The 56,067-nt window shown below is 70.3% G+C and carries 52 protein-coding genes (2 of these 52 running past the window's edge); 29 read left to right on the top strand and 23 right to left on the bottom strand.

Annotation, left to right across the window (positions count from 1 at the left end):
• Window positions 1–3,141 carry the 5' portion of an AAA domain-containing protein gene (locus ACYVK5_RS03125; protein WP_460701831.1) on the bottom strand. The gene continues 1,317 nt to the left of window position 1, outside the view, so 3,141 of the gene's 4,458 nt are visible here — the first part of the coding sequence; the start codon lies at window positions 3,139–3,141; the stop codon falls past the left edge of the window.
• 119 nt (window positions 3,142–3,260) lie between these two features.
• On the opposite strand from ACYVK5_RS03125, the gene ACYVK5_RS03120 reads away from it, so the two are divergent.
• Entirely contained in the window at window positions 3,261–4,049 is a 789-nt protein-coding gene (locus tag ACYVK5_RS03120) for a hypothetical protein (protein ID WP_460701830.1), read from the top strand.
• A 188-nt stretch (window positions 4,050–4,237) separates the two neighbouring features.
• Here ACYVK5_RS03120 and ACYVK5_RS03115 read toward each other — a convergent pair whose 3' ends face one another.
• Window positions 4,238–4,441 carry a cold-shock protein gene (locus ACYVK5_RS03115; protein ID WP_460701829.1) on the bottom strand — a complete coding sequence of 68 codons (204 nt, stop codon included), beginning with the start codon at window positions 4,439–4,441 and terminating at the stop codon, window positions 4,238–4,240.
• A 320-nt stretch (window positions 4,442–4,761) separates the two neighbouring features.
• On the opposite strand from ACYVK5_RS03115, the gene ACYVK5_RS03110 reads away from it, so the two are divergent.
• The 3 genes from ACYVK5_RS03110 (at window position 4,762) to ACYVK5_RS03100 (ending at window position 9,811) form a co-directional block, all read left to right on the top strand.
• On the top strand, window positions 4,762–6,024 hold the full coding sequence (locus ACYVK5_RS03110) for an ABC transporter substrate-binding protein (protein ID WP_460701828.1): 1,263 nt from the start codon (window positions 4,762–4,764) through the stop codon (window positions 6,022–6,024).
• A gap of 275 nt (window positions 6,025–6,299) precedes the next feature.
• Window positions 6,300–7,484, top strand: a complete 1,185-nt coding sequence (locus ACYVK5_RS03105; protein WP_460701827.1) for a threonine aldolase family protein — start codon at window positions 6,300–6,302, stop codon at window positions 7,482–7,484.
• 95 nt (window positions 7,485–7,579) lie between these two features.
• On the top strand, window positions 7,580–9,811 hold the full coding sequence (locus ACYVK5_RS03100) for a S9 family peptidase (RefSeq protein WP_460701858.1): 2,232 nt from the start codon (window positions 7,580–7,582) through the stop codon (window positions 9,809–9,811).
• Between the two features lie 6 nt (window positions 9,812–9,817).
• Here the strand turns inward: ACYVK5_RS03100 and ACYVK5_RS03095 are convergent, their stop codons facing one another.
• Window positions 9,818–11,068: a glycoside hydrolase family 3 N-terminal domain-containing protein gene (locus tag ACYVK5_RS03095; RefSeq protein WP_460701826.1), complete on the bottom strand. Its 1,251-nt coding sequence runs from the start codon at window positions 11,066–11,068 to the stop codon at window positions 9,818–9,820.
• A 343-nt stretch (window positions 11,069–11,411) separates the two neighbouring features.
• Here ACYVK5_RS03095 and ACYVK5_RS03090 point away from each other — a divergent pair, with 343 nt between their 5' ends.
• Genes ACYVK5_RS03090 through ACYVK5_RS03075 form a run of 4 tightly spaced genes read left to right on the top strand, consistent with a single transcriptional unit; the run spans window position 11,412 to window position 15,612 of the window.
• Window positions 11,412–12,833 carry a branched-chain amino acid ABC transporter permease gene (locus ACYVK5_RS03090; protein ID WP_460701825.1) on the top strand — a complete coding sequence of 474 codons (1,422 nt, stop codon included), beginning with the start codon at window positions 11,412–11,414 and terminating at the stop codon, window positions 12,831–12,833.
• 13 nt (window positions 12,834–12,846) lie between these two features.
• A complete protein-coding gene (locus tag ACYVK5_RS03085) occupies window positions 12,847–13,839 on the top strand; it encodes a branched-chain amino acid ABC transporter permease (protein WP_460701824.1) in 993 nt (330 codons plus the stop codon).
• Window positions 13,829–14,809 carry an ABC transporter ATP-binding protein gene (locus ACYVK5_RS03080; RefSeq protein ID WP_460701823.1) on the top strand — a complete coding sequence of 327 codons (981 nt, stop codon included), beginning with the start codon at window positions 13,829–13,831 and terminating at the stop codon, window positions 14,807–14,809. The genes ACYVK5_RS03085 and ACYVK5_RS03080 overlap by 11 nt, the downstream gene beginning before the upstream one ends.
• A complete protein-coding gene (locus ACYVK5_RS03075; protein WP_460701822.1) occupies window positions 14,806–15,612 on the top strand; it encodes an ABC transporter ATP-binding protein in 807 nt (268 codons plus the stop codon). The genes ACYVK5_RS03080 and ACYVK5_RS03075 overlap by 4 nt, the downstream gene beginning before the upstream one ends.
• A 43-nt stretch (window positions 15,613–15,655) precedes the next feature.
• Here ACYVK5_RS03075 and ACYVK5_RS03070 read toward each other — a convergent pair whose 3' ends face one another.
• Window positions 15,656–16,936, bottom strand: coding sequence for an endonuclease/exonuclease/phosphatase family protein (locus tag ACYVK5_RS03070; protein WP_460701821.1), 1,281 nt, complete (start codon window positions 16,934–16,936; stop codon window positions 15,656–15,658).
• Between the two features lie 102 nt (window positions 16,937–17,038).
• Window positions 17,039–17,287: a hypothetical protein gene (locus ACYVK5_RS03065; RefSeq protein ID WP_460701820.1), complete on the bottom strand. Its 249-nt coding sequence runs from the start codon at window positions 17,285–17,287 to the stop codon at window positions 17,039–17,041.
• A gap of 222 nt (window positions 17,288–17,509) precedes the next feature.
• Between ACYVK5_RS03065 and ACYVK5_RS03060 the strand changes: the two genes are divergently transcribed.
• Both ACYVK5_RS03060 and ACYVK5_RS03055 read left to right on the top strand, forming a co-directional pair.
• Entirely contained in the window at window positions 17,510–17,974 is a 465-nt protein-coding gene (locus ACYVK5_RS03060) for a TIGR03668 family PPOX class F420-dependent oxidoreductase (RefSeq protein WP_460701819.1), read from the top strand.
• 158 nt (window positions 17,975–18,132) lie between these two features.
• The gene (locus ACYVK5_RS03055) at window positions 18,133–18,447 is read left to right on the top strand and encodes a hypothetical protein (RefSeq protein WP_460701818.1); all 315 of its coding nucleotides are present in this window, start codon (window positions 18,133–18,135) and stop codon (window positions 18,445–18,447) included.
• On the opposite strand, the gene ACYVK5_RS03050 is transcribed toward ACYVK5_RS03055, so the two are convergent.
• From ACYVK5_RS03050 to ACYVK5_RS03035, 4 genes are all read right to left on the bottom strand, one after another.
• Window positions 18,441–18,854 (bottom strand): hypothetical protein, encoded by a 414-nt coding sequence (locus tag ACYVK5_RS03050; RefSeq protein WP_460701817.1) that lies wholly within the window; start codon window positions 18,852–18,854, stop codon window positions 18,441–18,443. The two genes, ACYVK5_RS03055 and ACYVK5_RS03050, sit on opposite strands and share 7 nt — an antisense overlap.
• Before the next feature lie 16 nt (window positions 18,855–18,870).
• Window positions 18,871–19,854, bottom strand: a complete 984-nt coding sequence (locus ACYVK5_RS03045; protein WP_460701816.1) for a hypothetical protein — start codon at window positions 19,852–19,854, stop codon at window positions 18,871–18,873.
• Window positions 19,855–19,964: 110 nt separating this feature from the next.
• Complete coding sequence (locus ACYVK5_RS03040) at window positions 19,965–20,609, bottom strand: HAD-IA family hydrolase (RefSeq protein ID WP_460701815.1); 645 nt, start codon at window positions 20,607–20,609, stop codon at window positions 19,965–19,967.
• A 17-nt stretch (window positions 20,610–20,626) separates the two neighbouring features.
• Complete coding sequence (locus tag ACYVK5_RS03035; RefSeq protein WP_460701814.1) at window positions 20,627–21,832, bottom strand: helix-turn-helix domain-containing protein; 1,206 nt, start codon at window positions 21,830–21,832, stop codon at window positions 20,627–20,629.
• Between the two features lie 293 nt (window positions 21,833–22,125).
• On the opposite strand from ACYVK5_RS03035, the gene ACYVK5_RS03030 reads away from it, so the two are divergent.
• From ACYVK5_RS03030 to ACYVK5_RS03010, 5 genes are all read left to right on the top strand, one after another.
• Complete coding sequence (locus ACYVK5_RS03030; RefSeq protein WP_460701813.1) at window positions 22,126–23,016, top strand: HAD family hydrolase; 891 nt, start codon at window positions 22,126–22,128, stop codon at window positions 23,014–23,016.
• A complete protein-coding gene (locus tag ACYVK5_RS03025; RefSeq protein ID WP_460701812.1) occupies window positions 23,013–23,267 on the top strand; it encodes a hypothetical protein in 255 nt (84 codons plus the stop codon). Before ACYVK5_RS03030 ends, ACYVK5_RS03025 begins: the two co-directional genes overlap by 4 nt.
• Before the next feature lie 181 nt (window positions 23,268–23,448).
• Window positions 23,449–23,847, top strand: coding sequence for a hypothetical protein (locus ACYVK5_RS03020; RefSeq protein WP_460701811.1), 399 nt, complete (start codon window positions 23,449–23,451; stop codon window positions 23,845–23,847).
• Between the two features lie 195 nt (window positions 23,848–24,042).
• Window positions 24,043–24,570, top strand: coding sequence for a hypothetical protein (locus ACYVK5_RS03015; protein WP_460701810.1), 528 nt, complete (start codon window positions 24,043–24,045; stop codon window positions 24,568–24,570).
• A complete protein-coding gene (locus tag ACYVK5_RS03010) occupies window positions 24,570–24,695 on the top strand; it encodes a hypothetical protein (protein WP_460701809.1) in 126 nt (41 codons plus the stop codon). Before ACYVK5_RS03015 ends, ACYVK5_RS03010 begins: the two co-directional genes overlap by 1 nt.
• 241 nt (window positions 24,696–24,936) lie before the next feature.
• On the opposite strand, the gene ACYVK5_RS03005 is transcribed toward ACYVK5_RS03010, so the two are convergent.
• Entirely contained in the window at window positions 24,937–26,145 is a 1,209-nt protein-coding gene (locus ACYVK5_RS03005; protein ID WP_460701808.1) for an MFS transporter, read from the bottom strand.
• Window positions 26,146–26,527: 382 nt separating this feature from the next.
• Here ACYVK5_RS03005 and ACYVK5_RS03000 point away from each other — a divergent pair, with 382 nt between their 5' ends.
• Window positions 26,528–28,852 carry an immune inhibitor A domain-containing protein gene (locus ACYVK5_RS03000; RefSeq protein ID WP_460701807.1) on the top strand — a complete coding sequence of 775 codons (2,325 nt, stop codon included), beginning with the start codon at window positions 26,528–26,530 and terminating at the stop codon, window positions 28,850–28,852.
• Window positions 28,853–29,030: 178 nt separating this feature from the next.
• Complete coding sequence (locus ACYVK5_RS02995; RefSeq protein ID WP_460701806.1) at window positions 29,031–30,026, top strand: Gfo/Idh/MocA family protein; 996 nt, start codon at window positions 29,031–29,033, stop codon at window positions 30,024–30,026.
• A gap of 98 nt (window positions 30,027–30,124) precedes the next feature.
• Here the strand turns inward: ACYVK5_RS02995 and ACYVK5_RS02990 are convergent, their stop codons facing one another.
• Entirely contained in the window at window positions 30,125–31,729 is a 1,605-nt protein-coding gene (locus tag ACYVK5_RS02990) for an amidohydrolase (RefSeq protein ID WP_460701805.1), read from the bottom strand.
• Between the two features lie 190 nt (window positions 31,730–31,919).
• Between ACYVK5_RS02990 and ACYVK5_RS02985 the strand changes: the two genes are divergently transcribed.
• From ACYVK5_RS02985 to ACYVK5_RS02970, 4 genes are all read left to right on the top strand, one after another.
• The gene (locus tag ACYVK5_RS02985; protein WP_460701804.1) at window positions 31,920–32,711 is read left to right on the top strand and encodes an amino acid ABC transporter substrate-binding protein; all 792 of its coding nucleotides are present in this window, start codon (window positions 31,920–31,922) and stop codon (window positions 32,709–32,711) included.
• On the top strand, window positions 32,712–33,374 hold the full coding sequence (locus tag ACYVK5_RS02980; RefSeq protein WP_460701803.1) for an amino acid ABC transporter permease: 663 nt from the start codon (window positions 32,712–32,714) through the stop codon (window positions 33,372–33,374).
• Window positions 33,361–34,278 (top strand): amino acid ABC transporter ATP-binding protein, encoded by a 918-nt coding sequence (locus ACYVK5_RS02975; RefSeq protein WP_460701802.1) that lies wholly within the window; start codon window positions 33,361–33,363, stop codon window positions 34,276–34,278. Before ACYVK5_RS02980 ends, ACYVK5_RS02975 begins: the two co-directional genes overlap by 14 nt.
• A 166-nt stretch (window positions 34,279–34,444) precedes the next feature.
• Complete coding sequence (locus ACYVK5_RS02970) at window positions 34,445–34,888, top strand: DNA-directed RNA polymerase subunit alpha C-terminal domain-containing protein (RefSeq protein WP_460701801.1); 444 nt, start codon at window positions 34,445–34,447, stop codon at window positions 34,886–34,888.
• A gap of 114 nt (window positions 34,889–35,002) precedes the next feature.
• On the opposite strand, the gene ACYVK5_RS02965 is transcribed toward ACYVK5_RS02970, so the two are convergent.
• Complete coding sequence (locus ACYVK5_RS02965; protein WP_460701800.1) at window positions 35,003–36,166, bottom strand: AraC family transcriptional regulator; 1,164 nt, start codon at window positions 36,164–36,166, stop codon at window positions 35,003–35,005.
• Window positions 36,167–36,278: 112 nt separating this feature from the next.
• On the opposite strand from ACYVK5_RS02965, the gene ACYVK5_RS02960 reads away from it, so the two are divergent.
• Entirely contained in the window at window positions 36,279–37,244 is a 966-nt protein-coding gene (locus ACYVK5_RS02960; protein ID WP_460701799.1) for a class I SAM-dependent methyltransferase, read from the top strand.
• 31 nt (window positions 37,245–37,275) lie between these two features.
• Here the strand turns inward: ACYVK5_RS02960 and ACYVK5_RS02955 are convergent, their stop codons facing one another.
• From ACYVK5_RS02955 to ACYVK5_RS02940, 4 genes are all read right to left on the bottom strand, one after another.
• On the bottom strand, window positions 37,276–38,007 hold the full coding sequence (locus ACYVK5_RS02955; protein WP_460701798.1) for a VOC family protein: 732 nt from the start codon (window positions 38,005–38,007) through the stop codon (window positions 37,276–37,278).
• A gap of 211 nt (window positions 38,008–38,218) precedes the next feature.
• Entirely contained in the window at window positions 38,219–39,130 is a 912-nt protein-coding gene (locus ACYVK5_RS02950; RefSeq protein WP_460701797.1) for an aquaporin, read from the bottom strand.
• Entirely contained in the window at window positions 39,130–39,543 is a 414-nt protein-coding gene (locus ACYVK5_RS02945; RefSeq protein ID WP_460701796.1) for an arsenate reductase ArsC, read from the bottom strand. The genes ACYVK5_RS02950 and ACYVK5_RS02945 overlap by 1 nt, the downstream gene beginning before the upstream one ends.
• Before the next feature lie 112 nt (window positions 39,544–39,655).
• A complete protein-coding gene (locus ACYVK5_RS02940) occupies window positions 39,656–40,756 on the bottom strand; it encodes a metalloregulator ArsR/SmtB family transcription factor (RefSeq protein ID WP_460701795.1) in 1,101 nt (366 codons plus the stop codon).
• A gap of 102 nt (window positions 40,757–40,858) precedes the next feature.
• Here ACYVK5_RS02940 and ACYVK5_RS02935 point away from each other — a divergent pair, with 102 nt between their 5' ends.
• The 4 genes from ACYVK5_RS02935 (at window position 40,859) to ACYVK5_RS02920 (ending at window position 45,260) form a co-directional block, all read left to right on the top strand.
• Window positions 40,859–41,359 carry a PH domain-containing protein gene (locus ACYVK5_RS02935; protein ID WP_460701794.1) on the top strand — a complete coding sequence of 167 codons (501 nt, stop codon included), beginning with the start codon at window positions 40,859–40,861 and terminating at the stop codon, window positions 41,357–41,359.
• Window positions 41,360–41,434: 75 nt separating this feature from the next.
• Entirely contained in the window at window positions 41,435–42,139 is a 705-nt protein-coding gene (locus tag ACYVK5_RS02930; RefSeq protein WP_460701793.1) for an MOSC domain-containing protein, read from the top strand.
• Window positions 42,140–42,252: 113 nt separating this feature from the next.
• Window positions 42,253–43,659 carry a cellulase family glycosylhydrolase gene (locus ACYVK5_RS02925; protein ID WP_460701792.1) on the top strand — a complete coding sequence of 469 codons (1,407 nt, stop codon included), beginning with the start codon at window positions 42,253–42,255 and terminating at the stop codon, window positions 43,657–43,659.
• Between the two features lie 152 nt (window positions 43,660–43,811).
• Entirely contained in the window at window positions 43,812–45,260 is a 1,449-nt protein-coding gene (locus ACYVK5_RS02920) for a class-II fumarase/aspartase family protein (protein WP_460701791.1), read from the top strand.
• Window positions 45,261–45,276: 16 nt separating this feature from the next.
• Here the strand turns inward: ACYVK5_RS02920 and ACYVK5_RS02915 are convergent, their stop codons facing one another.
• Window positions 45,277–45,954 (bottom strand): RNase H family protein, encoded by a 678-nt coding sequence (locus ACYVK5_RS02915; protein WP_460701790.1) that lies wholly within the window; start codon window positions 45,952–45,954, stop codon window positions 45,277–45,279.
• 124 nt (window positions 45,955–46,078) lie between these two features.
• On the opposite strand from ACYVK5_RS02915, the gene ACYVK5_RS02910 reads away from it, so the two are divergent.
• Window positions 46,079–47,290 carry a VIT1/CCC1 transporter family protein gene (locus ACYVK5_RS02910; protein ID WP_460701789.1) on the top strand — a complete coding sequence of 404 codons (1,212 nt, stop codon included), beginning with the start codon at window positions 46,079–46,081 and terminating at the stop codon, window positions 47,288–47,290.
• A 693-nt stretch (window positions 47,291–47,983) separates the two neighbouring features.
• Here the strand turns inward: ACYVK5_RS02910 and ACYVK5_RS02905 are convergent.
• The 5 genes from ACYVK5_RS02905 to ACYVK5_RS02885 all read right to left on the bottom strand — a co-directional run bounded on the left by ACYVK5_RS02905 (window position 47,984) and on the right by ACYVK5_RS02885 (window position 52,666).
• The gene (locus ACYVK5_RS02905) at window positions 47,984–49,471 is read right to left on the bottom strand and encodes a flotillin family protein (protein WP_460701788.1); all 1,488 of its coding nucleotides are present in this window, start codon (window positions 49,469–49,471) and stop codon (window positions 47,984–47,986) included.
• Between the two features lie 113 nt (window positions 49,472–49,584).
• On the bottom strand, window positions 49,585–50,040 hold the full coding sequence (locus tag ACYVK5_RS02900; protein WP_460701787.1) for an NfeD family protein: 456 nt from the start codon (window positions 50,038–50,040) through the stop codon (window positions 49,585–49,587).
• A 152-nt stretch (window positions 50,041–50,192) separates the two neighbouring features.
• On the bottom strand, window positions 50,193–51,881 hold the full coding sequence (pgm, locus tag ACYVK5_RS02895) for a phosphoglucomutase (alpha-D-glucose-1,6-bisphosphate-dependent) (RefSeq protein ID WP_460701786.1): 1,689 nt from the start codon (window positions 51,879–51,881) through the stop codon (window positions 50,193–50,195).
• 27 nt (window positions 51,882–51,908) lie between these two features.
• Window positions 51,909–52,214, bottom strand: a complete 306-nt coding sequence (locus ACYVK5_RS02890) for a GNAT family N-acetyltransferase (protein ID WP_460701785.1) — start codon at window positions 52,212–52,214, stop codon at window positions 51,909–51,911.
• Window positions 52,215–52,450: 236 nt separating this feature from the next.
• Entirely contained in the window at window positions 52,451–52,666 is a 216-nt protein-coding gene (locus ACYVK5_RS02885) for a hypothetical protein (protein ID WP_460701784.1), read from the bottom strand.
• 300 nt (window positions 52,667–52,966) lie between these two features.
• Here ACYVK5_RS02885 and ACYVK5_RS02880 point away from each other — a divergent pair, with 300 nt between their 5' ends.
• Window positions 52,967–54,298: a glycoside hydrolase family 6 protein gene (locus tag ACYVK5_RS02880; protein ID WP_460701783.1), complete on the top strand. Its 1,332-nt coding sequence runs from the start codon at window positions 52,967–52,969 to the stop codon at window positions 54,296–54,298.
• A gap of 110 nt (window positions 54,299–54,408) precedes the next feature.
• Here ACYVK5_RS02880 and ACYVK5_RS02875 read toward each other — a convergent pair whose 3' ends face one another.
• Complete coding sequence (locus ACYVK5_RS02875; protein WP_460701782.1) at window positions 54,409–55,161, bottom strand: TetR/AcrR family transcriptional regulator; 753 nt, start codon at window positions 55,159–55,161, stop codon at window positions 54,409–54,411.
• Between the two features lie 118 nt (window positions 55,162–55,279).
• On the opposite strand from ACYVK5_RS02875, the gene ACYVK5_RS02870 reads away from it, so the two are divergent.
• On the top strand, window positions 55,280–56,067 hold the start of the coding sequence (locus ACYVK5_RS02870; RefSeq protein ID WP_460701781.1) for an MMPL family transporter. The gene runs 2,017 nt beyond the window's last position; only the first 788 of its 2,805 coding nucleotides appear in the window; its start codon is at window positions 55,280–55,282; its stop codon lies off the right edge, out of view.

Here is a 56,067-nt window from a genome sequence, read left to right as displayed (position 1 = left end):
TGTCTTGCCGGTCCCGGGCGGCCCCTGCACGGCGAGATAGGAGCTGTCGAGATCCCGCAGGGCCTGCTCCAGCGTCGTCACCATGTCGCCGTGGTCGCGAGACGCCGGTAGTCCGCCGCGGCTCACCAGCGAGGGGGGACGTCGTTCCAGGATGTCCGCGGCGGGTCCGGAGGGCAGCCCGTGCCCCTCACGCCACGACCGCAGGGCGTCCGCGGCCGCGTCCTCGATCGCCTGCTCCTGTGGTCCGTGCCCCGGCCCTGCTCCGGGCGCGAGGGCGACCGGCAACTGCTCGTGCTCACCGGCGTCCCGCCGCAGCCGCTCCCGGAGCACGACGACGTCGGCGTCTTCCCCGGCACCGGCACCGGCGTCGACACTGGCACCGCCATGGTCACCGCCACCTGGGGCACCGGTACCGGCACGGGCGTCGGCACCTGCACCTGCGCCGGCGCCGGCGTCGGCAGTGGCACCCGCGCCGCCGCCGTACGACTGCACGGCGACGATCTCACCCCCGGAGTGCGAGCCCCGGACGGCCCGATCCGGCAGGTTCCGCACGACGGCCGGTACCGGCCGGTCGTAGAGCACCTCCACCGCGGTCCCCGCCACCAGGTCGGAGTCACCGACCCGCGAGGCATCGAGCATGCGGCCCGTGAGCTCGACGTCCCGCGAGGGCGTCCTCCTCCCGGGCTCGACCTCCCAGGCCCGGAGGACCCGCCCCTGCTCGACGCGGAACGTGGAACCCTGCCCGGGCCACTCGTCGACAGGCAGCTCCAGCCGCCCGAAGTGCTCCTGCCAGAACGGCTTGTCCTCCCGCACGTAGTACTCGACGGCAGCACCGAGCAGCGCCAGCGCCTGCTCAGTACTGCTCCGCCCCTCAGCACTCTCTCCCACCACCTCGCGAATCTCCCGCGCCAGCGCGGCACGCCGTTCCCGGCTTTCCCGTCGAGCCGCCTGCCGAGAGCTCTCACCACCACCATCTCCCCCCGACCCCGCGACCCGATCTCCCCCCGAACTCAGAACCTCACCCACAGCCCCGCCCCCTACAGCCCGCGGCTCCTCCCCCAACCGAGGCCCAGGGTCAGGGAGACCTCGCGCGGACGTAAAAGCCCGAAGTGGAGGGCCCCCTGGGGCCCGTGAACGCGTCCGCGCGAGGTCTCCCTGACCCTGGGCCGCCTCGAAGACCTGCCCCGGAGAATCCGTCCCGAAGACCTGCGCCCGAGCCCACCCCAACCACTCCAGCAGCCGCAACGTCGACCGACAGTCGTACTCGTTGTACTCCAGGATCCGCCGCCGCAGCACAGCGGCGTCGTCCACCCGGCCCTCCACGAGTGCCTGCGCGTACTCCGCGTACTCGATCACCGACGAGGCGGCGTCCTTCACTCCTTCGCGCGCCGGATCGTCCTGCATGTACAGCGGCTCGAGCTTCTTGATCGACAGCGACCGGTCACTTGTCCGCACCGCCGACCGCACCACCGCGTAGAGGTCCACCAGCACGCCTTCACGCAGCAGGTCGTCGACCCCGTCCTCGTAGGTGCCGTGGCGTGCGGCGATGGACAGCAGGTGTGTCTTCTCGTACGGCGCGTAGTGGTACACGTGCATCCCGGGATGTGCGGCCCGGCGCGCGTTCACGTGGTCCACGAACTGCACGAGCGCGTCGCGCTCGGCGGTCAGGTCGTCCGCCCACAGTCCGGTGAACGGCGGCTTCCCGTCCGGCGACGACGGCCGCTCGACCCAGCCGAACAGGTAGTCGAGGCCCATCGCGGCACGCTCACCCGGTGTCCGCGTCTCTTCCCACAGGGGGTCGCCCTCGAAGTCGAAGAAGATGTCGCCCGGCGAGGGCTCTGGCAGGTTGTCGATCGGCTGCGGGTCCACGATCTTCCAGCGCAGCCGCGCGGCCGCCGCGGTGCCGTCCACGCGGACGATCCCCGGACCGGCGCTGTCCGGTGCGGCCGAGCCGGTCCCGTCCGCCGGGCCATCGTCCGACGCGCTCGGAGGACCGTTCGCCACGGACGGGCTCCCGTCCGTCGCGAGCGCGCCGTCGACCGACGTCACCGCGCCGGTGTCCAACGCGACCGAGCCGTGCCCCGCGTCCAGGCCGAGCTGCAGGCGGGCCTGCTCCCTCAGGGCCTCGAAACGCGCCGCCGCCATGCCGCCCGGGGCCGCCTCCGCGGTGGCCATAGCGTCGATGGTGGTCACTCCTCCCGCCGTCAGCCGGGCTCGCTGCCGCTCGTACACGCCCTTGACCAGAAGGACGTCCCGGTGCGCGGCGGCTGCCTCGGCACAGTCCTGACACACGCCGAGGCGCCCGCAGGCCAGCCACCGGTCGTCCCGCCAGGCCACCGGGGCGTCGTCGGAGACGTGCTCGGTCAGGACATGCAGCAGGCGCTCGCGGCGCTGCCGGAACACGGGCAGCACGTCGCCGAGGTCGTGGTGCGTCTCGGTGCCGTCCCCGAGGATCAGGTGGACGTGGTCGGTCGGGTCGATCCGGGCCGCGATCAGCTGGTCGGCGTACGCGGCGAGCTGGAGCAGGGCGCGCACCTTCGCGCGCCGCGCCAGCTTGGTGTCGTAGACGGCGTAGCGCGGACCGGATGCCTCGCCCCGGGCGAGGCTGCGTGCCCCTGCGCCGGCGGGACCGGGTGTCTCGGCCCGGGCGGGATCCGGGTCGCGCGGCCCGGACGTGCCCCGTGCGGCCGGGGCCGGACCGGCATCGCCACCGGGGCCGCGCACGAGGAAGTCGGCCCGGCCGTGGAAGCGGCCGTCGAAGAAGGACGCCTGGAAGACGACGTCCGCGCCGTGCTCCATCGCCGCGAGCGTGCGCTCGTGCGCGGCGGCGAGTTCGTCGTGCGACATGCGGCGCGCGATCGGGACGCTGAACACCCCACCCGCCGGCGCGCCGTCGTGCCCCTCCGGGAGCGTCGTCACGCCGAACCGTGCCTGGTAGGAGGCGAGCACCCGGCGTTCGTGGGCGTCGCCGAGGGCGGCCGTGCGCGCGAGCATCTCGTCCTCGTCGCGCGGGCGCCGCGGAGTCCGTCCGAGCAGTTCGTCGAGCCTTCTGAGCAGCCGGAACTCGCACTCGCCGGCCACGACCAGGTCACTGGCGGAGTGCACGAGAGTCTCGGGACGGCCGCGCTCCAAGAGGAACATGTCCCTGGTCTATCAGGAGACACCGACATCGACGGAGGAACTCCGAGTTCGACAGTGATCTCGGAACCCGTCGCCGCCTGGCTGCGTTGAACGAATGACCGCTCGACGAAAGGGATGAGATGGGCTTCCTCGACCGACTCCTCGGCCGTGAGCCGAAGGACCCCTACCAGCAGTACGGGCCGTACGGCTCGCAGGGAGGCCAGGCTCCGACCTCCGCGCCGCAGTACGGGGCGCAACCGGCGGCCTACCCGGGCCAGGGAGCGTCGCCTGCCCCGCAGGCAGGCGCCCGCACCCCTGACGACGTCGCCATCGACCGCTACAAGTACATGCTGCGCACCGCGCCGCCTGACGCCGTCGAGCAGGCGCACGCCGAGGCCTTCGAGAAGCTCACTCCCGAGCAGCGCCAGAAGGTCCTCGCCGAACTGAACTCGAACGTGCCCCCGCATGAGCGGGCGGCGTCCGACGACCCGCGGGAACTCGCCCGCACGGCGACCCGCGCCGAGATGCGCGAACCCGGAACGCTGCAGCGCAGCTTCGGCGGGCCTTCGTTCGGCTCGATGCTCGGCGCGAGCCTTCTCGGCACGATCGGTGGCATGGTCATCGGGTCCGCCGTCGCGAACATGCTGTTCGGTCCGACCTTCGGCGATCCGACCCAGGAGCACGAGGCCGACGCCGAGGCCGAGGGCGGCGACGTCCAGGAAGCCGGCGCGGAGGATGCGGGTGTGGCCGAGGAGGGCGCTGTCGGCGAGGACGTCGGCGCCGAGACCGGGGACGCAGGCGCCGTCGAGGCTTCCGGCATGGACGGCGGCGGCGTCGAGGCGGCCGGCGGCGACGGAGGCTTCTTCGGCGGCCTGTTCGGCGGCGGCGACGACGGCGGAGGCTTCGACTTCGGCGGCGGAGACTTCTGACGCGCCATCCGCAGGATCGGCCCTGACCGTGCGGGATCCCGCAGGACGGGCCCACCGTGTGGGACCCCGCATTGTGAGGTTCCACACGGTCGGTGGAGACCAGACCGGCGAAGCGACACGGACACGAAAGGGCCCGGCCCCCCCTGGGGGAGCCGGGCCCTTCGTGTCGGGCCGAGGCCCGGTTCAGATCACGCGGGGCGGATGTTCTCCGCCTGCAGGCCCTTGGGGCCCTGCTTCACATCGAACTCCACGCGCTGGTTCTCTTCCAGCGTGCGGTAGCCGTTGGTCTGGATGGCGCTGTAGTGGGCGAAGACGTCGCTACCGCCGTCCTCGGGGGCGATGAAGCCGAAGCCCTTCTCAGCGTTGAACCACTTGACGGTTCCGAATGCCATGCTTGCTCCTTGCAAGAGGTGACGACCCCGGCCTTCGGGATCGCGGTCAATCACGGTGTCGTCGTCATCTCTTGGAAGAACGATCGCACTGCAACGGTTCCAAGCCTACACACGGATTCCCCCCTCGGCTCGTGATATGTGCGCGGGCGCACAGTGAACATTCCTGAAGCGAACCGGTCACGTTGAGGTCACAGCACCGTAACGATCCGACCGGGAGAGTCGCTCGTCACACTGGCGTGACACAGCATGACTACGTTCAACGGCACGACGGGGCAAGGTGCCGCGTCATGCAGAACTACTCCCGTTTGAAGGGAATGAGCATGAATCGACGTTCCACGGCCGCACGCGGGCTTGCGCTCGCCGCGGTTCTCAGCCTCGGCCTCACGGCCTGCTCGACGACCTCGGGCGGTGGCTCCGATGAGCCCTTGAAGGTGGGCACCATCCTGCCCATCACCGGCACGCTCGCGTTCCTCGGCCCGCCCGAGGTCGCCGGCGTAGGCCTGGCGATCGACGACATCAACGAGGCCGGCGGCGTGCTGGGCAACGAGGTCGAGTTGATCCCCGGCGACTCGGGTGACACCACGGACTACTCGGTGTCGAACTCGACGGCCGCGGACCTCATCAGCCAGGATGTCTCGGTCGTGATCGGCGCGGCATCGTCGGCCGTGTCGGCGAACGTCGTCGACAGGTTCGCGGAGCAGGAGATCATGGAGATCTCTCCGGCGAACACCGCCACGACGCTGTCCGGTTACAGCGACTTCTACGCGCGCACCGCGCCGCCGGACACCGTGCAGGGTTCGGCCCTCGGCAGCCTGATCCTGGACAGCGGCCACCAGAGCGTGGGCTTCCTGGTCCAGAACGAGGACTACGGCACGGGCCTGCGCGACAACGTGCAGCAGACGCTCGAGGAGGGTGGCGCCGAGGTCGTCTACGGCGGCACCGGCGAGGGGCAGGAGTTCCAGCCCGGCGAGACCAACTTCGCCGCACAGGTGACCGACCTGCTCGCGCAGGAGCCCGACGCGATCAGCATCATCGCGTTCGAGGAGACCAAGGCGATCGTCGCCGAGCTGCTGGCCCAGGGCTGGGAGTTCGACGGCACCACCTACTTCTGCGACGGCAACACCGCCTCCTACGAGGGCGACTTCGACGAGGGCACGCTCGCCGGCGTGGTCGGCACCATCCCGGGTGCGCAGGCCGAGCCCGAGTTCCAGGCGCGGCTGTCGGACTACTACGAGGAGACCGAGGGCTCGCCGCTCGACGACTACTCGTACGGTCCCGAGTCCTACGACGCCACGATCCTGGCCGCGCTCGCGGCGGTCCGCGGCGAGGGCACCGACGGTGCCACCATCGCCGCGAACATCAAGGAGGTCTCCGGTTCGCTGGAGGGCAGTGTCGAGGTGACCTCCTTCGAGCAGGGTGTCGAGGAGCTCGAGAACGGCAACGAGATCCGCTACGTGGGCGTCTCCGGCATCGGCCCGCTGAACGAGGAGAACGACCCGTCGTCCGCGTTCATCGGTGTGTACGAGTACCAGGAGAACAACACGATCGAGTGGACCAACGCGGTCGAGGGCGAGATCGGATGATGCGAAGGAGTCGGTAGCTCACCGACTCGTCGGCGGCGAGTTCGCCGGGATCCTTGAGGTCCCGACGAACTCGGCCACCGGAATGACGTACGACGGCGGTCCAGGCCATCTCTCGCGCGAGAGGTGACCCGGACCGCCGTCGTCGTATCCGGCCGATCGCCTCGCCGGTCCCGCCGGTCCCGCCGGTCCCGCCGGTCCCGCCGGTCCCGCCGGTCCTGCCCGACGACGGCCGGTCGCGCGGACCGCCGACGATGCGGACCACGGACAATGGGGCCGTGCAGCACTTCGCCTCAGACAACTACGCTCCCGTCCACCCCGAGGTGATGGCCGCCATCATGGCGGCGAACGCCGGGCCGGACGTTCCCTACGGGGACGACGCCACCACGGAGCGCCTCCAGGCGCGGGTCCGCGAGATCTTCGGCCCGACGGCTGCCGTGTTTCCCGTGCTGATCGGTACGGGCGCCAACGTGATCAGCCTGATGGCGGCCGCACCTCGCTGGGGCGGGGTGGCGCTGAGCGACGTCGCCCACGCGAACACCGACGAGAACGGCGCACCGGAGCGGGTCGGCGGGCTCAAGCTCCTCGCCTGTCCCTCCACCCACGGCCGCATCACCCCCGACGCGGTGCGGGCCTGGGCCGGTGACCTCGGCAACCCGCACCGCGCGCAGCCGGCCGTGCTGTCGCTGACGCAGTCCACGGAACTCGGCACGGTCTATCCGCTCGAGGACCTCAGGTCGCTGGTGGCCGCCGCCCACGACCTCGGGATGCTCGTGCACGTCGACGGGTCGCGGCTGGCCAACGCCGCGGCGTCGCTGGGGACGGGACTCCGGGAACTGACCGCCGACGCCGGCGTGGACATCCTCTCGCTGGGTGCGGCGAAGAACGGCGGCATGATCGGCGAGGCCGTGGTCGTGCTGGACGGCGGTGCCGCCGCCGGTATCGCAGGGTCGATCCCGTTCCTGCGCAAGCAGACGATGCAGCTGGCCTCGAAGGCGCGGTTCGTGTCGGCGCAGCTCCTCGCGCTGCTGGGCGAGCCCGGCAGCGCGGGAGCGCCGGAAGCTCCGGCCGAACGGGCCGCCGTACCGGAGGGACAGGTCGCGGCGCAGGCCGCCGCGCCGGTCGCGCAGACCGCCGGTCCCGCGACGGCGCCGTCGGACACCGACCCGCTCTGGCTGCGCAACGCCTGGCACGCGAACGCCATGGCCGCCCGCCTCCGGGCGGGCATCGAACGCGCGCTGCCGGGCGAAGTCGTGCGGGTCACCCACCCCACCGAGGCGAACGTCGTCTTCGCGAGCCTGCCCCGCCAGGTCGCGGACGCCGTGCGCGAACGGTTCCGCTTCTACGACTGGGCCGACGGCGAGACGCCGGACCGCGTCGAGGCCCGCTGGATGTGCTCGTGGGTCACAACGGAGGCGGATGTGGACGCGTTCGTCGAGGTGATCGCCGCCGAGGCCGGGTGAACCGATTTCGATGCGATTTCGGCGATCCGGAACCTGTGGATTCTTGGTCGTGCACGCTGCGGCGACATTAGGCTGATGCGGTGGATCAGACCGTCATGCCGCCCGTCGCGGCCCGCCGACCCACCACCCGCACCCATCACGGTGACACGTTCACCGACGAGTACGAGTGGCTGCGCGTGAAGGAGGACCCGGAGGTCGTCGCGCATCTCGAGGCCGAGAACTCCTGGACGATGTCGCGCCTCGAGCACCTCGCGCCCCTGCGCCAGTCGATCTTCGACGAGATCAAGGCACGCACGCAGGAGACCGACCTGTCGCTGCCGTCGCGCGACGGTGGCTGGTGGTACTACTCCCGCACCGAGGAGGGGAAGCAATATCCGATCCACGCGCGGTACGAGGTCAGCGATCCGGACGACTGGACGCCGCGGGTCCTCGAGCCGGGTGAGCCCGTGCCGGGCGAGCAGGTGCTGCTCGACCAGAACGTCGAGGCCGACGGCCACGACTTCTTCTCGCTCGGCACGTTCGACGTGTCCGACGACGGCGGACTCCTCCTCTACGCGGTCGACACGGCCGGTGACGAGCGCTACACGCTGCGCATCCGCGACCTGAGCACCGGGCGGGACCTGGACGACGAGGTCACCGGCACGGCCCCCGGCGCGTTCTTCGCGCCGGACGGAGTGCACGTCTTCTACCAGACCGTCGACGAGGCGTGGCGCCCGCACCGCCTGTGGCGGCACCGGATCGGGACGTCACGGGACGACGACGTGATGGTGTTCGACGAGCCCGACGAGCGGTACTGGATGGGCGCGGGAGTGTCCCGGTCCAAGAAGTACCTGATGATCGAGCTCGCCTCCAAGGTGACCAGCGAGTGCTGGATCCTCGAGGCCGACGACCCCACCGGGGAGTTCCGCTGCGTGCGGCCCCGGTCCGAGGGCGTGGAGTACTCGGTGGAGCACGCGGTACTGCCCGCGGCGGACTCGCCCGACGGGAGCGCCGGCCGCGACGTGCTCCTCGTCCTGCACAACGAGAACGCGGAGAACTTCGAGCTCACCGTTGCCGACGTGCCCGGGCCCGAGGGCGCGGCCGGCTGGGGCGACGTCGTCGTGCCGCACGACCCGGACGTCCGGCTCGAGGGCATCTCCGCCTCCGAGCGCTACCTGGTCCTGTACTACCGGCGGGGTGCGATCGGCCGCAGCGGGATCCTGCGGCTCCATGGCGGCTCACCGGGGACGCTGTCGCAGATCCGGCCCCAGCTCGTCGAGCCCCGAGGGTCGGGCCGTCCGGAGGTCGGCGCGGCCGGCAGCACGTGGCGCTTCGAGGAGATCGCCTTCGGGCAGGATCTCGAGTCCGTGGGCGCCGGTGTCGGCGTCTGGGAGCAGCCGAACCTGCTGGTCGGGTACGCCTCGTTCGTGACACCGTCGGCCGTCTACGACTACGACGTCGCGACCGGCGAGCGCACGCTCCTCAAGCAGACGCCGGTGCTCGGCGGTTTCGACCCGGACGAGTACGCGCAGCGCCGGGAGTGGGCCGTGGCCGAGGACGGGACGCGCGTCCCGATCTCGCTGGTCTGGCGCAAGGACCGCGTGGCGCTCGGGGACGACGGCGTGCCCACCGCTCCCGCTCCCGTGCTGCTCTACGGCTACGGCGCCTACGAGATGTCGCTCGACCCGTACTTCTCGATCCCGCGCCTCTCGCTGCTCGAACGGGGCGTCGTGTTCGCCATCGCGCACGTGCGCGGCGGCGGCGAGATGGGCCGCCACTGGTACGACGGCGGCAAGCTCGGTCACAAGGGCAACACCTTCACGGACTTCGTGGCGTGTGCGCGGCACCTCGCCTCCGCGGGCTGGACCACGCCGGAGCGCACGGTGGCGGACGGCGGATCGGCCGGCGGCTTGCTCGTCGGTGCGGCACTGAACCTGGCGCCCGACGCGTTCGGCGGCGTGCTCGCCGGCGTGCCGTTCGTGGATGCTCTGACGTCCATGCTCGACCCGTCCCTGCCGCTCACCGTCACCGAGTGGGACGAGTGGGGCGATCCGCTGCACGACGCTGCCGTGTACGCCTACATGAAGTCGTACAGCCCGTACGAGAACGTCCCCGACGACGCCTCGCACTACCCGCAGGTGCTCGCCACCACGTCGTTCAACGACACGCGCGTGATGTACGTCGAACCGGCGAAGTGGGTGGCACGCCTCCGCGCGGCGGGTGCTCCCGCCCTGCTCAAGATCGAGATGCAGGCGGGCCACGGCGGCGTTTCGGGGCGCTACGCGACGTGGGAGCAGATCGCCTTCGAGCACGCCTGGATCCTCCAGGTCCTGGGGCTCGCCGAGTGAGGCGGGTCAGCCGCTCAGGACGGACTTGGCGCTGAGGACCCGGGCAGCTGCCTGGTCGATCCGGGCCGCGAAGCCCGGGTCCTGCTCGGCGCGCTCCACCAGGGCCTGAGCCATGGGGGCCGCCGTCGTCGGGTCGGCGGAGGCCAGCACGAGGTCGACGCCCGCCTCGACCGCCAGCACCGCGCGCTCGCCCGGGGCCCATCCCTGGACCTGGGCCGCGGCGGAGAGGTCGTCGGTCATGATGACGCCGTCGAACCCGAGGTCGTCGCGCAGCAGGTCGATCGCGGCGGGGCTGAACACGGCGGGCCGCTCGGTGTCGATCTTCGTGTAGACGGCCGACGACATCATCACGAACTCGCTTCCCGACTCCACGTTCGCGGCGAACGCCTCGACGGACTTCGCCTCCGGCCCGGTCACGGTGTCGGTGACGCCCGCGGCCGTGTCGGTGTTCCCGACCACCAGGCCGAGCCCGGGGAAGTGCTTGGGCGCGGTGGCGACCCCCGCGTCGCGCTGGCCCTGGCCGAACGCCACCGACCCGGACACGACGGAGTCCAGGGTGTAGCCGTAGTTGCGCCGGTTCGCTCCGATGGGTGCGTTCGACGCCGCCGACTTCGCCAGCACCACGTCCGCCACCGGAGCCAGGTTGAGGTTCACGCCGACGTCGGCCAGCTCGGTGCCCCAGGCCTCCGCGCTGCGGCGCAGGTCTCCGGGGGACATGGCGGCCTGGTCGACGGCGCTCGGCAGGTCGCTGAAACCGTCGCCGCGCAGCACCTGCACGGCGCCGCCCTCCTGGTCGGTGGCGACGAGCATGAGCGGGTCGCGCGGGTTCGCGGCGGCTCCGAGCGAACGGAAGTCCGCCACGAGGTGGCGGACGGGACCCTGCCCCGCCTGGGTCCTGCCGTGCAGGAAGACGTTCGCCACGTGGTGCTCCTGGATCGCGGCGGTCGCGGCGTCGCGCCCGCCGGCAACCGGCACCCCGACCATGAGGATCTCTCCGACCCTCTCGGCGAGGGTCATGCCCTCCAGGAGTTCGCTGCCCGACGGCGTCACCGGGGCGGTGGACCGGTACGTCTCCGGGTCGGGCGAGGCGCTCGGGGACGGCGCGGCCGTCGTCGGGGCGGACGTGGCGGCGCGGGACGGCGTCGTGGTCCCGGGGCCGGGGGGCGACGACTGGCGAGATGTGCCGGCCTGGCCGCCGCACCCGGCGGTGGCGAGAAGGAGCAGGACGGTGACGAGCGGCGCGAGCCTGGAAGTCATTCGCCCAGTATTGCGGCTCGGGCAAGGCACGCGCGGGCGGCTCGGATCACCGCGCCCGATCGGGTGCGGGAAGGCCTTCTGTCAAGGGTCCTGGTGCCCGGAATTCGGCATTACGACCGGACTTGGTGGAGGAGTGACCAAGCGGATGCCGAATCGTAACCGCCTCCCTGTCATGGGATTGTGGATGTGAAACACGTCGCGGCTACACTTCCGGCACTGTGGAGAATCCGCGGCGGTTTCAGGGCCCGTTCAGCGTTGCTGAATACCCCTGGTTACCGCGGTTCTCGAACTGTCCGAGCAACCCTCGGACATCTGGCACTGAACACCACGGAGGACCCGGCACATGACAGCCGACCGACCGATGATCGCGACAGCCCCACGGCGCCTGCTCGCCGTGATCATGGCTGCGTTCGCGGCGCTGATCGCGGGAACGGCGATGTTCGCCGTACCCGCGGGAGCGGCGACCGACGACATCGCGACAGACTGCACGCCCGACGCGAGTACCACCTGTGTCTCGCCGATCGTGCTCGACGAGGACCGGGAACCCGTACCAGGCGTGGAGATCTCCATCGCCGGCGAGGATTTCGAGGTCGTCGTCACCACGACCGACGAGGGACCCGTGTCCGTGGCGGTGCCGGAGCGCGGCACCTACACGCTGACCGTGAACACGGACACGCTGCCCGACGACACGCACGCCGATCCCACCGAGCGCGAGATCAGCGCCCAGACCGGCGCCACCGCGCGCGGCGCGTTCACCATCGGCACAGGCCCCGCTCCGTCCCCGGACGAGACCGAGGCCGAGACCAGCGCGCCGTCCCCCGACGATCCCGGTGCGGCAGGAGCCGAAGGGCTCGTCGAGGAGGACGTGACCGTCTCCGGTCTGCCGTCGTTCGGGCAGGTCTGGCAGCAGTTCGGCTCCGGCCTCCGGTTCGGCCTCCTGCTGGCCCTCGCCTCGGTGGGTCTCAGCCTCATCTTCGGCACCACCGGCATCTCGTCCTTCTCCCACGGTGAGCAGGTGGTCATCGGTGCGATGGGCGGCTTCATCCTGATCAACCGGGCCGGCCTGCCGGTCTGGCTCGCCGCGCTGCTGGTGATCGTCATCGGTGGAGTGACCGGCCTGCTGCAGGACGCGGCGATCTGGCGCCCCCTGCGCCGACGCGGCACTCCCGCCGCGCAGCTCATGCTCGTGACGATCGGTCTCTCGCTCGCCCTGCAGTACGTGCTGCAATGGATCGAGAGCGGATCCATGCGCATCATCACCACCAACCCGGTGCCGACGACGATCGCGGGGATCACCCTGAGCAGGGCCTCCTGGATCTCGATGGCGGTCGCGCTGGTCGTCCTCATCGGCATCGCGCTCCTCCTCACCAGGACGCGGATCGGCCGGGCCATCCGCGCCGTCGCGGACAACCGGGCGCTCGCCTCGGCGACCGGGATCGACCCGGACTCCGTCGTCCGCGTCGTGTGGGTCTCCGCCACCGCGCTCGCCGCGCTCGCCGGTCTGCTCATCGGGATCTCGTTCGGATCCTTCACCTGGAACCTGGGCGTCCAGCTCCTGCTGCTGATGTTCGCCGCGGTGACCCTCGGTGGTCTCGGCACGGCCTACGGGGCACTCGTGGGATCAATCCTGATCGGCCTGGTGGTCGAGCTCGCCGGACTGGTGATTCCCAGTGACGTGCGCTACGCCACCGCCCTGCTGATCCTCATCCTCGTCCTCCTGATCCGGCCGCAGGGCATCCTCGGCAGTCGCGAGCGGATCGGCTGAAGGGAGCCTCGCCATGGAAGAACTACTTCGAGTCCTCACTCTGGCCCTCGGGGAACTGCTCGCGCCGGCTACCGCCGCGTACGCACTTGCCGCGATCGGCCTGAACGTCCACTTCGGCTACACGGGCCTGCTGAACGTCGGCCAGGCCGGCTTCATGCTGCTCGGTGCCTACGGTTTCGGTATCGCGACGATCTCCGGTGCGCCGTTCTGGGTCGCCCTGCTCATCGCGATTGCCGCCGGAACCCTCTTCGCGGTGGTCCTCGGCCTGCCCACCCTGAAACTACGGGGGGACTATCTGGCGATCGTCACGATCTCGGCCGCGGAGATCATCCGTATGCTCGGGCGATCCACCATGTTCGACGAATACACCGGTGGTGCCGCGGGCATCCGCGGCGGCGACTACAAGGGGTCGTTCCAGGAACTGTCGTTCCTGCCGGACGGCCGCACCATGGTCGGTCCGCTCGAGTACCTCAACAACGGCTCCGATTCCTGGTGGACCCGCATCTTCGCGTGGAGCCTCGTGATCCTGGCGCTGCTCGTCGTCTGGCTGCTCACCCGTAGCCCGTGGGGTCGCGTGCTCAAGGGCGTGCGGGAGGACGAGGACGCCGTCCGCGCGCTCGGCAAGAACGTGTACTCCTACAAGATGCAGGCGCTGATCCTCGGTGGCGTCCTCGGCGCGCTCGCCGGGATCATCTACGTGTTGCCCGGTGCCATCGCACCCGATGCCATGGGCCGCACCATGACGTTCTGGGTGTGGACGGTGATGCTCCTGGGCGGTGCCGCGACGTTGTTCGGCCCGGTCCTCGGTTCGATGCTGTTCTTCTTCGTGTACATGGTCTTGCGCACGGGGATGCGGACCGACCTCATGGAGTTCCTGCCGATCCCGGCGCAGAACGTCGACCACGTGGCGGGCGCTCTCGTGGGTGTGACCCTCATGCTGATCGTGATCTTCCGACCACAGGGGATCCTGGGGAACAAGAAGGAGCTGGCCCTCGATGCCCGATGAGAAGACCGTGAACGAGAACGACACCGGCGCCGCCGTTCCGGGCGGCGGCCAGGAAGCGCCCGCCCAGAGCGAGACCGCGAAGCGTGCCGGGCGGGACCTGTCGCACATCGCGCCGGAGGTCGGCGTGGCCAAGCCCGATGCGATCCTGACGGCGCAGGGCGTGCAGCGCCGCTTCGGCGGTCTGACCGCCGTCGACGTCGACTACCTGGAGGTCGAGCGGGGCGCGATCACTGCGCTCATCGGGCCGAACGGTGCTGGGAAGACGACCTTCTTCAACCTGCTCACCGGGTTCGACAAGCCGAACCAGGGATTCTGGACGTTCCAGGGCGAGCCGATCTCCCACAAGAGCGCGGCGCGCGTCGCACGGTCCGGGATGGTGCGGACCTTCCAGCTCACCAAGGCGCTGTCGCGCCTGACGGTGCTGGAGAACGTGCTGCTCGCGGCGACCAAGAACCCGGGGGAGCGGATGTTCGCCTCCATGTTCAAGCCGCTCTGGGCGGGCACGGAGACCCGGAACAAGGAGAAGGCCCTCGAGATCCTCGAGCGCTTCAGGCTCGACACGATGCGCGACGAGTTCGCGGGTTCGCTGTCGGGCGGCCAGCGCAAGCTGTTGGAGATGGCGCGGGCGCTGATGACCGACCCGGCCATGATCATGCTCGACGAGCCGATGGCGGGTGTGAACCCGGCGCTGGTGCAGTCACTGCTGGGACACATCCAGAACCTGCGCGACGAGGGCATGACCGTCCTCTTCGTCGAGCACGACATGCACGCCGTGCGGCACATCTCCGACTGGGTGGTCGTCATGGCGGAGGGCCGGATCGTGGCCGAGGGCCCGCCCGGGTCCGTCATGAAGAACCAAGCGGTGGTGGACGCCTACCTGGGCGCACACCACGACACCGACCTGGGCGACGACGCGCTGCTCGACCCCGCGGTGCTGGCCCGGCTCGAGGCCGAGGAGGAGAAGCGATGACCGAGGCGACCGCAACGGAGACGGTGGCGGCGGAGGGCCGCACGACGCCGGGCCTGCCCGCCGACAAGGAGCTGCTGCTCAAGGCCGACAGTCTCGTCGCGGGTTACGTGCCCGGCGTGAACATCCTCAACGGATGCTCGATCGAGGTCGGCAAGGGCGAGCTCGTCGGGATCATCGGCCCGAACGGTGCCGGGAAGTCCACGCTGCTCAAGGCCCTGTTCGGACTGGTGAACATCACCTCCGGCACGGTGACGCTGGACGGCCGGGACATCACCGGCATGAAGGCGAACTCGCTGGTGGCACGTGGTGTCGGGTTCGTGCCGCAAACGAACAACGTGTTCCCCTCGCTCACCGTCGAGGAGAACATGCGGATGGGCGTGTACCTGCGCCCGAGGACGTTCGACGAGCGGTTCGAGTTCATCGTCGACCTGTTCCCCACGCTGGGGGAGCGGCGCAGTCAGCGGGCCGGCGCCATGTCCGGTGGTGAGCGGCAGATGGTCGCGATGGCCCGTGCGCTCATGATGAACCCGTCCGTGCTGCTGCTCGACGAGCCGTCGGCCGGACTGTCGCCCGTGCGGCAGGACGAGGCGTTCCTACGGACGCGCATGATCAACAAGGCCGGCGTGTCCGTGATCATGGTGGAGCAGAACGCGCGGCGCTGCCTGCAGATCTGCGACCGGGGCTATGTCCTGGACCAGGGCACGGACGCGTACACGGGCACCGGCCAGGAGCTGCAGAGCGACCCGAAGGTGATCTCCCTCTACCTGGGGACGCTGGCGGAGGACGTCGAGAAGGAGTCCTGAGCGCCTACGAGAGAGACGGACGGATGTCCGTCTCTCTCGTCGGTCACCTGGTGCGGATGTCGACCCAGACCAGGCGGTGGTCACTCGACGGGAACGGGTACTCACCCGTGAGGCGGGAGAGCGGGTCGTCCGACGTGGGCCAGAAGACGCCCGCGTCACGGATCCGGAGGTTCCGGCTCGGCAGCGTGTAGTCGACGCGGAGGTTTCCGGGGGCGCTGTCCGCGAAGTCGGCCGTGTCGAGGGCCGGGTCGCCGAGATGTGCCTCGTTGGCGCCGCCCTGGAGCTGCGCCGCCTCGGCCGCGCCCTCCGACGTCGGCACCGGGTCCTGGATGCGGCGGTGGTCGAGCAGCTGATGGATCGCGCCGTCGTACGAGTCGCCGTCGGCCGGGTCGGCGTTGTAGTCGCCCAGGATCACGAAGGACGCGCCGCGGTGCAGCCCGCCCCGGCAGCCGTTGTCGTCGTAGATGTACGACGCCGTCCGGCCGCCGGTCACGTAGTCGGCCCAGAACCGGATCTCGTCGTGGTTGCGACGCCCGTTGCGGTCCTCCGCCCCGTCGAACGACGGCGGCGTCGGGTGCGCGGCCAGCACGTGCACGGTCCTGCGGCCCACCTTCACGGGGACGTCCCAGTGCGACTTGCTCGACAGCGGCAGCACGTCGAGTTCCTCGTCCGTGTACCAGGGCTCGCCCGTCGCCGGGTCCGTGGGCAGCGCGGCGCCCGGCATGTCCCGCCACCGGAAGTGCTGGAACGTGCGCGCGTTCGCGGTGTCGATCGGATATCGCGACAGCACGACCATGCCGTACTGGCCAGGGAACAGCCCGAAGCCGAGGGCGTCGTCCCCGCCGCCGACCGTGCCGTCGTTGTTCAGGTCGAAGCCGCTCGGGATGCCCGTGTTCGACGGCGCCACGAACGCGTACCGGTACTCGATCGCGTCGGCGTCACCCTGCGGCACCTCGAGGTAGTTCTCCCGGAACAGGCGGACGGCCTCGCCGGCGTCGTCGTAGTCGAACTCGTTGAGCAGCACGACGTCGGGCCGCGCGTGCTGGATGACCTCGGCGACGGTACGGGCCTGCTCGTTGCCGCCGTCGGACAGATCGGCGACGAGCTGCCCCTGTGCGGCGCGGTTCAGCGACAGGTTGTAGGTGGCGACGCGCAGGTTCTTCTGCACGCCGGGCCTTTTCATGGACGACGACGCCGGTCGGTCGGCTCCGGTGTCGGCCGCGCGGTCGGGGACGGGGCTGGCCACGGCGGCAGCAGTGCCTCCGCTGCCCAACAGGGCGGCGGCGAGAACGAGGCCCGTGGTGCGCAGGAGTGGGCGGCGCATGGGAACTCCTTGGAATGGTCGGACGGTGCGCGCCCACGGTAGTGCGGCCGCGGTGAACACGGAGTGACGAGCAGCGAAATCTCGCTCGCCGGCCACGTGCCATCAGAACCCGTCACCGCCGACGCCACCAGCCGACGCCAGGGCACCGAGACCCGCGGTGTAGGCGGCGCTTCGGATGAAGCTGCGGCGGTCCACGTCAGCCCTTCCCACGTGCTGGAGGCTCGCGACCGGGTCAAGGATCCCGGGCCCGAGATGTTCCTCATAGGCGGCGATCACCTCATCAGTGATCCTTCGTTGCCCCAGTTCAGCATGGGTCAACGTTGTCTTGCCGAAGTTCGTCAGGACCGCCATCTGCTCGCGACTGATCCCGGCGGCCTCACGCGCGAGACGCAGCCGAGCGCCCGTATTTGTGACCGGTTGTGACCGCGCCATCCGAGACCCCCTTTTCCGCGCCTGCCGTCTCCGCCATCGACGACTACGGCACCCGGGGCCGGACGGCGGCGATCGGCGCACCCATAGGCAGAGGTCAACCCTGCAACTGATGGGTTACGCCGGCCCGGGCACACAAGTAGCGTGGTCGTCGTGAGACTCGACGAAGGAACGTGCCGTACTCGGTTCGCGGCTGCTCGCTCGGCGACACTCGCGACGGTGGGCAGTGACTTGTGGCCGCACGTCGTGCCCGTGACGTTCGTGGCTGTTGAGGACGTCGTGTTCATCGGGATCGATCAGAAGCCGAAGACGACCACCAACCTTCGCCGGCTGCGCAACATCGCGGACAACGACCGCGTGTCTCTTCTGTGTGACGAGTACTCGGACGAGTGGACGCGCCTGTGGTGGGTTCGAGCCGACGGCCACGCTGATGTCGTGGCGACAGGGCCCGATCACCAATCAGCGGTCCGGCATCTCCAGGCACGCTATAGCCAGTACGTCGATGACCCGCCTCGTGGTCCGGTGATCCGCGTGAACGTCTCACGGTGGTCCGGGTGGTCCTTCTCCAAGCAGTTGCCTGCATCGGGAGCAGTCAAGTTGCCCACATAGACTGGCTTGGATATCCAAGCGAAGAGGTCGGGCCATGGAGACGTTCACGTTGGGGCGGCGATCGGCATGTAGCTGAGGACTTGCCGCGGCAACTGGAGTTGGCCTACCTTATTCATCAGTTTGTGAATTCAATCTCGCGACATGTCGATCCGCTTAGCGTGAAGGGCTTCTCCGATATGGGAACAAATGCTGGCCCGTACAGCATTGGTAGCGATTCTTGGCCAGGCGCCAGCAGGGTTATCGAGGAGTGCGGTGAATTGCTACAGGTTCTTGGAAAGCTGATCGGCGCGGGTGGAGCGACCGCTCATTGGGACGGGACCGATCTTGGCGAACGGCTGGCTGATGAGATCAGCGATACACGAGCGGCACTCGACTTCTTCATCTCGGCGAACAATCTCCCGGCTTCGCTGATAGACGAGCGAACGGCTCAAAAGCGTGCTCAATACGAGCAGTGGCATCGAGAGAATCAGTGACTATGCCGATTCGGGTTGTCACTGATCGCGGCCTGAATTTTCGGGCGAATATCGCGTATGGCTGCCGCGTTCAGGTGATCAGTCTTGGAGAGAAACAGGGTCAGTTGCTTCTTTGCGCGATTTGAGGCGATCCGACTGGTCGCAATCTGGCTGGCCGCGGCCGCCGCTTCTTCCAGACGATTGAGTTTGATGTACAGGCGTGACAGCATTCCCAGGTAGAGTGCGGCGTCGCGGGCATCGCTCTCGGTGGTCAGCGCGATAGCCTCCAAGAGGTTGTGCTCGGCGAGGGTCTCGACCTCGATCCAGGTGCCGTCGATCTCGGGAACTCGCGCGAGTGACGCGAGTAACCGGCGCCCGTCGACGCGCAGGTCGTAGTTGCGGCAGCGCTTCTCGAGCGCATCGAGCATCGCCGACGCTGACTTGCTATGCGGTCGCGGTCTGGAGGGTGTGGCGGATCCGGGTGGCGCTCTTGGTGGTGCGGTCGGAGTTGATCTGGTCGAGGACGCGCAGGGCGGCGTCCCAGGCGCTGACGGCGGCGGCGTGGTCGGAGTTGGTCCACTGGGCGTGGCCGAGTTCGGCCATCGACAGCGCCCAGATGCGAGCCTTGGCGGTCGGGTCCCAGATGTTGGTCACTTCGGCCAGGAAGTTGGCGGCCTCGGCGGAGTCGTTCATCGCGGTGAACGTCTTGGCGGACTGCCGCAGCACGGGGCCTTTGTGCGGGCCCCACTGCGCGGCCCAGCGTGGGATCTCGTCGGTCGACTCGGCATTGAGCGAGGGTGTGCGTGCGAGAGTGCGCGCCGCAGCGGCGCTCTCGCCCGTCTCGGCCTGGCAACGTGCCACGACGAGGTGGAACAGGGCTTCGGTATCGGTGCCGATCGTGGCGTGCCGGGCGCGGTCGAGGGATGCTTCGGCGAGCCTGACCGAGTAGGTCTTCTGCCCGACGTCGCAGCCCTGCAGCGCGAGGATGCGCAGGACGAAGGCCTCGTGGCCGATGTTGCCGGACTCGCGGGTCAGATCGAGCGCGGACAAGTAGTAGCGCTGGGCCAGGCCGTCGAGGCCGGCGTCGTGTGCCTTCCAGCCGGCGAGGTAGGCGACCTCGGCGGCAGCGGAGAACGCCTGCGCGCGCACTGCCTCGGAGGCAAAGTTGCCGCGCAGGATCGTTGCGACATCAGTGGCGAGGAACTCGGCCACGGCGGTGCGGCCCGAGTTGCCGCCCATGGTCTCGTCGATGGCGATGAACGAGTCGGTCAGCCGTCGCAACGCCTGAACACCCTCGGCGCCGGTGGTCGAAGCGTCGGTATGGGTCGCGAGCCGGGCAAGGTCGTCACCGCCGACGCCACCGGCCAACGCCATGGCACCGAGACCGGCGGTGTAGGCGGCGCTTCGGATGAAGCTGCGGCGGTCCACGTCAGCCCTTCCCACGTGCTGGAGGCCCGCGACAGGGTCAAGGACCCCGGGCCCGAGATGTTGCTGACCCAGTTCACAGACGCTCTCGCGGAGGTCTGGAGAGCCCGTTGTCATCCTGACGTCAGGAACACGCGAAGCACGTTGCCGACGGTTGTGACCTTCACCGTGGACAGGTCCATTGCGTAGAGGTCTGCTCCGTCCAGGCTCTCACGTTCGTGTGTCGTCAGGAGGGCGAGAGTCTTGCAGCCCGCGGCTTGTCCGGAGACGAGTCCGGCGGGTGCGTCTTCTACGACGAGGCATGTGGACGGGTCGACGCCGAGCCGTTCGGCGGCGACCAGGTATGGCATGGGGTGCGGTTTGCCATGGGTGATGTCCGCGGCGGTGATCATGACGTCGGGTACTGGTAGGCCTGCGCCATGCATCCGCGCCTCGGTAACGACTCTGGTGCCTGACGTGACGATGGCGTACCGCCGGCCGGGGAGCGACTTGAGGAGTTCGACCGCGCCAGGGAGTACGTCCACCATCGCGAAGTCCTTGAGGCAGGCGTCGATGTAGCGTTCGAACGCGGCATCCGGAGCGACTGGCAGCTTGTCGGCGTAAGCAGCGATCACGTCCCGTGACCGTCGGCCATGTACTTGTTCAAGTAGGTCGTCGGCGGGAATGCCGTACCAGTCGCTGAACGCTCGCCAGGATGCTTCGACCATCGCGGTGCTGTCTATCAGGACGCCGTCGTTGTCGAAGAGGACCGCGGACACGTCGATGCTGGACACGGTCACAGGACTCCGATCCGCTGTGCGAATGCTCGCAGCTCCGGCTTGATCCGGCGCAGTTCGGCACCCACAATCTCTCGAACCATCGGGTGCGGCCGGACATAGTCAGGCGCAATCCGCTCGGCGGCCAGGAGCGCTTGGAGCGTCTTGTTGTGCTGGTGCGCGTGGCGGTGTGCACGGGCGAGATCGATGCCGAGTCGGGCTCGCCGCTCCCTGCCCACGTTCGACGTATCGAGGCCGGCAACAGCCTGCACGGCTGAGCCAGGATCACCGAGTTCGACGCCGATCGCCACACGATGGATGGCCACGTTCGTGGGTCCGAACATGGTGTCATAGTGGTTCGCGTCGACCCCGAGCCGCACTGCGGCGGCTTCGGCCTCGCCCAAGTGCTTCGCTGCGCTGGTCCGGTCGTTCCAGTAGGCCGCGATCAGCGCGGCCTGGAGGTGCATTGTTCCCCACAGGCTGAGGTGCGCAGGGCTGGCGGACTTGAGTCCGCCAGCGAGACTGTCGAGCTGGCTCTGAATCAGATCCTGAGCGGGGCCGGGTGCACCGGCGGCTTTGTACACCTCGACGTAGTTCCAGGCGTTAGCCGTGATCAAGAGTGGGTCGTCTGCCTGGCGTGCGGCTTGCCCGGCAAGTTCGGCCGTCATCCAGGCCAGGTCTAGATGCCCCAGTTTCTTGGTCATCGCCCGCGCGTCATGCAGTGCCTCGGCGGCCAGTACGCTAACTGCGCGTCGCTCTAAGTCCGTCGTCGCGCAGGTGGCGAGCGCATGAAGGTCGTCGAGAATCCGCGGCAGGATGCCTCCAAGCTTGCGGAACCCTGCATCCTGCCGGAGCCGGTTCGCCCGACTGACGTCCCGGCGAAGCTCGTCGATCGTCCTGCTGGGCCGCACCGGCTTGCTGATCACGGGCGCTGACCAGTGCATCAGTGACCGGCGAAGGTCCCGCACGATGTCCTTGTCGCCTGTCACGCTGGGAACCAGAGGGACCTGTGAGTTGCCCTTCAGATTCCCGGGGTCGATGTCCAGGACGTCGGCGATCCGCAACAGGACTGAGTTGCGGTCCAGCGGAATCGCGCCGCGCTCAACCTTGGAGACCCAACTCGAGGAACGGCCGACGAGGCCGGCGAAGGCCTGCTGGCTGATCCCGCGAGCTACTCGAGCCCGCGAAACTCGCTCACCGATCGTCAACTCCGTAGGGATTTCCATCGGGGCGGTCCTTCCTCTCTGCAACTGGCGCACCTCGACGATAGGGCTCGACGTCGATGCCGAACTGGCAGAAAAATTCCCACTACCAGCATCCCACGGTATCTAGCGTTGCTGTCGCTGAACAGAGATCGGGTCATACAGCCGAGCGTCATCACTCAACCGCGACCAGTCAAGTACAGCAGCCTTCTGCCGGGCGGTCCACGCCCCCCCGCACTCGGAAGGCGAGCTTGACCGCACATCTCCGAACTCGGCAGTACGCAAGCTCTCGAACTTCGAATCGACCGGAGCACGACATGACGAGCATCCCGCAAGAATCCGCGTTTCAGAAGAAGGCCGTCACCACCTGCCGCCCGGTGAAGGTGGCTTTCGTCGACCTGGATGGCACGATCGTGCGTGAAGGTGATGATGTGGTGCCGGAGCGGACCCGTCGAGCGGTCGCGGCGGCGGTCGCCAGGGGCATCCGGGTGGTGCCGTGCACAGGACGGTCGGCGGTAGGTGTCTTGCCGATCGCCGAGCTGCTCGGTCTGGGCAGGGCCAGCGTCTTCATCGCGTCCAACGGTGCGATTACCGCGGAGCTGACGGGGAACCGTCGCCGACCGTTCACGGTGATCCGCAAGCGGGAGTTCGATCCGTGGGCCGCGCTGACGGTGGCGATGGCCGTGGAACCGCTGGTGGCCATGGCGGTCGAGCAGGTCGGTGTCGGGTGGCGCGTGAACCAGCCCTTCCCTACGGGACGGCTGAACGGCCTGCAGCATGTCGTGCACGAGAAGGTCCTGTGGTCGCAGCCCACCACCCGGGCCGTGGTGCGCGCTCCCGGGATCGCGGCCTTCGCCCCGCAGATCGAGGGCGCCGGGTTCACCGCGACACCGGCCGCCGAAGATTGGATCGACGTGACCCAGCGGGGCCTGTCGAAGGCGAGCGCAGCGGATGCGCTGCGGCAGCGGTGGGGCATTCACCCTGATGACACGGCCGCGATCGGTGACGGCGCCAACGACGTGGGCCTGTTGCGCCAGGTGCGGCACGGGTTCGCCATGGGGAGCGCGTCCCAGCAGGTCAAGGATGCCGCGGACCACATCACCGGCTCCATTGACCACCACGGAGCGGCGGCCGCGCTGGACTCGTTGACCCTCTCCACGCGGGAGCCCCAGCTCCTGCCGACTCCTACCGGGGCGGGTGCGCGATGAGCATCTTCGAGGGCGAGGAAGACTTCACCGCCGAGACGATCCACGAGCCCGCACAGGCCTCGCGCTGGCGGGTGGGTGACCGGGTTCGGGTGATCGACGGTCCGCGCATGCTGATCGGCGCCACCGGCACCGTCGTCGAGATCGACGTCCCGGGACTCTGGACCGTGCGCGTCCGCATCCATCGCGGCGGGTTCGACCGAGCGATCCTGGCACCCGACGAACTGGAACCCGCGGACAAGGCCACGCCATGACCTGGGTCCTGATCGGATACGCCGTCGTGCTCGCCGTCCTGCTGGGCGTGCTGCGCGCCTCCCGGGTGCGGCGGTGAGACCGGCATGCCGAGCCGCATCCACCCGAACCGTCGTGGCCACCGCTTCGCCGCCGCGTCCACCACGGCACCCTTCCGCCTTCCGCCTGACGGGAGTACCGCTCATGCCCCACGCGTCCAAGCATCCGGTCGCGGTCGGCTACGCCAGCGACCGGTCCCAGCACGCCGAGGTACACGGGTACGCAGCATCCCAGGGCTACGCGCTCGTCCGCATGGTTGAGGACCCGAGCGACGCGGCCACGATCAGCCAACTCACCCAGCACGCCCGCGACGCACACGCCGACATCGTCATCCTGCCCGGCGCCGCGCTCCTGTCGGCCGCACGCACCCGGCTGGAGAAGGAACTCGCCCAGCTCCAAGCCACCTGCGTCGTGCTCGGCGCCCCGAACTCCCCCGCCCGGGCGGCGCTCGAACGCGTGCTGCCTCGGCGCGATCTCGACGCCGTGACCCGAGGCAGACACTCCCGCGACGGCCCGCCGAACGGCACCGCAGGTCACACCTGAGAACTTGCGGTCGGGCGTGCACCCCCGAAATTCCCTGCACCTCCATGCACGACGCCCGGCCGCAGGCCCGCCACCCCCGGCGGGCATCCCGGACGGGCCGGGACCGCGCCCCGGTCCCGGCCCACGCCAAGTAGATCCAGCGGGTATGACCCGCGACCAGACAGAGAGGAGAGAGCCCGCCGTAGGCTCATGCTCATGCGACTCAACCGCTTCAAGCCGTGGCTGTGGCCCATCATCGACGCGAACCTTCCCGACGGCGTCGAACGTCTCGACTGGAGTGAGACCGGCATCCGCAAGGACCCAGGCGTCGGGGACCACACCGACGGGATCGTGCTGCGCTCCCCCGCGGGCGGCGTGATGTACATGAGCGTGACCAACGCCAACTTCAAATCCAGCGGTGACAGCGTCGACGAGGAAGAACAGATCGTCGTGGGCGAGCCACCCGAGCCGGCCCCGCCGGTCGATCTGAAGATCGCCTCGGACGGCCGGATCCGGATGGCCGACCTGGAGGAATGGCTCGTAGCGGTCCTGAACAACTCCGGCAACAAGGAGATGGACCGCGTCCAGAGACTGTCCACCCGCGAAGCACCGTATGAGACACAGTTCGGGTTCTGCGTCTACTGGCACAGCCTGGAACGCACCTACTCGACGCCGTTCTACACCCTCAAGCCCGGCCAACGCCGGACGGAGGATGCCAAGTTCAAGATCTCGGAGGCGTTCTGATGAGCAAGTCCACCAAGTGCCCGTCCTGCGGCCAGCGGGTCGGGATCGTCAACGGCGCTATCGCGATGCACCAGAAGAAGGGCAGCGGATCCGGCACATGCCCCGGATCCGGCACACCCGCCTGAGACTCGCAGCCACACGCCGAACCGCCCTCTGTCCACGTCACGACGAGCAGAGGGCGGTCCCGCCGCATGCTTGCCGCCCGCTGGACCGTACTTGCCGGGGTCATCGTCGTAGATCTGCCGGGCGCCGCAGCCGTGCATGACGGTGTAATGACGTCGGCCCGCACCCTCTCGCGCGGTGCGGGCCAACGCCGTCGCGCAGCGGTCGGATCATGCCGATCAGGACTGGTTGACGCGGGCGCCGTCAGCGACGGCGCCGGACGTACCTCATGTCCCAGAGGGTCAGGGCCAGGGCCGCGAACACGAAGACGGCTCCTGCCAGCGGAACGAGGTGCGGTCCCCAGGTGGCGACGACGTAGGCGCCGAGCGCCGCACCCGAGGCGATCCCGACGTTGAACACGGCGCTGGACAGGGCGGTCGCCATCTCGGTGGCTCCTGGCGCGACCTGCATGGCGAGGTGTGCCGCCACCGGCGGGACGAAGCTGAACGTCGTCCCGAAGAGCAGCATGCCCACGATCGCGGGCCCGGGAGCGCTGCCGAACAGCTGGAGCACCAGGAGGAACACCGTCACGCCCGCCGCGCCGCCGGCGAGCGTCCACCACGGCCACCGATCCAGCACCAGGCCTGCGAGCAGCGTTCCGACCAGGCCCGCGGCGCCGCTGGCCAGCAGCAGCAACGACAGCCACCGGTCGGCGAACCCGGAGACCTCCAGCAGGAACTGGGTGATGAACGTGATCCACGCGAACGCGCCGGTGACGAGGAGGAGCGTCACCGCGAGCAGCACCACGAAGCGGCGCCGGTCGGGGTGCGTCCCCCGTGAGGTGTCGTCCCTGGCCTGCGAGGCGTCCGGCATCGTCAGCAGGATCGCCGCGCACGCCACGGCGCTGATCACCGCCATGACAAGGAAGGGCGTACGCCAGGTGGTCAGCTGCCCGAGCCACGTGCCGAAGGGGACGCCGAGCATGGGGCCGAGCGAGTTCCCGATCGTCAGGCGCGCGATCATCCTGCCCCGCACCTCGCGCGGGAACATGCTCGCGGCGGCCGGCATGACGATCGCCCAGAACAGCGCCTGCCCGAGCGCCGTCACGACCCGTGAGGCCAGCAGATCGGGATAGCCGACGGCGAACCCCGACCAGATCAGCCCCACCGCGCAGACCGCCGTCGTCCCCGCGAGGACGGCGCGGCGGCCGAACCGCCGCGTCAGGTGGGCGAGCGGCACGGTCGCGATGACAACGACGGCCGCGTACGCGGTCACGAGCAGACCCACCTGCGAGGTGGTACGCCCCAGGTCCCCGGCCATGATCGTGAGCAGACCTCCGGGGAGGTTCTCCGCCGTCACGAACATGAACGCCGACGTGGACAGTGCGATCAGCGCCACGACGGCCCGGCGCTGAAGGGCCCATTGTTCAGGGGACGACGCCGGGACGGCCGGGGGTACAAGGTTCGATCGCATCGATTCGATAGTGTGGCACACGGCCACCACCGTTTTTTCCGGCGCCCAGGCCGCCGTGGAAACGATGCCACCGCACAGAATGTCAAGTCGTGGCGGGATGCCGCCATTTGCGATGGCGGAATCTCGCCACTTTCTTCCTGACATCAGGTGAAGTAATGTGCCGCACGCAACATTCCTGAAATGGAACGGTGATTGAGTCACGGGTCGGACGCCGAGGTCTGACAGGGACTCGACGCCGACACCTCCGGCTCGGCCGGACACCCCGGTACTCGCGGGGTCGCGGTCCCGACGCGGCAGTTCGCCGCGCCAGGACCGCGACCCCTGGGTGCCGATGTGCTCCGGCCGCCTCAGGGCCGGAGGCACTCACACCCCGGAGGAATCCATGAATCCACGAATCAGTGCGGTGGGCGCTGGTGCGGCCCTGCTGCTCACGGGTGCACTCGTACCCGTCAGCGCGGTCGCCGCGCCGAGCGAGGCGGAGCTGGACCCGGCGACGCTCGCTCAGCAGCGAGAGGACGACCGTCCTGACGCGCTCGCCGACAAGCAGCGTGAGCGGAAGCAGCAGGCGGTCGAGATGGTCGCCATGGGCGAGGCGAAGGTCACGACGCGCGGCAAGGGCAGCAAGAAGTCCCGCGTCGTCAAGATCGCCCCCGGCGAGTACGTCGAGTACGGCGCCCAGGAGACCGCGCAGCTCTTCTCGATCCTGGTCGAGTTCGGCGACGGCGAGGGATCACCCCACTTCCCCGACTCCCCGGCAGGGCCGCTGCACAACGAGATCCCGGAGCCCTCCGCGAGCGACAACTCCACGTACTGGGAGAGCGACTTCACGCGCGACCACTACATGGACATGTTCTTCAACGGCGCCGAGAACGGCGAGTCGTTCCGCGGTGTCTACGAGGAGATGTCCTCGGGCCGCTTCGACCTGCAGGGCGACGTGTCCGACTGGGTCACGGTTCCCCACCGCGGGTCGTACTACGGCGCCGGCAACGCGAACGGTGACGAAACCGGCGAGACGATGACCGCGTTCATCCAGGACGCGGCCGACGCCTGGTACGAGCAGCAGATCGCCTCCGGCAAGACGCACGACGAGGTCGTGGAGTACCTCCGGTCCTTCGACGTCTGGGACCGGTACGACGTCGACGGCGACGGCATCATCAACGAGCCCGACGGCTACATCGACCACTTCCAGGCGATCCACGCCGGCGAGGGCGAGGAGGCCGGCGCCCCGCCGTGGGCCATCTGGTCGCACCGCTGGGCGGTCAACCAGGGCGGTCTCTGGGAGGACGGCCCGGCCGACTTCCCGAAGCTCGGCGGTGTCAAGATCGGTGACACCGACATCTGGATCCGTGACTACACCACCGAGCCGGAGAACGGCGGCCTCGGCGTGTTCGCGCACGAGTTCGGCCACGACCTCGGGCTCCCCGACTACTACGACACCTCCGGCGGCGAGAACGGCACCGGCTTCTGGAACCTCATGAGCTCCGGCTCGTGGCTCGGTCACGGCCACGACGACGGCTACATCGGCGGCACGCCGAACCACATGGGAGCCACCGAGAAGCTCTTCCTCGGCTGGCTGGACTACGAGACGGTCGAGGCCGACGACTCGGGCACCGTGGACCTCGGTCCCGCGTTCCACGCCACGACCCGGCCGCAGGCGGCACTCGTGAACCTGCCCGACGGCACGGAGAGCATCGAGGTGGGCGTCGACCCGATCGACGGCAACTACGCCTACTCGACCACCGGGAACAACCTGAACACGACGTTCACGTCGCCCGAGTTCGCGGTGCCCGCCGGCGGCGAGCTGAGCGCCCAGGTCAACTACGAGATCGAAGCCGGCTACGACTACGCCTTCGTCGACATCACCACGGACGGCGGAGCCACCTGGACCTCGCTGTCCACGAGCGAGTCCACCGACGACGACCCGAACGGCACCAACCCGGGCGGCGGCATCGACGGCTCCTCCGGCGGCTGGGTCGAGCTCACCGCCGACCTGTCGGAGTACGCCGGCGAGACCGCTCAGCTCCGCTTCCGGTACACCTCCGACGGCGGTGTCGCGGAGCGCGCCATCGTGGTCGATTCGGTGACGGTCGGTGACGCGCTCTTCGAGGACTTCGAGGACGCCTCCGACTGGACCGGTGACTGGCAGGTCGCCGTCGACGGCAGGTACGACGTCGACTACTCGCACTACTACCTGGCCGAGCACCGCGTCTACGGCGGTTACGACGTCACGCTCAAGGAAGGTCCGTACAACTTCGGCTGGACCGAGTCCAACCCCGACCGCGTGGAGCACTTCCCGTACCAGGACGGCCTGCTGATCTGGTACGTGAACGGCCTGTACGGCGACAACAACACCGCCCAGCACCCCGGTCACGGCCAGGCGCTCCCGGTGGACTCCGAAGCCACGCCACTGAAGTTCTCGGACGGCACGATCGCCCGCAACCGGATCCAGACGTACGACGCGACGTTCGGCAAGCACCGGAAGGACCGCCTGTCCCTGCACAGCGAACTCGGGGAATCCCCGGCGGTGCTGCGCACCCCGTGGTGGTCGCGACAGGTCAGGACGTTCGACGACAGCGACCCGTACGCCTACTACGACGAGTCCAACCCCGGCCACTCGGTGATCGTCGGCGGCACGGGCACCAGCATCGAGGTGCTCTCGCAGAACAGCCGCAACGGCCACATGACCATCGAGGTCGGCAGGTCCTGATCAGCACCATCTGATCGCCGCACGACGACGTCGGCCCGCATCCTCGACAAGAGGATGCGGGCCGACGTCGTGCGTCTTCCCGCGCATCAGCCGGCATCGCTCCGGGCCGGCTTCGTCGGCCGACACGCTCAGGGAGACGCCACCACGGCCGTCGTCGTCCGCCACTAGGCTCCGTCGTATGACACACCTGCGTTGGGGCATCCTTGCCACGGGCGGCATCGCCCACGCCTTCACCAGCGACCTGCTGGCCAATGACCTCACCGTGCAGGCCGTCGGCTCGCGCTCCGCGGACAGGGCCAAGGCCTTCGCCGACGAGTTCGGCATCCCGCACGCGCACGGCTCGTACGAGGACCTGGTGGCGGATCCCGAGGTCGACATCATCTATGTCGCCACCCCGCACCCCATGCACGCCGCCGACGCGGCGCTCGTGCTCAACGCCGGCAAGCACGTGCTGGTGGAGAAGCCGTTCGCGCTGAACCGCCGCGAGGCCGAGGCCATCGCGGAGCTCGCCGAGTCGAAGGGCCTCCTCGCGATGGAGGCGATGTGGACGCGCTACCTGCCGCACATGGTCCGCATCCGCGAGATCCTCGCCGAAGGCACTCTCGGCGAGGCCCGCACCGTCATGGCGGAGCACTGCCAGGACCTCCCCGACGACCCCGCCCACCGCATCAACGCCCTGGAGCTCGGTGGTGGATCGCTGCTCGACCTGGGCATCTACCCGATCTCGTTCGCGTGGGACGTGTTCGGCGAGCCGCTCACGGTCCAGTCGCACGCCACTTTCAAGGAGACGGGCGCGGACGCCACGATCGCGACCATCTTCGGGTACGACGGCGGCCGCCTGGCCACCACCATCTCGGCGTCGGACACCCGGGGGCCGGTCACGGCGTCGATCCTCGGGACCCACGGGCGCATCGACATCGATCCGTGGTGGTTCACGCCGACGTCGTTCCGGGTGTACGACGTCGACGGCACCGTGACCGAGGAGTTCACCAGCGAGGGCAAGGTGACCGGCCGCGGGATGCACTTCCAGGCGCTGGAGGCCGAGCGGCTGATCGCCGAGGGCAGGACGGACGGCGAGATCCTCCCGATCGCGGAGACGGTGGCGATCATGGGCACCCTTGACGAGATCCGCGCCCAGATCGGCCTCGTCTACCCGGGCGAGACCGTGGACTGACCGGTCCCGTCGCCGGCCAGGAGGATGCCGTCCTGCGGGCACCTGGCGACCCGGCGGTCGCGTCGGAGGCCGGCTGCCGGGTCGCAGTCGCGCCCGGTTCAGAGCGCCCGGTGCGTCCACTCCCCGTCGAGGAGGGTGCCCGCCACCGGCATGGTGCGAAGCGCCTCCGAGACGTCGGACGGGTCGGCGGGCTGCACCAGGTAGCCCTGGTTCGTGCCGATCCCCGGCACGTCACCGTCCAGGACGACGAGATCGGCCGGGCCGCCGTCGCGGGGCGTGACCCCGTGCCCCGCGGTCGACGCCCCGAGCGCCTGCTCCACGGTGAGCACCTGCTCGGGGTGCCAGGGCTCGCGGCCGCCGCGGGACCGGGTCACCGCGGACGCGATCGCGAACCACGGGTCGAGGCGGGCGACGGGCGCGTCGGACCCGAGCGCGAGCGGCACGCCGGCGGCGGCGAGCGTCGCCAGCGGGAACGCCCGGTCCGTGCGGTCCGGCCACAGGCCGTCCGCGACGTCACGGTCGTCCATCGCGTGCTCGGGCTGCACGCTGGCGGTCACGCGGCCGGCCGCGAAGCGTTCGACGTCGGACCACCGCACGAGCTGCGCGTGCTCGATCGAACCGCGCGCGCCCGTGATCTCGAAGGCGTCGAGCGCGAGGGCGTTGGCGCGGTCCCCGATCGCGTGGATGGCGCAAGTCAGCCCGCCGTCGGTGGCGCGCTTCATGAGCAGCTGGAGCTCCTCCGGCGGCACGTTGAGCATGCCGTGCGCGCCGGGACCGTCCGAGCCCTCGTACGGGTCGAAGCAGCAGGCGGTCCGTGAGTTCAGGGAGCCGTCGCTGATGACCTTGAGCGACCCCATCTCGACCAGCGGCCGGCCCGACGATCCCTTCGCCGGCTCTCCCCCCGGACCCCTCAGCGGGTCGCCGGTACGCAGCCCCTCGGCCAGCGCCGCGTCGAGATCCCAGTACCAGACGCCCGCGCGCACCCGCAGTCCGTCCCAGGACGGCACGCGCCGGCGCCAGGCGCCGACGTTGTCGTCCATGCCGAAGTCGACGACACCGACCACGCCCCGCGCCGCCGCGGCCTGGGCGGCGCTCTGCACGAGCCGGTCCAGCGTCGCGCCGGACGGGTGGTCGAGCTGCTCGGCGGGCAGCATCTCGTCCTCCAGGAGCAGCCCGGTCGGATGCTCGACACCCAGACGTCGCAGCCCCGCCGTGTTCACCCACGCGGAGTGGAGGTCGAAGGACAACAGCACCACCGGCACGTTCCCGACGACGTCGAGCATCTCCGCCGTCGGCGGCTCCGGCCAGGTCGCCCAGTGCAGCCCGAAGCCGACCAGCGGCTCGTCCGTTTCGGCGCCCTCGGCGGCGCGCGTGTCGAGGGCGTCCTGGACGAGCCGGACGGCATGCTCGGCGGAGGTCGCGGGGGCGACGTCGAGCCGCCGTCGGACGAGCGCCCACTGCTCCATGTGCGTGTGCGCGTCCCACAGCCCCGGCAGCACCCACCGCCCGTCCAGGTCCACGATCTCCGGCGCGCCGGCGCCGGCGCCGGCGCCGGCACCCGCCCCCGGCGCCGTGCGCCCACGGGTCGTCGCGTCGGTGGACGACGCCGGCACGACCCGCGTGATCGCACCGTCGGACACCTGGATGTCGACGAGGTGGTCCGCGCCCAGGACCCGGCCGCGGGAGAGGATCAGTCCGGTCACGAGCCCAAGGTAGACCCCGGTCGTCCCCCGCGCGTGACCGTGCGGCGTGACACCTCTCACCCTCTGGCGCACGAGGGATGACGGCAACCATCGTTACTGTTGATGGGAAACATCCGTGGACCCGATTCGAGGTCGCGGAGAACGCGCGACAACATCCCGCGCACCCGATGATCCGAAAGGTCCGCACACCATGACCCGTACCCGTGCACTCGCCACCGCCGCTGCCGCCTCGGTCGCCCTCCTGGCGCTCGGCGCGTGCTCGTCCGGCGGCTCCGGCGACGACAGCGGCCTCGGGCTCGTCTCCGGCGGCACGCTGACCGTCGCGACCGAGGGCACCTACCGCCCGTTCAGCTACCACGACGACTCGGGCGAGCTCGTGGGGTACGACGTGGAGGTGGCGGCAGCCGTCGCCGAGAAGCTCGACCTCGAGATCGAGTTCGCCGAGACCCAGTGGGACGCGATCTTCGCCGGGCTCGACGCCGGCCGGTTCGACACGATCGCCAACCAGGTCACGATCACGCCGGATCGCGAGGAGCAGTACGCATTCAGTACGCCCTACACCGTGTCGCGCGGGGCGGTCGTCGTCACGGAGGACAACGACGACATCAACTCGTTCGCCGACCTGGCGGGGAAGACGACGGCGCAGTCGCTGACGAGCAACTGGCGCGACCTCGCGGAGGAGTCCGGCGCGGAGATCGAGAACGTCGAGGGCTGGGCACAGTCCATCTCGCTGCTGCGGGACGGACGGGTGGACGCCACGATCAACGACACGCTCACCTACCTCGACTACGTCAACGAGAACGGGGAGTCCGGGCTGAAGATCGCGGCGGAGACGGACGAGGCCTCCGAGTCGGCGTTCGTGGTGACGCCGGAGCACGAGGCGCTCGCCGAGGAGATCACCGGGGCGCTCGAGGAGCTGCGCGCGGAGGGCACGCTCGCCGAACTGAGCGAGAAGTACTTCGGCGACGACGTCTCCGAGTAAGTGGACTGGCAACTCGCGCGGGACGCGTTCTGGCCGATCCTGTCCGGAGGGCTGACCGGAACGATCCCGCTGACGCTGATCTCGTTCGCGATCGGCCTGGTGATCGCGCTGTTCGTGGCGCTGCTGCGGCTGTCGCCGAACGTGATCCTGGCCTGGATCGGCACGGCCTACGTCTCGGTCATCCGCGGCACGCCGTTGCTGGTGCAGCTCTTCATCGTGTTCTACGGCCTGCCCAATCTGGGTATCGTCATCGACCCGTGGCCGAGCGCCATCGTGGCGTTCTCGCTGAACGTCGGTGGCTACGCCGCGGAGATCGTGCGGGCCGCGATCCTCTCCGTGCCGCGCGGGCAGTGGGAGGCGGGGTACACGGTCGGCATGGGGACCGCGCGGACCCTGCGCCGGATCGTGCTGCCCCAGGCGGCGCGGGTGTCGGTGCCGCCGCTGTCGAACACGTTCATCTCGCTGGTCAAGGACACGTCGCTGGCCTCGACCATCCTGGTGACCGAGGAGTTCCGCAAGGCGCAGGAGATCGCCGCGGCGAACCCCGACCAGGTCATCTTGCTCTACCTGGAGGCGGCGCTGATCTACTGGATGTTCTGCACCGTCCTCGCGGCCGGGCAGAGCGCGCTCGAGAAGAGGCTGGACCGCTATGTCGCCCACTGACGGAACAGGTGCCGGGCCGGGCCGGCCCGGCGATGTGCTGGAGCCCCGTGCCGACGCGAAGCCCGGGACGCCCTTGCTCACCGTGCGCGGCTTGCACAAGTCGTTCGGGGACAACCACGTGCTGCGGGGCATCGACCTCGACGTGCGCCGGGGCAGCGTCACCGCGTTGATCGGGCCCTCGGGCTCCGGCAAGACGACGCTGCTGCGCTCGCTCAACGGCCTGGCGATGCCCGACGCCGGGACCATCACCGCCGCTCCGTCCCCTCGGCAGGTGCGGGACGGCGAGGCGGGGACCCGGATGGGGGCCCAGGAGGCGCGCCCGGAACGCCGCGACGGCGACCCGCTCGTGCTCGACTTCTCCCGGAAGGTCACCAACCGGCAGCGGTTCGCTCTCCGCGACCGCTCGGCGATGGTGTTCCAGCAGCACAACCTCTTCCCGCACCGCACCGTGCTGCAGAACGTCATCGAAGGGCCCGTTCAGGTGCAGCGCGTGCCGCGGGTCCAGGCCGTCGAGCGCGCCACGGCACTGCTGGAGCGCGTCGGGCTGGCCGAGAAGCGGGACGCCTACCCGCACGAGCTGTCCGGTGGGCAGCAGCAGCGGGTCGGTATCGTCCGGGCGCTCGCGTTGCGGCCCGAACTGCTGCTGTTCGACGAGCCGACGTCGGCCCTCGATCCCGAGCTCGTCGGCGAGGTGCTGGCGGTGATGAAGGAGCTCGCGGACGAGGGCTGGACGATGGTGGTGGTCACCCACGAACTGCAGTTCGCCCGCGCGGTGGCTGACGAGGTGCTGTTCCTCGACGAGGGACTCGTCGTCGAGCGCGGGGCCCCGGAACGGATGTTCCAGGAGCCGCGGAAGGACCGCACGCAGCGCTTCCTGCGCCGGCTGCTGCACCCGATGGAGTGACAAATCCGGCGGAAGCATGCCCGTGACCGGGCGAGATTGAGAACTTCACCCACCCTGAGCGGGTGAAGTTCCATGATTTTCGTGTCGCATGGCCGGATTACCTGGTGAGGTTGGGGATGCTAGGACCACGGACCCACACGATGCGAGATTGCGCCCAGGAATCTGAATGAGTGAAGCAGCAGCGCCCGAGACGCCGTCCACTGTGTTGTGGACGGACGCGTTTCCCTGGCTCGTCGGTGTCGCCGGCCTCGACGCCAACCAGCCGGATCCCCGGTGGTCCGAGCCGATCGCCGCCACGCCGGAGCCCGAGGTGCCCGCGGTCGCCCTGGAGGTCGCCAAGCTGGCGATCCAGCACCGGCCGACCAGCCACATCGGGTCCGTCTTCCCCCGCCTACCCGCCGAGCTGAGCCTCAACAACCTCGACCTCCCGTCACGGCAGCGGAACGTGCTCCGGCGCCACGGTCTCGAGACCGCGGGCGACCTCCGCACCGTCACGGTCACCGAGCTGCTCACCTCGTGGTCGGTGGGACCGCGGGTGCTGGAGGGGATCTTCACGGCGCTCGTGGAGGAGTCCCTGGCCGCGACGATGAGCGGCGCGACGACGGACTGAAGCGCCCCCTGACCGGCGCTCCCGCGGACCGGCACCCCAGGGTTCGGGCGCCGACCGTTGGCGGCAGCGCCCGGTCCGGACCACGACGCCGACCCCGCCGTCGCCGAAAGCAGGTCAGCGTGCCGGTCCGGCGTCGGCCCGCCGCTCCCGGCGCCACCTGTCCGGGCTTGTGCCGTAGCGGTGGCGGAAGCGCCTGCCGAGGTAGGCGCCGTCACGCAGCCCCGTGCGGGCGGCGACGGCGCCGAGCGGAAGATCGGTCTCCAGGAGCAGACGGCGTGCCTCGGTGAGGCGGCGCTCGGTGAGCCACTCACCCACGGTGCGCCCCGAGCGCTCGCGGACCACGGTCGTCAGGTGCCCCGGTGTGTACCCCAGCTCGTGCGCCACGTCACCCGCCGATACCGGATCCCGGAACATGGTCTCCACCTGGTCGAACACCCGCACGAGCAGGGGATCGGGAGCCGCCGACGGCGGCCCTGGCGCCAGCCGGGCGGCGGCCACCAGGATGCGCGTCAGCCCGGCCACCATCGCCTCCGGCGCGGCGGTCCGCTCGGGATGAGCGGCCTCGTCGGCGAGGTCCTCGAACCAGGCGCGCCAGCGCTCCCGCTCGGGACCGGGCACCGAGGCGGTCTCGCGCGTCAGGCTGCCGTCGTGGCGCTCCGGGCCGGCCGCGGCAGCGTTGTCGCGACCCTGTCGCGTGGCGGGTCTGGCGGGTCTGGCGGGTCTGGCGGGCGTGTCGGGTACGGCGGGTACGGCGGGCCTGGCGGGCGTGTCGGGTGCGGCGGGCTCGGCCCCGGACCGCGCGCCTGACGGAGAGAAGACCCGCAGGAGCGGATGCAGGTCCCAGACGAGCGGCGAGACCGAGGCCAGCGCGGGGACGACGTCGGGCAGGAACTGCACCGCCCACGCGAGGCCGCCTTCCGACGGGAGAGCATCTCCCGGTTCGATCGTCCGGCCAGGGGCGACGCCGAACACGTCGCCGGCGCGCAGCACGCGTTCGGCTCCGTCGATCCGGACCGAGCCGTGACCCCGGTGCACGTACACCAGGACGTGGAAGTCGTGGACGTGGCGGCGGCCGGGCAGTGCGGCCTCGTGTCCGACGGCCTGGTGCGTGCCCGTCCGCAGGTGTACGACGCCGATCGGCGGGACCCCGGGGCGCTGGTCGTAGCCGTACACGGGCGTGCCGTCGGAGCGCACCCGGAGCAGGCGCGTGTCGCGCGTGGGCCGGGAACGGTCCGAGCCCGCGCGGGAACCTGGCGTGATGCCCGAGGAATCTCCCATACCGCCGAAGTTCCGTCCTGCCGTGCCGCCAGGCGGCGGCCGATGCTGTCCACGAGGAGCATTCCAGGACTATCACGCCCGTACCACCCCACCAGCCACGGAGGCCCGCATCATGAGCACCCCACCTGACGTCCGCATCATCGACGGCACCGACCCGGAGACGGCGGACCGCGCCTTCCTGCCCGGGATGGGAAAGAGCTGGCTGACGCCGTTCTTCGACGCTGTCGTCGGCCTGCTCGGCATGCGTCGCCGGTACGCGCGGACGGTCGAGCTGGCCGGCATCCGCGATGGTGACTCCGTGCTCGACGTCGGATGCGGCACCGGCAGCCTCCTGCTCGCCGCGCTCGACGCCGCGCCGGACGCGCGGGTCACGGGCCTGGACCCGGACGCTCAGGCGCTGGAGCTCGCCGCCCGGAAGCTGCGCCGGGCCCGCCGCAAGGGGACCCTGGTGCGCGGCTTCGCGGACCGGCTCCCGGCCGACGACGGCACCGTTGACCACGTGGTCTCGTCCATGGCGCTGCACCACGTGCCCGACGACGAGCGTCCGGCGTTCGCGCGCGAGGTGGCCCGGGTACTGCGGCCGGGCGGGAAGGTCACGATTCTCGACCTCGGCGGGGGACCGGCCGGCCCGGCCGAGTCTCCGAGCCCCGCGCACGACGCCAGCCGTGCCCGGCGCGACAGTTCGGGCCACGACAGCTCGGGCCACGCCGGCGCACGCCAGGATCGTGGCCGAGACCACGGTCCCGGCCACGGCGGCGCAAGCCAACGTCATGGTGCCCATGGCGACCAAGGCCACGGTGACCAGGTCCACGGCGGTCGCGCCCATGGCGGCCACGACGCCCACGGCGGCGGCCTGGCGGACCTGTGGCGGCACGTGACCGCCCCGATCCGCCGGCGCGGCGCGGCGAGTCATGTGGTTGCCGCCAACCTCGGCGACGGTATTCCTCGTCTCCTGACGGACGCCGGCCTGGAGAACGCCCGCGAGATCGCCCACGAGGACTGGTCCATGGGCCGTCTCACCTACGTCCAGGCGTCCCGGCCGTCGCGTGACGGCGGGTCGACCGGGCAGGCGAAGTAGGCCCCGGCAGCAGGACGCACCCGCAGGCGGCTCATTCTTCGTCGAGGCAGAGGCAGAACGGGTGGCCGGCCGGGTCGGCGAAGACCCGGAACGTCTCACCGTTGTGCGGGAGCCGGGTCGCACCGAGGGCGAGCGTGGCTTCCTCGGCGACGTCGAGGTCGTCCACGTACACGTCCAGGTGGCCCTGCTGCGGCTGCGCGGGATCCGGCCACTCGGGCGGGGTGTAGTTCTCGACCTGCTGGAACAGGAGCGGCCGGTCGCCGCCGGTCATGGCCATGCTGTCCTGGTCGTAGACGACCGGCTCGCCGATCAGCGCGGACCAGAACTCCACGGCGGCGTGCGAGTCCGGGACGTCGAAGGTCAGGCCCATGATCGTGGTCCCGGGGTTGTCCTCGGCGACGCAGAGGTCGAACGGATGTCCCGCCGGGTCCGAGAGCGTGGTCCACTCCTCGTTCTCCCTGAGCACCGTGGCGCCGCGCGACACCGCTGCCTGGCTCGCCGTGGCGACGTCGGGCGTGCGGAGGTCCAGGTGAAGCTGCTGCGGACGTTCCTGGCCCGGCCAGTCCGGAGGGATCAGGTCCGGTGCGTACTGGAAGTGCAGGCTCCAGCCGTCCGCCGTGCGGGTGGATACCCACTCGTCGTCCTGCGACGTGATCTCCCCGCCGGTCATGGCCGTCCAGAACCGCGCGGACGCGGCCAGATCCGGTACATCGAGGACCACCGAACCCATGCGGGCGATCCCAGGTTGCTGCGTCTCGGTCATGATGAATCCTTCCGTCAGGATCAGCATGCCTCGGGTGTCTGACACTCGCCGCTCCCGGCCTGGATCGCCACGGGCGTCGCCCGCGGCCGCTCGGCCGACTGACGTGAGGTCGGTCCTTTGTCGAGCGGTCGGTCCGCTGTCATTGCGGTCGGTCCCCGGAGGCGCCGACCGCAATGACAGCGGACCGACCGCCTCACGCCGGCGCGCAACCTCAGGCGGGGAGCCGCTCCTGGCGTGCGCGGGGAAACAGCACCGCCGCCAGCCCCACCGCGAGCGCGCCGCCGACGAACTGGGCGGCGACGAACGGCAGCACCGACCCCGGCGCGATCCCCGCGAAGGTGTCGCTGAACATCCGCCCCACGGTCACCGCGGGGTTCGCGAACGACGTCGACGACGTGAACCAGTACGCCGCTCCGATGTAGGACCCGACGGCGGCGGGGACCCAGGTCTCCCGTCCGGACCGCAGCAGGCCCAGGATGACCAGGACGAGCCCGGCGGTGGCCACGACCTCGGCGAGCAGGTGCGGAACTGTCGCCCGGTCGGTCGTGGCGAGCCCGGCGGCTGCGCCGAACATGGCGTTCGCCAGCACGGCACCGGCGATTCCGCCCGCGATCTGGACCGCGACATAGATCCCGGCGGCGGCGAGCCGGCGGCGTGGACGGGCGTCCTCCGTTCCGCCGCCATCCCGCAATGCCGCACTGCGTCCGGTGAACCAGTCCACCAGCGTCACCACCGGATTGAGGTGCGCCCCGCTCACGGGCCCGAGCACGGCGATCAGCACCGCCAGGCCGAGCGTCGTGGCCAGGCTGTTCTCCAGCAGCTGCAGCCCGACGTCGTCCGAGAGCTGCTGCGCCATGATCCCGGAGCCCACCACGACCGTGACCAGGACGCAGGTGCCGAGGCCCTCGGCAACGGCACGGCGCCACAGCGCGAGTTCCTCGACCTGCCCGGGCGCCGTTCCGGCAACACGTTCACGGGGCTTCGCGCCCGGTGCGGCGTCCTCGCCGGGAGCGAGAGCCGCCGAGGCCCCGGACAGCTCCCCTCCTCCCGAGCGGTCGGCCGACCCCGTGCCTTCCGGCATGTTTCCTTCGGTCCCGGCCGCGACCGTCGTCGTACCCGACATCAGGCCACGGCCTCCACACCCAGCTCCGCGATCAGGGATCGCACGCGCTTCTCGATCTCGTCGCGGATCGGCCGTACGGCCTCGATGCCCTGGCCGGCGGGGTCCTCGAGCGCCCAGTCCTCGTACCGCTTGCCGGGGAAGATCGGGCAGGCGTCGCCGCAGCCCATGGTGATGACGACGTCGGAGGCCTGCACGGCATCGGTGGTCAGGACCTTGGGCTCTTCCGCGCGGATGTCGATGCCCTTCTCCAGCATGGCGTCGACGGCCACGGGGTTGATCCGCTCGGCGGGTTCCGAGCCGGCCGACCGGACCTCCACGGCGCCGCCGGACAGCTCGCGCAGGAATCCCGCGGCCATCTGGGAACGGCCCGCGTTGTGGACACAGACGAACAGGGCGGAGGGGGTGGCGTTCATCGGGGTGCTCCAGGTGGTTTCTCGTACGGGTTGTCGGCTTCGGGCGCGTTTCTGGCCCGGGCCTTCGGACAGCGGGGAAGAGCGGGGTCGATCGGGCGGGCGGGTGCGTCGGTCAGGAGGGCAGGATCTCCGCGAGCAGGTCCTGCACGCGGCGGTCGAGCTCGTCGCGAATGGCGGCCACCCCGGTGGTGGAAGCGAGGGCGGGGTCGCCCACCACCCAGTCCTCGTACCGCTTGCCCGGCAGGACCGGGCAGGCGTCGCCGCAGCCCATGGTGACGACGACGTCGGCCGCGCGGACGGCGTCGTCGGTCAGCGGCTTGGGGAAGCTGATGCGTTCCACGCCGGGCAGGTCGATCTCGGCGAGCAGTTCCCGCACGGTGTCGTGCACGTCGGGCGCGGGCGCCGATCCCGCGGACCGCACGACGACGCGGTCTCCCGCGTAGTGCGCCATGAGGGCGGCGGCGAGCTGGGAGCGTCCGGCGTTCGCCACGCAGACGAACAGGACCTGGGGCTTGTGCGCGGTGCCGGGCGGGGTCGTTCCGGGCACGACGTCGGTCGTGGCCGGGTCGGTGTCTGTCCGGCGCGGCGAGGCATCGGACGCGTCCGGCGCGACGCCGACCGGGTCGCCCGACTCGCGCGCCTTGGCCAGGTCGTCGAGCCGTTGGTGGGCGAAGTGCTCGGTCAGCGCCACGAGATGGGTCGGGATGCCGCCCCGGCGGGCGAGCGCCGCGTACGACTCGCGCACCACGCGGAGGGACTCCTCGGGCGTGGTCCCCGGTACGCGGGTGGCGAGGGACTTCGCGAGGCTGGTCAGCTCGTGGTCGACGTCGGCCAGGCCGGTCGTGTACGGGCCCTTCGCGACGCTGACGGCGGAGGGGGCGAACTTGTCCAGGAGCGTGTTGATCGCCCCGCGGTAGCCGGGTTCGATCCGGTAGAGGACGAAGGTGCCGCGGCGCTCGGAGGCGAGCAGGCCCACGTCGCGCAGGACCTTGAGGTGGTGCGACACGGTGGGCTGGGCGACGTCCGTCAGCGTGGCGAGTTCCCCCGCTGAGGTCTCGCCGTCGGGATCGGCGGCGATGGCAGACAGCATGCGTAGCCGCAGCGGGTCCGCGAGTGCCTTGAGGGTGTGTGCGACGGCGTTCGCGGCGTCGGCACCGATGGCGTGGCGCTCGGCGGTGGCCCCGCCCGTGTTCTCCCGCTCCTGCATCGACATGGATCTATATTGACACGTGCCGATCCAGTGGTCGAGTCCTGCCGTGCCCGTTCCGGCCACGTTCGTACCGCTGGGGTTCCGTTTCGTGGCAATATGCCACGCATGGGTCTTCGAGATGAGCATCTTGCCGAGGGTGAGTCCGTCATCATGCGGCTGCGGACGCACCGCAAGGTGCTCCTCAAGCCGGTCGCGTGGATCGTGGTGCTGGGCGCCGCGGTCATCGCCGCCTGGATCGTGGCGCCGATGTTCGGCCTGCCGTCGTGGGCGCCGCTGTTCGTGGCCGGCGTCGCCGTGCTGCTCATGATCGCGGCGACGATCCCGCCGTACCTGAAGTGGGTCACCACCACCTACGTCATCACCAACCAGCGGGTGTCGCTGCGGACCGGGATCCTCACGCACACCGGCCGGGACATCCCGCTCTACCGGATCAACGACGTGACCTTCGAGAAGCAGCTCAACGACCGCCTGTTCGGCTGCGGCACGCTCGTCATCTCGGACGGCTCGGACCGCGAGGGCATGGTGCTCGACGACGTACCCGACGTCGAACAGGTGCAGCGCACCCTCCAGGACCTCGTCCGGAAGTCCGACCCGCGCGACGGCTGACAGGGCCATGGGCCGGCGCCGGGCCGGACGAAATGTGTTGCACCTGCTCACCGACGACCTGGCAAGATTCCCGTCATGGGATCCGTCCTCGCCGTCTGCCGCGTCCACCAGTTGCTGCCCGACACCGGCTCGGTGGGCGCCACCGCCATCGACAAGCGTCCGGTCGACGGCCGGGTGAAGGCCCGCAAGCTCGGCCTGTACGCGGACATCCAGGCCGACCGCGCCAACCACGGCGGGCCCGACCAGGCCGTGTACGCCTACGCCCAGGAGGACGCCGCGTACTGGGCGGACGAGCTCGGCCGCGAGATCACGCCCGGTCTGTTCGGCGAGAACCTGCGCACGTCGGGGATCGCGGTGAGCACGGCCGTGATCGGGGAGCGGTGGCGCGTCGGCTCCGCGGTGCTGGAGGTGACCCAGCCGCGGACGCCGTGCGCGACGTTCCAGCGTCGCATGGGCGAGGAACGCTGGGTGCGCCGCTTCACGGCGGCGAATCGTACCGGCGCGTATCTGAGGGTGGCCGAGGCGGGCGAGATCGGAGCCGGCGACGCGATCGACGTCGTCCACGTGCCCGAGCACGGCGTCCGGATCGCGGACTGGTTCGCCGCGTACTTCTCCGCGGCGCGCGGCGTCGAGCCGCGCGAGGGAGAGTACGGGGAGTCGGACCCGGCGGGGCTCGGCGATCTCGCAGGCCGGCTGCTCGCCGCGGAGGCCGCGGGAGACTGTCGGCTCAGTGACGAGATGCGTGGCCGCTGCGAGAAGGCTCTCGTTCCAACGAATTAATCGCTTAATGTCCTGGGCCTTTCGGGCCGGGGAGGCCACATTGGTCGCGGGGTGCGCGGGTTGGTCGTCGGGCAGCAACAGCCCGCGCCGTGCGCCCGGGAACGAGGGAGTTCATGCGACCCAGACGAAGGGCCCTGCTCGCCGCCGCAGGTGGTGCCGCGCTGCTCGCCGCGCCGCTGGCCGTGGCGCTGCCCAGTGCCGCGGAGTCGGCCGACACCCAGGCCGTCGGCATCCACGTCGACGGCGACCGGATCGTCGAGGCCGACGGCTCGGAACTGCTGCTGCGTGGCATCAGCCATATGCACACCTGGTACCAGAACGAGACCGGGGCGTTCGCCGACATCGACGACGCCGGTGCGAACGCCGTGCGGGTCGTGCTCAGCGACGGCACGCGATGGAACCAGAACGGGCCCGACGACGTGCAGAACGTCCTGGACCTCTGCTGGCAGAGCGAGCTCATCTGCGTTCTCGAGGACCACGACACCACGGGCTACGGCGAAGAGCCGGAGGCGTCGACGCTCGACCGGGCCGTCGACTACTGGATCTCGCTGCAGTCGGTGCTGGAGGGCACCGAGGACTACGTGCTCGTCAACATCGGCAACGAGCCGTACGGCAACGACGCCGCGACGAACGAGGGCTGGGCTGCCGACACGTCGGCCGCGATCCAGCGGCTGCGCGACGCCGGGTTCGACCACACGATCGTCGTCGACGCCCCCAACTGGGGCCAGGACTGGCAGGGCACCATGCGCGAGCAGGCTCCGCAGGTCGCGGCGGCCGATCCGGACGGCAACACGGTGTTCTCCGTCCACATGTACGGGGTGTACTCCGCCGCGCAGACGGTGACGGACTACATCGACGCGTTCGACGCGATGGGCCTGCCGCTCATCGTGGGCGAGTTCGGGCACGACCACTCGGACGGCAACCCGGACGAGGACACGATCATGTCCTACACGCGGTCCCAGGGCATCGGCTGGTTCGCCTGGTCCTGGAGCGGCAACAGCGGCGGCGTCGAGTACCTCGACCTGGTGCAGCAGTTCGACCCGGCCCTGCGTACCTCGTGGGGAGACCGCGTCATCACCGGTCCCGACGGGCTGTCGCAGACGTCGGTCAAGGCGAGCGTGTTCGGCGGAGGATCGGACCCGACGGACGACCCGACCGACGATCCCACGGACGACCCGACCGATGACCCGACGGACGACCCCACCGACGACCCCACGGACGATCCCGGCACCTGTGAGGCCGAGTTCGACGTCGTGAACGACTGGGGCAGCGGCTACCAGGGCCAGATCACCGTCACCGCCGGCTCCGGCGGCACCACCGGCTGGACCACCCAGTTCACCCTGCCCGCCGGCACCACCATCGGCAGCCTCTGGAACGCCGACCACACCGTCAGCGGATCCACCATCACCGCGAGCGACGTGGGCTGGAACGGCACCCTGAACCCCGGCCAGTCCACCGGCTACGGGTTCACGGCCAACGGCATCGCTCCCGACGACGTCACCGTGACCTGCACGGACTGAACCGGCAGGCCTGGCGGAGCTCCGTACGAACGGCTCCGCCAGGCTCGCCGTTTCACCCTGTGCAAATGGCGCCAACTGGTTAACATCCAGGAAACATTGGGCTAGGCTGTGGTCGCCCGCTCCACGTCGACAACCCCCAGGGGGCTGCGAAGATGTCCGACGAATCGATTCGACGCTACACCGACGGACGGGTGCCCGAGCCCGGCATCAAGCATCTCTTCAGCGCCGAGAACCGATTCCAGCGCCGCCTCGACGTAGAGGTGGCACTTGCCCAGGCCGAGGCCGAGGTCGGCCTCGTCCCCGAGGCCGCCGCCACGGCGATCGAGAAGGCCGCCCGGATCGAGAACCTCGACATGGCGCGGATCGCCGCGGCCACGGCGACGGCGAGTCACCCGCTCATGCCGCTGGTCGACGAGCTCGCGCGCGTCGTCGGACCCGAGCACGGCGAATGGATCCACTGGGGCGCCACCACCCAGAACATCACGCAGACCGCGGACATCCTCATGCTGCGCGACGTGCACCGCGCGCTCAAGCGGCACCTGGCCACGACGCTGCGTGCCATGTCCGAGCTCGCCGATTCGTCCGCCGCCGTGCCGATGCCCGGCCGCACGCACTCCCAGCACGCCGTCCCGGTCACCTTCGGCTTCAAGGCCGCGGTCTGGATCGACGAGCTCACCGCCACCGTCGAGCGCCTGGAACGACTCGAGGACCGGCTGTTCCGCATCCTCATGGGTGGCGCCGTCGGCACGTTCGCGTCGTTCGGGCCGCAGGGACGCGCGGTGGAGCGCGGCGTCGCCGAGCGGCTGGGTCTGGGCACGATGCCGGTCCCGTCGCGCGCCGTGAACGACGGCATGGTCGAGTTCGTCCTCGTGCTCGGCCTGCTCGCCGGAACCGCCGGAAAGATCGGCAAGGACGTCTACACCCTGATGCAGCCCGAGTTCGGCGAGGCGTTCGAGCCGATCCCGGTCGGCACCGTCGGCAGCTCGACGATGCCGCACAAGCGCAACCCGCAGCTCGCCCTGGACGTGCAGTCGATGAGTGCCCAGGTGCGTGCCCTCACCGGCCCTGCCCTTGAGTCGATGCTGCACGACCACGAGGCGAACGGCGGCATGACGGCGCTGCTGGAGGACGTCATCGGCCAGGCGGCCGTGCTGTCCGGTGACCTGCTGGTGCGCCTGTCGGTGATCATGTCCGGCCTCGAGGTCGACGAGCAGCGGATGCGGGCCAACCTGGCGCTCTCCCAGGGCCTGATGGGATCCGAGTCGCTCATGCTGGAACTCGGCGAGCGCATCGGGCGGCAGAGCGCGCACGAGATCGTGTACGAGGTCGCGCAGGCGGCCGCCGTCGGCGACGCGTCGTTCCTCGACCTGCTGCTTCGCAGCGCCGCGGTCCGCGAGCACCTCGACCCCGTGCAGATCCGCCGGCTCATCGACCCGTCGAGCTACCTCGGCGAGAGTGCCACGATCGCCCGCGACATGGCGCGGCATGCCCGGACCGTCGCGGACCGGCTGGAGTTCCGCGCCCAGGCGGACGCGTTCGCCGGGATGGGCGCCGTGGCCGTCGACGTGCAGGAGGACGGACTCAGCCTCACGGCCGTCTAGAGCCGTCCGGCGTCGTCTAGAAGAGGGTCGCCGACTCCCAGGAGGCCGGCGACTCCGCCTGCCTCCTCATGGTGGACGTGACCCGCCCGGTGGCGACGTAGCGGTCGGCGTCGGACGTGGTGCCGGGCGCCGGGACGTCGGTGGCCGGGGGTGCGTCGTCGGCCTCCGGGCCGCCGGACGACACGCCGACCAGGTCCGCGGGCTGCGCGGCCGGCGGCATGTTCCCGATGAGGAAGCCGTCGAGATCGCCCCGCCCGGCGGACCAGTCGGCGGCGGAGAGCTCGGCGAGATGCCGGGCGCGTTCCTGGAACGGGCTGTCGATGTGTCCGCGGACATGGCGGAAGCGGACGGGGCCGGTACGCGTCGTGACGGCGTGGTCCAGGGCGCGCACGATGTCGGCGTCGGGGACGGCCTCGTCGGCCGCGGTGCGCCAGCCGTTCGCCTTCCAAGCCGGGAGCCACTCCGAGGCGACGCGGATGGCCTGCTGCGACCCGCACTCCACGAGGAGCGGCTCGTCACCAGGGTGGGCCTCGATCGCGCGGAGGATGGCGGTCAGCCCGGCGGACTGGTCGGTGCCGCTCGCGGCGCCGCCGGAGTCGAAGTTCCCGTCCGTGTGGTCGATCCATGCCCAGCCGATCGCACCCGGGTCACCGAGGGCGTCCCCGTGGGCGCTGAGGATGATCACGGCGTCCATTGTGCCTTGCCGAGCGTGATGCTGGGTAGGGCGACATGCTTGACACGCCGAGTTCCGGATGCCGGAAACCCTGCGCGTGTCGTTCCGGAACCCGCGATCCGCCTCGCGTTGCGATCATGGCACCATGTCTGGACCCACTCCCGCCGAGCGTGCCGCAGGTCGGCATCCGTCGCGCCGTCGTACGCGTGCCGACATCCGCCGGTGGCGGCGCTACCTCGCCGCCGAGCGCGCCGAGGCCGCCTCGTACCGGGATCTCGCGCGTCGCCGCACCGGGGAGGAACGTGCGATCCTCCTCGCGCTGGCCGAGGCCGAGAAGCGGCACGAGGCGCACTGGCTCGACCTGCTCGGCGACGACGTCGGCGAGCCGTTGCGCACCGAATGGCGTTCCCGGGTGCTGGGCCTCCTGGCCCGGCGGTTCGGCGGGGTGTTCGTGCTGGCACTCGCGCAGCGCGCCGAGGCCCGCTCGGCCTACTCGCGGGACGTCGACGCGACGGCGAGGATGGCCGCCGACGAGCAGATCCACGAGGAGGTGGTCCGCAGCCTGGCGACCCGGGGGCGGAACCGGCTGTCGGGCACGTTCCGGGCGGCGGTGTTCGGTGCGAACGACGGGCTGGTCTCGAACCTCGCGCTGGTGCTCGGGGTCGGCGCCTCCGGGGTCTCACAGCAGACGGTCCTGCTGAGCGGTCTGGCGGGGCTGCTCGCCGGATCCCTGTCCATGGCGGCGGGAGAGTTCGTCTCGGTGCGGTCGCAGCGCGAGTTGCTGGAGGCGTCGTCGCCGTCGCCCGACACCGCCGCCGCCCTCCCGCACCTGGACCTGGACGCCAACGAACTGGCCCTCGTCTATCGCGCCCGGGGCTTGACTCCGGGCGAGGCCCAGACCCGGGCGGACGAGGCCCTGGCCCCCTACGCGGCCCCCGCCGTCGCGGGTCCCGCCGGGGACGCTCCGGTGGCGGACGACGCCGCTCCGGGCGGCGCCGCGCACCGGGCGGATGCTTCGGGGACGGGGCGGGCCGCCGCTGCCGCGGGCGCGGACGGCGTGGCGGACCAGCACGAGACACACGGGACCGCGTGGGGCGCCGCGTCCTCGTCGTTCTGTTTCTTTGCGTCCGGCGCGCTGATTCCCGTCCTGCCCTATCTCCTGGGACTCAGGGAAATGATGGCGGTGGCCGTCGCGTCCGTGCTCGTCGGAATCGCGCTCCTCGCCACCGGCGCGATCGTGGGTCTGCTTTCCGGCGCCTCGCCGATCACGCGCGCGCTGCGGCAACTGCTCATCGGGTTCGGCGCCGCGGCCGTGACGTACCTGCTCGGGCTGGTGTTCGGCACGGTCGTCGCGTAGGACGCACGTGTTCCTTCTCGCCCCCGTTGCGCAAAGCGCGAAAAGGGTTCACAGTTGTGCACGGATCTCCATATCGTCGACACGAATGGTTTTGAGTACATGGCATCCGCGCGCCACCGAATTCCGCAGACCGCGTTCCTTCGCCGAGAGGTCGTGCGTGCTTCCTTGTCATACGGAATGGTGGCCGGCGGTATGACGCGCGGGGTTTCGCCGGCATTCGCGGCGTCCGACGGCGGCCGGTTCGGCGTGGCCGCGGACCCGGTGGCCGAGCCCGGCGGGGAGTGCTCGAAGCTCCACCCGCTCGCGTGTTCCGAGGTGCCTGTTTCGCCCGCCTGAAGGACAAGAGTTTGGGGCTCCAGCCGGTATCGCCTCGCCCGACCGGGCGAGGCTGCCGCAGGGTCCTGATCGTCGGCAGCGTTCCAGCTGGGGCGTTGTCGGCTGACGGCTGACATCTGGTTCGCGGTCCGTGCGCGGGTTATCGCTGGGGGGTGTGCCCGTGATTCAGGGCCACGAACCGTCGGATGTCAGGGGTTGACGTCGGAGGTGCCGCTGGGGGGTGCCTCGGACCGACGCCCGTACCGTGTGGACGGGATGCGGTACCTCGCCGAACGGCGCTGTACCGCACACCCGATCCGCGGCAGGAACGCTGGGGCCGGTCCGCCTGTCGGGCCGGCCCCAGGGTCCCGCGTTCCCCTACTTCTTCGCGGCCGGCGCGTCCGCGGCGGTGGAGTCGTCCGACGACGCCCGGGTGACGGCCTTCCCCGCGACACCGCTGATGAGCTCGTTGATGTCCACGCCCGTCAGCTGCTTGATGACGCCCTGGCCCTCGCCGAGCACGTTCGCGACGTTCTTGGTGAGTGCCGAGGCGCCGTCGGTGGAGATCACCGTCATGCCCTTGATGTTGCCGATCGGCTCGGCGGCGGCGCGCACGATCTCGGGCAGGCGCTCGATGAGCTCCTGTGCCAGCGCGGCCTCGCCGTACTTGCGCAGGGCATCGGCCTTGGCGTCGGTGGCGATGGCCTCGGCGCGACCCTCGGCCTCGACGGCGGCGGCACGGGCCTCGCCCTCGGCCCGGATACCGGCGGCCAGGGCGACCTGCTTGTCGCGCTCGGCCTCACCGGCGCGGCGCACGGACTCGGCGGCGGCCTCGGCGTCCTGGATGGCGGCCGTCTTGTTCGCCTCGGCGATCGTGGTGCGCTTGAAGGCGTCCGCCTGGGTCGCGGCGTTCTCGGCGTCGCGGCGTGCGTTCGCTTCCTGGACCTGCGCGTAGGCGCGTGCCTCGGCGGGCTTGCGGATCTCGATGTCGAGCCGCTCCTGCTCGACGCGGGCCTTCTCCGCCATCGCCTCGCGCTCCTCGATGGCGACGGTCCGGTCCTGCTCCGCACGGGCGAGCTGGCCCGCGGCCTCCGCCTCGGCCTGAGCCCTGTCGGTCTCGGCCTTGATCGCGGACTGCTTCAGGTCGAGTTCCTTCTGACGCTGCGCGATCTGCTCGGCGGCCTCGATGACGGCGAACTCCGAGATGCGCTTCGCCTCGGCCTCGGAGACCTCCGCGAGCTGACGGGCCCGCGCGGACTCGGCGCGGCCGAGGTTCTCCAGGTAGTCCGAGCCCGGCGTGGAGATATCCGAGATGTTCAGGATGTCGATCTGCAGACCCTGCTCGGCGAGGTCCATCTTGGTGGACTGCACCACGCGGTCGGACAGGCCCTTGCGGTCCGAGATGATCTCCTCGAGCGTCATGTCGCCCACGATCGAGCGCAGCGAGCCCTCGAGCGCCTCCTTGATGATCTCCGTCAGCATGGCCTGCTGGGACAGGAAGCGCTGGGCGGCGCGGCGCACACCCTCCTCGTCGCCGCGCACCTTGAAGTTCACCGACGCCTTGATCGCGACCTTGATGCGCTTCGCGTCGACACCCTCGACGACGATGCCGATCTGGCGTTGCTCGAGCGAGATGGAGAATCCCTGCTGCAGCACCGGCCAGACGAAGGTACGGCCCCCGACCACGACCCGCTGGTTGGTCAGGTCCGCCTCGCGCTTGCCCGCGCCGCGGCCGACGACGATGAGCGCCTCGTTCGGCGGGACCCGCCGGATCCTGCTGGAGATGAACGCCATCAGGATGACGACGGCGACGATGACGGCGACGACAGCGAGCACGCTGACGAAGCCAGGGTTGTCAGGGGACATCTGCACTCCTTGGGGTATGTCCTGGTGGGGCGGTGCGGGCTGCTCCGTCGAGCTGTCGCGCGGTCGCGACGGCGGGGCTCACGACGAAGCGCCGGCGGGTTGCTCGACGCCGGTCACTCGGCCGACTTCACCTTCACGCGGCTGCCGTGCTGCTCGACGACGGTGATCCGGGTGCCCTGCGGGATCCGCGTGTCCGCGAACGCCATGCGGGTCTCCAGTTCGCTGTCGAGCGACACCTCACCGTGCATCGTCGAGACCTCGGACGTCACCGCGCCCTGCAGGCCGACGATCGATCTCGGGGCCGCGTCGTCGGACTGTCGCAGTCGCTTCAGCAGCAGGTTCACGAGCAGGATCACGCCGATCCCGATGACGGCCGCGATCGGGTACGTGGCGACGACCGGGAGGCCGGACGACGTGACGACCGCGCCCGTGGCGCCGAACAGCAGGAGGCCCGCACCGAGCGAGGTGCCGGACAGAGCACCGTCGCCCAGCTCGAAGAGGTCGCCGAGGGCGACCGAGAGCAGCCCGAGGATGAGTCCGAGGATGCCGAGGACGATGAAGACGAGCATGTGTCTCCTTGAGGACCGCGCGAGACGGCCCCGACGTGAAGATCGAGTGAAAGCCCCTGCAACGTATCAAGGCCGGATCCGCGGGCGCACGCAAAGTAGCGTGAGAAAGACGATCGACCCGCGGCCGGCGAGCCCTGCGCCCGCCGGCCGGGTCAGTGCCCCGCCAGCGCCCCGCTGACGACAGCCCTCGCGGCCGACTGGACTTCCGCCAGGTGATCCGCCGAGAGGAACGACTCGGCGTAGATCTTGTACACGTCCTCCGTGCCCGACGGCCGCGCCGCGAACCACGCGTCCCTCGTCGTCACCTTGAGGCCGCCGATCTTCGCGCCGTTCCCCGGAGCCTCCGTCATCGCCGCCGTGATCGGTTGTCCCGCCACCTCGGCCGCGGTGACGTCCGACGGCGACAGTCCGGCCAGCGCCACCTTCTCCTCGCGGGACGCGGGGGCGTCGACACGTGCGTACCAGGACTCGCCGTGCTGTTGCACGAGTTCTGCGTGGTGCTGCGACGGCGTCTTCCCGGTCGTCGCGAGGATCTCGGAGGCCAGCAGTGCCAGCAGGAGCCCGTCCTTGTCCGTGCTCCACACCCGCCCGTCGCGCCGGAGGAACGACGCACCGGCCGACTCCTCGCCGCCGAACGCGACCGTCCCCGACAGCAGGCCCGGCACGAACCACTTGAATCCGACCGGCACCTCGACGACCTGCCGCCCGAGCTCGCCGGCGACCCGGTCGATCAGCGACGACGACACGAGTGTCTTCCCGATCGCCGCCGCCCCCGGCCATTCCGGTCGCGCTCCCGAGAAGAGGTACCGGATCGCCACGGCCAGGTAGTGGTTGGGGTTCATCAGCCCGGCGTCCGGTGTGACGATGCCGTGCCGGTCGGCGTCGGCGTCGTTGCCGGTGGCGATGTCGTACGGCGCGCTCGCCCCGTCGGCCGGGTTCATGCGCCGTACCAGCGACGCCATCGCCGAGGGCGATGAGCAGTCCATCCGGATCCTGCCGTCGTGGTCGAGCGTCATGAACGCCCAGCGCGGATCCACCTGCGGGTTCACCACGGTCAGGTCGAGACCGTACCGCTCGCCGATCTCGCCCCAGTACTCGACGGACGCACCGCCCAGCGGGTCCGCGCCGATCCGCACCCCAGCGGCCCGGATCGCCTCCAGGTCCAGGGCGGTGGCCAGGTCGTCGACGTAGGTGGTCAGGAAGTCGTGCCGGTGCGTCGTGTCCGCGCCGAGCGCGGCCTCGAGCGAGACCCGGGCGACGGAGCCGGCCCCCGACGCCAGGATCTCGTTCGCCCGCCCGGCGATCCAGCCGGTCGCGTCGGACCCGGCGGGACCGCCGTGCGGCGGGTTGTACTTGAACCCGCCGTCTCGCGGCGGGTTGTGGCTCGGCGTGACGACGATGCCGTCGGCCAGGCCCGGCCCCGAGGTCCGCACGCCGGCGTCGGAGAGGGCCTCGTTGTGCAGGAGGATCGACTGGGAGACGGCGGGCGTGGGCGTGTAGGAGCTGCGTGCGTCGACCATCACGGTGACCCCCGCCGCCGCGAGCACCTCGAGCGCGGTCTGCCAGGCGGGCAGGGACAGCGCGTGCGTGTCGCGTCCGATGAACAGCGGACCGTCGGTGCCCTGCGAGCGCCGGTACTCGACGATGGCCGCCGTGGTCGCGATGATGTGGGCCTCGTTGAAGGCGGCGTCGAGACTCGAGCCCCGGTGCCCGGACGTGCCGAACACGACACGCTGGGCGGGATCACCAGGGTCGGGCGTGAGGTCGTAATAGGCGCCGACCACCTGGTCGACGTCGATCAGGTCGTCAGCGGTCGCAACAGTTCCAGCGCGCGGATGCATAGGTCGATAGTGCCAGGTCCGCGTACGTCACGAGGTGCGCTCACCGACAAGATCCGCGTACTCGGGATGCTTCTCGATGTACTCCGCCACGTACCAGCACCGCGGGTCCACCTTCCTACCCGCCGCACGGGCCGCGTCCAGGGCCGTCCGCGCCAGGTGTGCGGCGATACCGCGTCCTCGGTGCCGGGGGTTCACGACGGTGGAGGGCATGACGGTCATGTCGCCCTCGGTGCGGTACTCCAGGAACCCCGCCACGGCTCCGCCGGTCAGGCGGGCCTCGTAGCGCGAGGCGTCGATGTGGTCGACGACGTCGTACTCGAGCTGCTCGGTCATCGCCTCAGCGTAGTGATCCGGGTCCTCGATGACCATGGCGGACGTCACCCCAGGTGACGGGAATTTCTCGGGCAGGGAACGGGCAAGGAGAACGGGCCCGGACGCCGTTGTCCGGGCCCGTCGGCCTGAAGGTACCTCGGGCCCGTCGGCCTGAGGGCACCGCTGTGGAGGAACACCGTGGGCAGTTCTCCGGGACGGTGAGGTGACCGCCCCGGGCAGGGCTCATGGGGGAAGGCTCACCAGGGGGAGCTGAAGAAGAGCGCCGGGTCGAGTGCGGCGATGGCGATGCAGATCGCGGTGGCGGCCGAGCCGATGCCGGCCATGGTGAGGAACTCGCGCCGGCCGAATCCGCCGACCCTCAGCTCCAGCAACCGTGCGGGGCTCGAGCCCCGGGAACGGGCGAGTGCCCAGTGCGTGCTCTGCGTCGCTGTGGAGCGATCCGAGTGCGTCACGTTGCTGACCTCCGGTGGCTGATGTGCTCGGGGGCTGCCTGCGTGGTGCTTGTGCAGTGCTGCTGGTGAAGTTGGCCGGCGCCCCGTACGGGGCGCCGTGGGAAAACTGTTACACAGATTCGCGACAATGTGAAGTTGTACGACACGCCGATCTGGTGGCGGGTTCTTTCATGGGGTGAATGTGGTGCGATGGCGGCTTCCCGCGCAGGTCACGCACCTAAACGGTTCGATGGGTGCCGGTGAACGGTCAGGGCTTCGTACGGTCTGCCGCGGGAACGACACCGATCGAAGGAGATCCCCATGCGTACCTCGAGCTCCCGACGACGAGCAAGGTGGGTCGCGCTGGCCGCCGCCGTCTCGCTGGGCACCGGAGGCGCCTTCACCGCGGCGACCGTCGCCGCAACCAGCGCCGCGGCGGCCGAGGGCTGCGACGTCGAGTACCGCATCACGAACTCGTGGGACGGCGGCTTCCAGGCCGACGTCACCTTGATTAACCTTGGCGACCCGGTGTCCGGCTGGGACCTGACCTGGCAGTTCACCGGCGGCGAGAGCATCTCGCAGGCCTGGAACGCCGCCGTGACGCAGTCGGGCAGCGGCGTGAGCGCGTCCGACGTCGGCTGGAACGGCGGTCTGGGCACGGATGGTTCCGCGTCGTTCGGGTTCATCGGGAACGGATCGGCGGCGACGCCGTCGTCCTTCGCGATGAACGGCACGGTGTGCACGGGCGACGTCGGAGGCGACCCGACGGACGACCCCACCGAGGACCCCACCGACGATCCCACCGAGCCGGTCGACGGTGAGTTCTACGTCGACACGGGCACGCAGGCCTACGACGCCTGGGAGGCCGCCTCGGGCACGGACAAGGCGCTGCTGGAGAAGATCGCGCTGACGCCGCAGTCCTACTGGGTGGGCAACTGGGTCGACGCCGACCACGCCCGCCAGGAGGTCGTCGACTACACGTCACGCGCCGTCGCGGCGGGCAAGATCCCTGTGTTCACGGTGTACGCGATCCCCGGCCGGGACTGCGGCAACCACTCCGGCGGCGGCGTCGAGGAGAGCGAGTACGCGGCGTGGGTGGACACGATCGCCTCCGGGATCCAGGGCGAGCCCTGGGTGATCCTGGAACCGGACGCGCTCGCCCAGCTCGGCGACTGCGACGGACAGGGCGACCGCATCGGATTCCTCCGGTACGCGGCGAACTCGCTCGCGGACGCGGGCGCCCGCGTCTACATCGACGCGGGTCACTCCGCGTGGCTGAGCGCCGGCGAGGCCGCGAGCCGGCTGCAGCAGGTCGGCTTCGACCACGCCGTCGGGTTCGCGCTGAACACGTCGAACTACCGGACGACGTCGGAGCTGCGGGCGTACGGCGAGCAGGTCTCGGCACAGGTCGGCGGGCGTCCGTACGTGATCGACACGTCGCGCAACGGTAACGGCCCCGGCGACGACTGGTGCAACCCGAGCGGGCGGGCGCTCGGCGAGCGGCCGACGCTGGTCAACGACGGGACGAGCCTGGACGCGCTGCTCTGGGTGAAGCTCCCGGGTGAGTCGGACGGCGAGTGCAACGGCGGGCCCGCGGCGGGTGCGTGGTGGCAGGAGATGGCGCTGGAGCTGGCGCGCAACGCCGCGTGGTGAGGCGCTTCCGGTAGCGGGCGTGGTCGGGTGGTTTCCGTGTGGTCGGGCAAGTGCTTGCCCGACCACACGGAAACCACCCGACCACGCCCGTGGCTGGTCCCGGCGGCCTCTCAGGTCCTCGTGGCGACGAGGAGGTCGACCAGGTCGCTGAGGAAGGCCTGGTCGGGGTTGGTGGGCGAGGAATCCGTGGCGGGGGTGTTCGTGCCGTCCGGCTCGGTGAGCGAGTGCTCGACGGCGCGGCGGCGGGCGTTCGCGTCGTGGACCGCGAGCAGCATCTCCACGGCCACGTCGGTCTCGACGACGAAGCGCAACCCCAGGGTGTCGAGGATGCGCGTGATGGCGTCGACGAGCTCCTCCCGGAGCGTGGTCGTGTGCGCGGCGTACAGGGCCGCGACGTGGGGGTCCCGCATGGCCAGCAGCTCGAGCTCGGAACTCAGCAGGGTCCACTGCCGGTCGTGGTCGGGATCCGTGGACACGGCGTCGAGGATGTGGGCGATCGCGTCGTGGTCGATCGTGCCGGACCGGAACTCGCAGGGGTCGAGGGAGCGGGTCGCGGCCTCGAGCGCGTCGAGCTGCTGCCGCTTGAGGCGGTCGGCGAGCGCGAGGAAGAGTTCCTCCTTGCTGCCGAAGTTCGAGTAGAACGCGCCGCGCGTGAAGCCGGCGGTCTCGCAGATGACCTCGATCGACGCGCCGTGGATCCCGTCCCGGGCGAAGACGGTGTAGGCGGCGTCCATCAGGCGTGCCCGCGTGCGCTCGCGACGTGGGGTCAGTGCGGCGGCCAGGGCGCGGTCGACCGGCGACGGGGTGTCGGCCGGACCGGCGTCCGGTCCGGTGGCGTCGTCGCGCAGCGGCTCGGCGGTCACGGTGTCTCCTCGGTGTGGTGGTGCGAGAAAGAAGTGTAGTCCGCTCCTCGGAGTTTCGATACACGAACGTATCCGATACAGTGATGCATCGAACCACTGGAACCCCTTGGGAGCGTTCGTGTCTTCTGCTCTGTACTCGCTCGGTCGCTGGGCCGTGCGCGCCCGACGGCTCGTCCTGGTCGGCTGGATCGTGGTGCTCGCCCTCGCGGGTGGTGCCGCCGGGCTGCTGCAACAAGGCCTCGACAATCAGGTCTCGATCCCCGGCACCGAGTCCCAGCTCGCGCTGGACCGGCTGTCGGCTACGTTCCCGCAGGTGAGCGGCGCCTCAGCGCAGGTGATCGTCGTCGCGCCGGACGGGTCCGACATGTACGACGACGAGGTGCGGGAGGCCGTGGAGGACGGCGTCGCCACCCTCGGCGACATCGCGCAGGTCGCCGCCGTCACGTCCCCGTACGACGACCAGATGCCGGCATCCGTGTCCGACGACGACACGGCCACCCTGCTGACGATCCAGCTCGACGGCAAGGAGAGCTCGATCACCGACGCGACGAAGGACGCTCTGTCCGACGCGGCCTCGGCGCTCGACGCCGCCCTGCCGGAGGGCGGCGAGGCACACCTCGGCGGCCAGCTCTTCGCCACCGAGTTCCCGGAGATATCCCTGGTCGAGGGCGTCGGGCTGCTGGTGGCTCTCGTGGTCCTGGTGATGACGCTCGGGTCGCTGATCGCGGCCGGCCTGCCGCTGTTCAACGCCCTGCTGGGCGTCGGGGTGTCGATGGCGCTGCTGTTCGCCGCCACGTCGCTCGGCCCCATCAGCTCGACCACACCGATGCTGGCCGTGATGCTCGGGCTGGCCGTGGGGATCGACTACGCGCTCTTCATCGTGTCGCGGCACCGCGAACAGCTCAG

Source organism: Myceligenerans halotolerans (genome assembly GCF_054782975.1).
The sequence above is the reverse complement of the archived record's forward strand: the minus strand, read 5'-3'. Positions and strand labels throughout refer to the sequence as shown.

Coding starts and splice junctions, on each gene's coding strand:
- ACYVK5_RS03120 (WP_460701830.1), top strand. CDS start 3,261: ATGGGCTTCCTCGACCGACTCCTCGGCCGTGAGCCGAAGGACCCCTAC.
- ACYVK5_RS03115 (WP_460701829.1), bottom strand. CDS start 4,441: ATGGCATTCGGAACCGTCAAGTGGTTCAACGCTGAGAAGGGCTTCGGC.
- ACYVK5_RS03110 (WP_460701828.1), top strand. CDS start 4,762: ATGAATCGACGTTCCACGGCCGCACGCGGGCTTGCGCTCGCCGCGGTT.
- ACYVK5_RS03100 (WP_460701858.1), top strand. CDS start 7,580: ATGCCGCCCGTCGCGGCCCGCCGACCCACCACCCGCACCCATCACGGT.
- ACYVK5_RS03095 (WP_460701826.1), bottom strand. CDS start 11,068: ATGACTTCCAGGCTCGCGCCGCTCGTCACCGTCCTGCTCCTTCTCGCC.
- ACYVK5_RS03090 (WP_460701825.1), top strand. CDS start 11,412: ATGACAGCCGACCGACCGATGATCGCGACAGCCCCACGGCGCCTGCTC.
- ACYVK5_RS03085 (WP_460701824.1), top strand. CDS start 12,847: ATGGAAGAACTACTTCGAGTCCTCACTCTGGCCCTCGGGGAACTGCTC.
- ACYVK5_RS03080 (WP_460701823.1), top strand. CDS start 13,829: ATGCCCGATGAGAAGACCGTGAACGAGAACGACACCGGCGCCGCCGTT.
- ACYVK5_RS03075 (WP_460701822.1), top strand. CDS start 14,806: ATGACCGAGGCGACCGCAACGGAGACGGTGGCGGCGGAGGGCCGCACG.
- ACYVK5_RS03070 (WP_460701821.1), bottom strand. CDS start 16,936: ATGCGCCGCCCACTCCTGCGCACCACGGGCCTCGTTCTCGCCGCCGCC.
- ACYVK5_RS03065 (WP_460701820.1), bottom strand. CDS start 17,287: ATGGCGGTCCTGACGAACTTCGGCAAGACAACGTTGACCCATGCTGAA.
- ACYVK5_RS03050 (WP_460701817.1), bottom strand. CDS start 18,854: ATGCTCGATGCGCTCGAGAAGCGCTGCCGCAACTACGACCTGCGCGTC.
- ACYVK5_RS03035 (WP_460701814.1), bottom strand. CDS start 21,832: ATGGAAATCCCTACGGAGTTGACGATCGGTGAGCGAGTTTCGCGGGCT.
- ACYVK5_RS03030 (WP_460701813.1), top strand. CDS start 22,126: ATGACGAGCATCCCGCAAGAATCCGCGTTTCAGAAGAAGGCCGTCACC.
- ACYVK5_RS03025 (WP_460701812.1), top strand. CDS start 23,013: ATGAGCATCTTCGAGGGCGAGGAAGACTTCACCGCCGAGACGATCCAC.
- ACYVK5_RS03020 (WP_460701811.1), top strand. CDS start 23,449: ATGCCCCACGCGTCCAAGCATCCGGTCGCGGTCGGCTACGCCAGCGAC.
- ACYVK5_RS03015 (WP_460701810.1), top strand. CDS start 24,043: ATGCGACTCAACCGCTTCAAGCCGTGGCTGTGGCCCATCATCGACGCG.
- ACYVK5_RS03010 (WP_460701809.1), top strand. CDS start 24,570: ATGAGCAAGTCCACCAAGTGCCCGTCCTGCGGCCAGCGGGTCGGGATC.
- ACYVK5_RS03005 (WP_460701808.1), bottom strand. CDS start 26,145: ATGCGATCGAACCTTGTACCCCCGGCCGTCCCGGCGTCGTCCCCTGAA.
- ACYVK5_RS03000 (WP_460701807.1), top strand. CDS start 26,528: ATGAATCCACGAATCAGTGCGGTGGGCGCTGGTGCGGCCCTGCTGCTC.
- ACYVK5_RS02995 (WP_460701806.1), top strand. CDS start 29,031: ATGACACACCTGCGTTGGGGCATCCTTGCCACGGGCGGCATCGCCCAC.
- ACYVK5_RS02985 (WP_460701804.1), top strand. CDS start 31,920: ATGACCCGTACCCGTGCACTCGCCACCGCCGCTGCCGCCTCGGTCGCC.
- ACYVK5_RS02975 (WP_460701802.1), top strand. CDS start 33,361: ATGTCGCCCACTGACGGAACAGGTGCCGGGCCGGGCCGGCCCGGCGAT.
- ACYVK5_RS02970 (WP_460701801.1), top strand. CDS start 34,445: ATGAGTGAAGCAGCAGCGCCCGAGACGCCGTCCACTGTGTTGTGGACG.
- ACYVK5_RS02965 (WP_460701800.1), bottom strand. CDS start 36,166: ATGGGAGATTCCTCGGGCATCACGCCAGGTTCCCGCGCGGGCTCGGAC.
- ACYVK5_RS02960 (WP_460701799.1), top strand. CDS start 36,279: ATGAGCACCCCACCTGACGTCCGCATCATCGACGGCACCGACCCGGAG.
- ACYVK5_RS02955 (WP_460701798.1), bottom strand. CDS start 38,007: ATGACCGAGACGCAGCAACCTGGGATCGCCCGCATGGGTTCGGTGGTC.
- ACYVK5_RS02950 (WP_460701797.1), bottom strand. CDS start 39,130: ATGTCGGGTACGACGACGGTCGCGGCCGGGACCGAAGGAAACATGCCG.
- ACYVK5_RS02945 (WP_460701796.1), bottom strand. CDS start 39,543: ATGAACGCCACCCCCTCCGCCCTGTTCGTCTGTGTCCACAACGCGGGC.
- ACYVK5_RS02940 (WP_460701795.1), bottom strand. CDS start 40,756: ATGTCGATGCAGGAGCGGGAGAACACGGGCGGGGCCACCGCCGAGCGC.
- ACYVK5_RS02935 (WP_460701794.1), top strand. CDS start 40,859: ATGGGTCTTCGAGATGAGCATCTTGCCGAGGGTGAGTCCGTCATCATG.
- ACYVK5_RS02930 (WP_460701793.1), top strand. CDS start 41,435: ATGGGATCCGTCCTCGCCGTCTGCCGCGTCCACCAGTTGCTGCCCGAC.
- ACYVK5_RS02925 (WP_460701792.1), top strand. CDS start 42,253: ATGCGACCCAGACGAAGGGCCCTGCTCGCCGCCGCAGGTGGTGCCGCG.
- ACYVK5_RS02920 (WP_460701791.1), top strand. CDS start 43,812: ATGTCCGACGAATCGATTCGACGCTACACCGACGGACGGGTGCCCGAG.
- ACYVK5_RS02915 (WP_460701790.1), bottom strand. CDS start 45,954: ATGGACGCCGTGATCATCCTCAGCGCCCACGGGGACGCCCTCGGTGAC.
- ACYVK5_RS02910 (WP_460701789.1), top strand. CDS start 46,079: ATGTCTGGACCCACTCCCGCCGAGCGTGCCGCAGGTCGGCATCCGTCG.
- ACYVK5_RS02905 (WP_460701788.1), bottom strand. CDS start 49,471: ATGTCCCCTGACAACCCTGGCTTCGTCAGCGTGCTCGCTGTCGTCGCC.
- ACYVK5_RS02900 (WP_460701787.1), bottom strand. CDS start 50,040: ATGCTCGTCTTCATCGTCCTCGGCATCCTCGGACTCATCCTCGGGCTG.
- pgm (WP_460701786.1), bottom strand. CDS start 51,881: ATGCATCCGCGCGCTGGAACTGTTGCGACCGCTGACGACCTGATCGAC.
- ACYVK5_RS02890 (WP_460701785.1), bottom strand. CDS start 52,214: ATGACCGAGCAGCTCGAGTACGACGTCGTCGACCACATCGACGCCTCG.
- ACYVK5_RS02880 (WP_460701783.1), top strand. CDS start 52,967: ATGCGTACCTCGAGCTCCCGACGACGAGCAAGGTGGGTCGCGCTGGCC.